Origin of the sequence: Arthrobacter jinronghuae, assembly GCF_025244825.1 — a bacterium.
In the GTDB taxonomy this organism is placed as follows: domain Bacteria; phylum Actinomycetota; class Actinomycetes; order Actinomycetales; family Micrococcaceae; genus Arthrobacter_B; species Arthrobacter_B jinronghuae.
Window position 1 is genome coordinate 2517951 of record NZ_CP104263.1, and the last position, 56995, is coordinate 2574945.

A 56995-nucleotide genomic window follows, 5' to 3' on the forward strand; every position below is an offset into this window, starting at 1 on the left:
TTGCCGCACCGCCAACGGTTCCACCCTCACCCACTGCCCTGCCCACCCCGCCGGCACCGGTTGAGCCGAGGCCGCCCATCAGCAGCTGAGCCAGAATGTCTGCACGCAGTTGATCCGTGGTCCGGGAATCACCCGCCGCCTGTTCACCGCGGGCCGCAGTGCTGAGCGTCGCGTAGATCTGCTGGGCTTCTGCCGCCTGCAGATAGGCGGAGAGGCAGGACATGCCGTCCTCCTCCCGGTCCAGGGTGACTTTGCGCTGCTCGAAAGCGGTCAGATGCCGTTTGCTGACGGTCTCCGGGAACTTCCTCTCACGGAGCCGCCTGGCTTTGCAGGAGAACTGGGACCGGGTTTGGCCCTCCGCTGCTGCCAGCAGGTCAGCTTCAAACTCAGGCAGTTTCGCCTCTGGCACGTTCTGGCACTGGTCCAGCACCACTTGGGCGTGCTGGTAACTCAGCTGTCCTTCTTCCAAGGCGGTCAGGGTGGCGGTATGGGTGCCGCACAGGTTGAGCGCCTCGCTCATCATCCGCTGAGCGGTGACCTGCGGAATGTTCAAAATGGCTGCACATTCTGACGCCGCCAGGCTGAACGCCATCCCAGGTTCGAGCCGTCCCGAAGCGGCGTGGAAGTCCTCCCTGAAGATCTCTTCCATCCGGTTCACCAGACGTGCCTCCTGCGCCTGCACCCAGGACATCAAATGCGCCATCCGGGACAGGGCATCGCCCACCATCTGCTCGTCGAAGGCTTCAAGGTTCTGCAGCGCCAACGTCCCGGTAAACCCATCCGGGTAGGCCTCAGCAGGACTCCCCTGAGCACCGGCAGTCTCAGCCCCGGAACCCTCCGGGTCGGCTTCGCAATCGGCGGTGGGAGTTCCGGAATCGGCTGGCTCAGCGTCGGATGGATCGGGAAGGCCAGGCCCGGCATCAGGAACGGGATTGTCGGCTGGCCGGGCGTCAGCCTCGGCGTCAGCCTCGGGAGTTGCAGCAGAAGCAGGGGTACCCGAGGCAGCAGCCTCGGCGTCGTTCTCGGGAGTTGCAGCAGAAGCAGGGGTACTCGCGGCAGCAGCCCCGGCAGGGCCGGCAGGCTCGACTGCAAGTTCCGCCCGGTACACCGACACGGTGCAGGGCGGACGCGGCGGTTCGGCACCGCCGGCCTGCCCTTCCGGCTGCTGGTTCTCACCGCTCTGCTCTTCAGTTATCGGTTCTGTATTTCCGAGCTGATCCATACCTCAGGATTTCATCCGGCACTGACATTTCCGGCCCAAAAACAGCCCCCAAACGACGCTCCCGAAGACCAGAAATACCCGTCTTTCGAAGGCCACTACCTACCCGCACAAACAAACCAACACGGCCGGTTTTCACGCGACGCAATTAAAGCCTTCGGGAACGACACCGGAAACGAGTCCGGCGCCCGGCCCATCCGCAGCAGCAGCAGGTTTTCCCCGCCCGGCTGAAACCTGCTAAGCTTCTTGAGTCCCACAGGACCTGCCGGTTTACCGGAGTCCTTGCCCTCGTAGCTCAGGGGATAGAGCGGTTGCCTCCGGAGCAACAGGCCGTAGGTTCGAATCCTATCGAGGGCACATTGAGACATAAGAGAAGAACCCCGCAGCCCCTGGCTGCGGGGTTCTTCTTGTTTTGCGCCTGCGTCTAGTCCCCGGAGGCCCCTGCAGCGCCGGCAGCGCCGGAGGCCACGGGAGCACCGGCCGCCACGGGAGCACCGGCCGCCCCGACAGCACCGGCATCCTCGACGGCGGCACGAACCGCCGGCGGGCAAAGGAAGAACCGCGGCTGGAGCTCCTCCCACCCGGGATGCTTGGTCTTTTTCCCGTACTCCAGGTGCGCCTGGTCCAAGGGGTTGTCGGGAACGAGCCCGGGGCTGTCATTTCCCATCAACTGGAAGTGGTACATCCACCAGGACCCGTCCGCCTCCTGGTTCAGGAACGTGGCCTCCAGCGCCATGAGTTCCCGGCCCAGAGTGGCCAGGCATTCGTCGTAGCGCTCGTGGAGCATTGTCATCCAGTCGTCGAACGAAGACTCGCGGGAATCCAGCAGCCGTGCCCTGCTCAACTCCATCCGCATGCCCTGCGGCACGGACGGCGGCATAGTCCAGCCGGGAAAGTCCCGGGCAGCAGGCTCGAACGGAATGGGCGGGTGCGCGGAAGGAGTCATGCGCCTGACTCTAGGGGGAATCACCGCACGGCACACTTCACGCCCGGGTTGAAGGTGGTGACAGGAGCGCCGGCCGGAATTCTTTCGGCCAAACCCTTGCGCCGGCCTCCCCCTTCGGGGTTATGGTGTTCGCACATACCAACCGGTCGGTTCCTACCGCCGGTCCGCACCACGAGAAATCCGGACACCACCCCGCATGAAGACCCTGAACATCAAAGAAGAGCTCGCACGGACCTCCGTGGAGCTTTTCGCGCGGCACGGCTACGCAAAAACGAGCGTGCAGCAGATCGTCGACGCGGCCGGGGTGACAAAAGGCGCGCTCTATCACTACTTCAATTCCAAAGACGACCTGCTCTTTGACATCTATGACCGCATCCTGACCCTCCAGCGCGAGCACCTGACCGAGATCATCGGACGGGGGCTGCCGGCAGTTGAAACCATGCGCCTGGTCTGTGAAGACGTGATCATGACGTCCATCGACTGGATCCGTGAAGGATCCGTGTTCTTCCGCTCCCAGCACATGCTCAGCGAGGACCGCCAGGAGGAAGTGAAGCGGAGGCGACGCGAATACAACGAGGCGTTCACCGCCCTCTTGGTCCGCGGCCAGTCCGACGGCGTCTTCCGCACCGATATTCCGATTCCGGTGCTGGCTGCCAACTTCTTCTCCGACCCGCACTATCTCTCGTACTGGTACTCCCCCGGCGGGTCCATCAGCCGCGAACAGGCGGCCGCCCAGCTGACCGACCTTTACCTGGCCGGACTGCAGGCAAAGTAACCGACTTACCGCACCACGGCACCTCCTCAATACAGCACCACCGCACCTCCCGCACCACCTTCAAGGCAGCACCATGCAAGGTAAGAGCAGAGACGATGGAGTACTCATGCAGGAGCAACATACCGACCGGTCGGAACCGCCGCGTCTCCGCTTGGACGGCATCACCGTCCGGTTCGGCGGCCTCACGGCGCTGGACTCGGTGTCCCTGGACATCCCCGCAGGCAGGATCGTGGGGGTCATGGGTCCCAACGGAGCAGGAAAGACCACTCTGTTCAACGTCATCTGCGGGGTGTTCCCGCCCACGGAGGGCAGCCTGGAGCTGGATGGACAAGGCTTTACCCCTCGTCCGCACAACCTGACCCGCTCCGGCGTCGCACGCACCCTGCAGGGGCTCGGTCTGTTCCCCGGGCTGACCGCGCTGCAGAATGTCACGGCAGGTCTGGCTGCCGGATCCCGCGGGGGCCTCGACCTCCTGGCCCTGCCCGGCGCCGTCCGCAGGGAAGCCCGGCTCGCAGAGCGGTCGATGCAAGCACTGGAGGCCCTCGGCATCGGCGGGTACGCCGCGTCCCTGTCCGACACCCTTCCCTACGGCATCCGCAAAAAGGTGGCCCTGGCCCGGGCGCTGGTCAGCGAACCGAGGCTGCTGCTGCTGGATGAACCTGCCGGCGGGCTTAGCCACGACGATATTGAGGAACTGGCTTCCATCATCCGCACCGTGCCCGGCGACGGGTGTTCGGTGGTGCTGGTAGAACACCACGTGGACCTGGTCATGGACGTCTGCGACCGCATCGCCGTACTGGACTTCGGCCGCCTGATCGCCGAAGGAACACCGGCCGAAATCGGTGCCGATCCCGCCGTCGCAGATGCCTACCTGGGAGTTGAGGTGGCATGACCGCCGCACTGGTATTGGAAGGCGTCAGTGCGGGTTACGGCGCCGTCCGGGTGCTGCACGGGATCGACCTTTCGGTGGCGGAAGGCTCCATCACCACCGTCGTAGGGGCCAACGGGGCCGGCAAGACCACCCTCCTGCGGACCATCACCGGCCAGCTGCGGCCCTCGGCCGGCAGCATCCGCATCAAAGATGGAAAGGACCTGACCCGGGTACCGGTCGAGGACATGGTGCGCCACGGCGTCGCACTGGTTCCCGAAGGCCGCGGCGTCATCACCGAACTGACGGTGGATGAAAACCTGCGCCTGGGCGGGCTGTGGCGGAAGGACCGTAAGGCAGCGGATGAGGTGCTCACCGGGATGTACGAACTCTTCGAGCCCCTTGCCCGACGCCGGAAGGCTGCCGGACACCAGCTCTCGGGCGGCGAGCGCCAGATGCTTGCGCTGGGGCGGGCCCTGATGGCCGCACCGTCGCTCCTCCTGCTGGACGAGCCGTCCCTGGGACTGGCCCCCAAGGTGACCGCACAGATCCTGGGCATGCTGCGCCGCCTCCGCGACGACACCGGCCTGACCGTACTGCTGATCGAGCAGAACGTCCGGAGTGCACTCGCTGTCGCGGACCACGGGGTAGTGCTCAACCTCGGCCGCATTGTCGCCTCACGGCCGGCGGCCGAGCTGGCCGAAGACACCGACCTCCGCCACACCTACCTGGGGTTCTAATGGACAGATTTCTTTTCCTCACCTTTGACGGCCTCGCCCGCGGCGCGGTCCTCGCTGCCTTCGCGCTCTCCCTGGTGCTGATCTGGCGTGCAGCCCGGATCGTGAACTTTGCGCAGGGCGCGATGGCGGTGGCGGCAACCTACATTGCCTTCACGGTCACCGCCCTCACCGGAAGCTACTGGGCCGGACTCGCCGCTGCCCTCGTAGCGGGTTTCCTCATCGGAGCCCTGGTGGAACGCGGCGTCATGCGCTTCGTGGGCAACAGTTCCGCCCTGAACCCGGTCATTGCCGGGCTGGGCCTGCTGATGCTGATCCAGGCCATTTTGGGCATGGTGTTCGGGAACAGCTACCGGACCATGGTGACGCCGTTCAGCTCAAACCCGGTGGAGATCTTCGGCATTACCGTCTTCTCCTCCTATGACCTCTTCGTCTTTGCCTGCATAGCCCTTTTGGTAGGCGGACTGGTCCTGCTGTTCACCAAGACGCCCCTGGGACTGCGGCTGCGGGCCTCCGCCTTCGCCCCGGACCTGGCCCGGCTCCTCGGCGTGCGGACCTCGCGGATGCTCACCCTGGGCTGGGCCATGTCCTCCGCCCTGGGCGCGCTCGCCGCCCTGTTGGTCATTCCCACCGAGCTGGGACTCAATCCGCATGCCGCGGACACGGTCTTCGTTTATGCGTTCACCGTTGCCGTCATCGGCGGACTGGACTCCCCCGCCGGTGCCGTGCTGGGCGGACTGGCCGTGGGGGTGCTGCTGAGCTGGGTCAGCGGCTACGGGGGCGCCACCCTGGCGCCCATCGCCATCCTGCTCCTGCTGCTGGCCGTACTGCTGGTCCGCCCCGGCGGAATCTTCTCGATGACCAAGGAGCGAACGGTATGAGCGTCACCAAGCGGTATGGCTTTGCCGGGGCCGCAATGGTCCTGCTGATCGGACTGACGTTTGTCATCCCGTCGTTCTCCTCGTACCAGCTCGCCACTGCCTGCGCCTACCTGTGCGGGATCGCCGGGCTCACCCTGCTGACGGGCGCCGGAGGCCAGCTGTCCCTTGGGCAGGCGGCCCTCATGGCTGCCGGAGCCTACAGCTACGCGTTAACCGCCAATACAATGGCCGACGCCGGCACGGAGGGCCCGCTGCTGCTCCTGGTGCCGCTGGCCGCAGCTGTCATCGGTGCAGCCGTCCTCGGCCTGGTGATCGGACTCGCGGCCGGGCGGCTTCACGGCCCCTATCTGGCCGGCTTCACCATGGCGCTGGTGGTGGCCCTTCCCGCGGTCACCAGCACGTTCTCCTCGGTGCTTGGCGGAGACCAGGGGTTGTGGATCACCGTGGAAAAACGCCCGGCCTCGCTGCGCGGCATTGTGTCCAATGAAGCATGGCAGGCGTGGCTCGCCGTCGTCTGCTCCGTCCTGGTCCTGACCCTGCTGGCGAACCTGCTGCACGGACGCTTCGGCCGGCACCTGCGGGCCGTGCGGGACAACCCAGTGGCGGCGGCGCTCGCCGGCATCAACCCGGCCCGCACCAAAGTCACGGCCTTCGTCATCAGCTCCGCCGCGGCAGGGATGGGCGGCGGCCTGCTGGCGTACACCACGCAGAGTGCCGGTCCAGGGGCCTACTCACTGGTGTTCTCCCTCTTCCTGCTTATGGCCGCCGTGGTCGGCGGCATCGGTTCCCTGACCGGAGCAGTCTGGGGCGCCGTGCTCCTGGTTGCCCTGCCGCACCTGATCAGCACGGCCACTTCCCGGCTCGAACTGTCCACGGACCTTGCCCAGCGGCTGGACGGCAACCTTGCGGTTGCCATCTTCGGACTGGTCCTGGTCCTCGTGGTGCTGCTTGCCCCGCAGGGCATCCAGGGCCTGCTGGTCCGGGCCGGCCGCCGGCTGGGTCAGGCCCGTTCCGTTTCCGTTCCGCCGCAGTCCGCAAAATCCGCACCGTCACCAGCATCCAGTACACCCACCCGGTTATCCGCCCGGCATGAGCCCGAGCAGCTACCGGCAACCCCGAAAGGTCAATGATGATCCGTTCCAAGCTCCGACTGGGCACCGCCGTCCTTGCAGCCGCTGCCCTCGGCCTGGCCTCATGCGCTTCACCGGACGAAGGAGGCGAGGCAGCCGCCGAAGATGTTCCCGGAATCACCGACACCACCGTCACCGTCGGTACCCACCAGCCGCTCACCGGACCGGCAGCGGCCGGCTACTCCACGATTTCACCGGCCACGAAGGCATACTTCGATTACGTCAACGACAACGGCGGAGTCAACGGCCGCACCATTGAGTACATCGTGAAGGATGACGGCTACAACCCCGCCAACACCCAGACGGCGGTACGCGAGATGGTGCTCCAGGACGAGGTCTTCGCCCTCGTGGGCGGACTCGGCACGCCGCCGCACAGCGCTGTCCTGGATTTCGTAAACGACAACGAGGTGCCGGATCTCTTCGTGGCTTCCGGCAGCCCCACCTGGAACCAACCCGAGGACTACCCGTATACCTACGGTTTCATGGTGGACTACCCCACCGAGTCACGGATCCTCGCCACCTATGCGCAGGAAGAGTTCCCGGACAAGACCTACTGCTTCTTCGGCCAGGATGATGACTTCGGCGAGGAATTCCAGGCGGGGCTTGAAGCGGTGCTCGGAGAGGACGGCCTGGCCGACACCCAGGTCTACTCAACGGCCAATACCGATGTCGCGGCGCAGATCAGTGCGATGAAGGAAGCCGGCTGCGAAGTTAACTTCCTGGCAACCATCAACGGCTTCAGTGCCCAGGCAGTGGGGACGGCGGCGAAACTCGGCTACTTCCCGCAGTGGATGGCTTCCTCGGCCGGCGGGGATTTCAACACCCTGTCCGGCTATCTGGGCGAGAACACGAACAAGCTGCTGCAGGGCTTCGTCAGCGCCAACTACCTCCCGGGCTATTCGGACACCGAGGACGAGTGGACGGCAAAATTCTCCGAAATCAACGAGGAGTACAACGCCGGGGCTCCGTTTGACGGCAACACCATTTTCGGAATGTCCATCGGCTACCTCTTCGTTGAGGCGCTCAAGGAAGCCGGGGAGAACCCGACCCGGGAATCCCTGCTCGAAGCACTCGAATCCGGCAACGTCACCGGCAACGGCCACGCACCGCTGGGCTTCGGCGAAGACAGCCACCAGGGGTACACCGGAGCAATGCTGACCCGGGTGGACAACGGCGTGCAGTCCTACTTCGGGACCCCGTTCGTGGTAACAGGTGACGAGGTGGAGGAATACACCGAAGAACGGCCTGCCATGCCGGCAGACGGCCTGCCCGAGTAGGGCCGCGCCGGCCGGGTAGGGGCCGCGCCGGCCGGCACGCAACCAGCCCAATCAACACGAGGGCCCGTCCAACCGGACGGGCCCTCGTCTCTGTTGCAGTGCCGCAGGCTAGCTAGCCCAGCACGTAAAGCGAAATCGACTCCGCGACGCAGGCAGGTTTGTCCACGCCCTCTATCTCGATGCTGACCAGGAGTTTGACCCGCACGCCCTGCGCCACGGTCTCTACCGAGGCGATCTCCGACCGGGCACGGACACGGCTGCCCACCGGCACCGGATGCGGGAAACGCACCCGGTCCAGGCCGTAGTTCACGCCCATCACCATGCCGTCCACGCGGAACCGGCCGGAGGCGAGCGCCGGCAGCAGGGCCAGGCTCAGATAGCCGTGCGCAATGGTGCCGCCGAAGGGCCCCTCGGCAGCCCGTTCGGGATCCACATGGATCCACTGGTGGTCATCAGTGGCCTTGGCGAACAGGTTCACCCGCTCCTGGTCAATGAGGACCCACTCGCTGGTCTCCTGGCGCCCGACTGCTTCCCCGAGTTCCTGCACGGAACCGAAATGGGCCATCGCTAGGCCTTCGGTCCGCCGGCGACGTAGAGCACCTGTCCGGAAACGAACGAGGCCTCCTCGCGGGCAAAGAAGGACGCCGCCGCAGCTATGTCCGCCGGGGTCCCGGCCCGCCCCACGGGGATTTCCTTCGCCGCATGCGCCACGAAGTCTTCGAACGGCACTCCCACGCGTTCCGCCGTCGCCCGTGTCATGTCCGTCTGGATGAAGCCGGGGGCAATCGCATTGACTGTGACGTTGTAGCGGCCCAGTTCGATGGCCAGTGTCTTGGTGAAGCCCTGGATGCCTGCCTTGGCCGCGGCGTAATTCGCCTGGCCGCGGTTGCCGAGGGCGGAGGTGCTCGAGAGGTTGATGATGCGCCCCCATTTCTGCTGCACCTGATGCGCCTGCACCGCCCGGCTCATGAGGAACGCTCCGCGCAGGTGCACTCCCATCACGGCGTCCCAGTCCGTGTCCGTCATCTTGAACAGCAGGTTGTCCCGGAGGATGCCGGCGTTGTTGACCAGGATGGTGGGCGCCCCCAGCTCCCCGGCGATGCGGCCCACCGCCTGCTCGACGGCGGCGGCATCGGCGACGTCGGCGCCTACACCCACGGCCTTGCCGCCGGAGTTGTTGATGGCCTCCACGGTGGCGGCCGTGTCCTCCTCCCGCAGATCAAGGACGGCAACGCGGTGTCCGTCCGCTGCGAGCCGCATCGCGACCGCGGCGCCGATCCCGCGTCCTGCTCCGGTGACGACGGCGGTGCGCTGGTCCAAGGGTGCTGGTGCCTCTGTCATGTCTCTCCTGCCGGTGGCGGCAGCCCACTCGGTGTGTGCTGCGTCTCTTTTGCCGAGGGTACCGACCGGACGGTACGGGCGCAACGGCAGGGCAGCACGCCCGCGGGCTCAGCGCGGCTGCCGTGCGGCCACACCGCGGAAGGTCCGGCGGTAGGCGGCAGGGCTGGCTCCTACATCCCGATGGAAGTGGTGACGCAGCAGTTCAGGCTGGCCGAATCCGGAGGCCCGAGCCACCTCATCAATGCTGAGATCCGTATCCTCCAGCAGTTCCTGCGCGTAAAGCACCCGCTGTGCGTTGATCCAAGCGGCCGGAGTTGTCCCGGTTTCGGCCCGGAAACGGCGTGCGAAGGTCCGCGGCGACATGGCGGCCCGGGACGCCAGGTCCTTCACGCTGTGCTCCTGCGCGAGGTGTTCCCCGATCCATTCCAGTACCGGCTCAAGGGTTTCGCATGAACCGTCAGGGACCGCACGGTCAATGTACTGCGCCTGTCCCCCGTCCCGGTGGGGAGGCACCACCATGTCGCGGGCGATGGCAGCGGCGATCTTCGCCCCGCATTCAATCCGGACCAGATGCAGCGCCGCATCAATGCCGGCAGCGGTGCCGGCGCTGGTGATGATGTTCCCGTCCCGGACGTACAGCACATCCGCATCCACCTGGACGGCCGGGTAGCGGGCAGCCATCTCCGCCGAGTACATCCAATGCGTGGTGGCCCGGCGTCCGTCCAGCAACCCGGCTTCGGCGAGGCGGAAGGCGCCCGTACAGATGCTCATCACCCAGGCACCGCGCTGATGGGCGCGGCGCAGCACGTCCAGGACCCGGGGATCGGTTTCCGCCGCGTTGTCCCCCGCAGGAGCCATCACCACGAGGTCCGCATCCTCCGCTGCCTTAAGCCCGGAGTCCACCGTGATGCTGAACCCGGCCTTAGTGGACACCAGGCCCGGTTCCGGAGTGCACAGCCGGAAATCGAACGCGGGGACTCCACCGCCCCGCTGCGAACGGTCAATGCCGAACACCTCGACCATGACGCCGAACTCGAACGGCGCGACACCGTCCAGCACTATTACCGCTACGGATCGAAGCATGCCGTAAGTGTGCTCCTCCAGTGGCAGGATTTCTACGGTAATGGGCATTCCTGCCACTTATTCTCCGGCAGGACCAGCGCCAGCATGGAGTCATGGTTATTGTGCTCTTAATCCTCGCCGCCGCTATTGCGTTGGCACTCGTCCTCCGCGCCACCGTCCGTGCATTGTCCAATGACGGTTACGGCCACCTCCCCAGCGTCCCGTCCCACCGGTCCTGGGACGGCACCGTGTACTGACCCGGCTACTCCCCCGCCTGCGGGTGATACGGGCAGATTTTCCAATCAGGACAGCTTTCGACCGCATTGACGCGTAGTTTTGATTCCATGTTGGAGACTTCCGCACGGCTCCTGCAGCTGCTTTCGCTGCTGCAGCTGCGGCGCGAGTGGACCGGGGCAGCGCTCGCGGAACGGTTGTCCATCACCGAACGCACGGTGCGCCGGGACATCGGCAAGCTGCGCACGCTCGGCTATCCCATCTCGGCGTCCCCGGGCATTGCCGGCGGCTACCAGCTCGGTGCCGGAGCGCAGCTTCCGCCGCTGCTGCTCGACGACGACGAGGCCCTCGCCGTCGCACTCGGACTTGCCGCGGTGGCCACGGGACCCGTGACCGGAATCGGGGAAGCCTCGGTCCGGGCGCTGGCGAAGCTCGAACAGGTCCTGCCCGGGCGGCTCCGCCCCAAGTTCTCGGCCCTGCGCCAGTCCGTCTCCACGCTGGCCGGGCCGCAGGGCGGCGTCGACCCGGAGATCCTCACCGCCTTTTCCGCCGGCATCACCGAGCACCGGGTCCTGAGTTTCCGTTACACCGCAGCCGACGGCGGTTCCGGCCGCCGGATCGTGGAACCCTACCGGCTGGTCGGCACCGGCAGGCGCTGGTACGCCGTCGCCTGGGACCTGGACCGCTCTGACTGGCGGACCTTCCGGGTGGACCGCTGCACCAGCACCCCCGCCCCGCGCGAGCGGTTCACGCCCCGGCCCCTGCCGGCCCGGGACCTCGCCGCCTACGTCCAGGAATCGATTACCCGCAACCCCTACCGCTACTCGGTGGTGGTGCGGCTGGCCGCTCCGCTGGCGGCGGTCGCCGAACGGGTGCCGCCGGATGTGGCCAGCCTCGAAGCGGACGGCCCCGGGCACACCATTGTGCGCGGCGGCTGGGATTCCCTGGACCTCCCCCTGATCAACCTGACCGCCTGGGGCGTGCCCTTCGAGATCCTCGACCCGCCGGAGATGCGGGAGCGGGCCCGCCGCGCCGTCTCCCTGCTGCAGCGCGCCGTCGAAATCCCGCCCACGGCGGAATCCGGAAAGACCGTCCGGCCAAGCCACTAGACTGGTGGCAATCATGGCACTGACAATTTCCTATCCCGAACAGCTGCCCGTTTCCGAGCGCCGCGAAGACATCATGGCAGCGATTGCCGCCAACCAGGTCACCGTCATCGCGGGCGAAACCGGGTCCGGAAAAACCACGCAGATTCCGAAGATGTGCCTGGAACTGGGCCTGGCCGAGAACGGCCTGATCGGGCACACCCAGCCCCGGCGGCTTGCCGCGCGCACCGTCGCCGAGCGGATCGCCTCCGAGCTCGACGTCGAGCTCGGCGAGGAGGTGGGCTTCCAGGTCCGCTTCACCGGTGAGACCGGCCGGAAAACCAAGGTCAAGCTGATGACCGACGGCATCCTGCTGGCCGAAATCCGGCATGATCCGAAGCTGAAGAAGTACAGCACCATCATCATCGATGAGGCCCACGAACGCAGCCTGAATATCGACTTCATCCTCGGGTACCTGCGCCGGCTGCTGCCCCAGCGCCCGGACCTGAAGGTCATCATTACCTCGGCCACCATCGATCCGCAGCGGTTCGCCGAGCATTTCGCGCTCAACGGCACCCCGGCGCCCATCATCGAGGTGTCCGGCCGGACCTTCCCGGTGGAGATCCGCTACCGCCCGCTGAACCAGCCGGCGGACGGTGGCAGCGATGAAGACGGCATGGACGACGAGCTGGAAGAAGACCGGGACCCGGTGGACGCCGTCTGTGACGCCGTCGACGAGCTCTCCCGCGAGGCGCCCGGCGACGTCCTGGTGTTCTTCTCGGGCGAGCGGGAAATCCGTGATGCCGCAGAGGCCCTGCGTTCCTCCGTTTCGCGCAATCCCCGGCTGGCCAATACCGAGATCCTGCCGCTCTTCGCGCGGCTTTCCCTGGCCGAGCAGCACAAGGTCTTTTCCCCGGGCCGGAACCGCCGGATTGTCCTGGCCACCAACGTTGCCGAGACCTCCCTGACGGTCCCCGGCATCAAATACGTCATCGACACCGGCACGGCCCGCATCTCGCGCTATTCCCACCGCACCAAGGTCCAACGGCTTCCGATCGAGCGGATCTCCCAGGCCTCGGCCAACCAGAGGTCAGGCCGCTGCGGACGCGTTTCCGACGGCATCGCCATCCGACTGTATTCGCAGGAGGACTTCGAGTCCCGGCCCGAATTCACGGATCCCGAAATCCTGCGCACCAACCTCGCCGCCGTGATCCTGCAGATGGCGGCCATGGGCGTGGCCAAGGGGCCCAAGGACGTTGCCGATTTCCCGTTCGTCCAGCCGCCGGATTCCAAGGCAATCAACGACGGCGCCGTGCTGCTGCGCGAACTCGGGGCATTGCACCCCCAGGGCGGAATCACCGAGGTAGGCCGCAAGCTGTCGCAGCTTCCGGTGGATCCCCGGCTGGGCCGGATGATCGTTGAAGCCGGCAACCGCGGCTGCACCAAGGAAGTCATGGTGCTCACTGCCGCCCTGACCATTCAGGATCCGCGCGAGCGTCCCTCCAAGGATGATCCCGCCCGGGCACAGAAGGCCGCCGAAACGCACAAGCGGTTCGTGGACGAGAACTCGGACTTCACCGGCTTCCTGAACCTGTGGCGCTATGTGGAGGAAAAGCAGAAGGAGCTCTCCTCCTCGGCCTTCCGCCGACTGTGCAAGAACGAGTTCCTGAACTTCCTGCGCATCCGTGAATGGCAGGACCTGTTTGCCCAGCTGCGCCAGCTGGCCAAGCCGCTGGGAATCACGCTCGCCCCGGAGCCGGTGGACCCGGTCGGCAAGTACCGGGAGATCCACATGTCCCTGCTGGCCGGCCTGCTCAGCCACATCGGCCTCTACGACCAGCGCAAGCGCGAATACGCCGGTGCACGCGGTACCCGGTTCGCGGTGTTCCCGGGCTCTGCGTTGTTCAAGAAGTCCCCGGACTGGGTGATGGCCGCCGAACTCGTGGAAACCTCGCGCCTGTGGGCGCGGGTGGCAGCGAAGTTCGATCCGCTGTGGGCCGAGGAAGTGGCCCCTCACCTGGTCAAGCGCAGCTACAGCGAACCGCACTGGTCCAAGAGCCGCGGAGCCGTGATGGCTTACGAGAAGGTCACCCTCTACGGCGTACCCGTGGTTCCGCAGCGCAGCATCAACTACGGCCGCATCGACCCGGTGCTCTCCCGCGAGATGTTCATCCGCCACGCCCTGGTCGAAGGCGACTGGCGTACGCACCACAAGTTCTTCCACCGCAACCAGGCACTGCTGGCCGAGGTGGAGGAGCTGGAGAACCGGGTCCGGCGCCGCGGGCTGCGCGTGGATGACGAAACCCTCTTCGAGTTCTACGACGAGCGGGTGGGCGCCGACGTCGTGTCCGAGCGGCACTTCGACAAGTGGTGGAAGCACGCCCGGCACGAAAACCCGTCCCTGCTGGACTTCGACCCGGACGCCCTGCGCACGGACGATGCCGAGGGACTCGACGAGAACGACTTCCCGAAGTCCTTCTTCTACGGCTCCTTCGAGCTCCCGCTCACCTACGAATTCACCCCCGGTGTGCCCTCCGCCAACGACGGTGTCACCGTGGAGGTGCCGGTCCTGTTCCTGAACCAGCTCACCCCCGGACCGTTCACCTGGCAGATCCCGGGCCTGCGCGCCGAGCTTATTACGGCCCTGATCAAGTCCCTGCCCAAGGCGGTGCGGAAGAATTTCGTCCCGGCGCCCGACGTCGCCCGCTCGGCTGCCGCTGCGCTGGCTGCGGATTTCGACCCGGCGTCGGACGAGCTGGAACCGTCCCTGGAACTGGTGCTTCGCCGGTTGAAGGGATCCATCATTCCTCCGGGTTCCTGGAACTGGGATGCCGTGCCGGGCCACCTGCGGATGACGTTCACCGTGGTGGATTCCGCCGGCCGGGTGCTGGACGAGGGCAAGGACCTGGCGGCACTGCAGGAGTCCCTGGCCCCGGCCACGCGCCGCGCCATTGCGGAATCCCTCGGCGCCACGCCGTCCACCGTGCAACCGCGCGGCCCCAAGGGCCCCAACGGCAAGGGCAAGGCCGGCACCGGAAACGGCTCGAACAACGGCTCAGCCACCGGTTCCTCCGTGGCAGAGCAGACCGGCCTGACCGAGTGGAGCATCGGCACCTTGGAGAAGCAGGTCCAGCGGCTCGTGGCCGGCCACACCGTGACCGGCTACCCGGCGCTGGTGGACGAAGGCAGCACCGCCGGCGTGCGGATCTTCCAGAGCGCCGGCGAGCAGCAGGCCGCCATGCGCGCCGGCGTCATCCGGCTGCTGGTGCTGCGCGTGCCCAGCCCGGCCAAGTACGTGCTGGAGCACCTGAGCAACACCGAAAAGCTGACCTTCAGCCAGAATCCGCACGGGAGTGTGGCCGCGCTGATCGAGGACTGCACCCTGGCCGCGGTGGACAAGCTCACGCCGGAGAAGCTTCCGTGGACGCGGGCCGAGTTCGACGCACTGTATGAAACGGTGCGGGCCGAACTGATCGATACCGTCTTCACCGTCACGGCGATCGTGGAGAAGATCCTGGCCAGCACCCGGCGGATCACCAAGGCGCTCAAGGGCACCACTTCACTGGCCTTGATCAGTGCCCTGAATGACATCAGGGCGCAGCTGGATGCCCTGGTGTACCCCGGTTTCGTGGCCCGCACCGGATATGCGCAGCTGATGCACCTGCCCCGCTACCTGGCCGGCATTGAACGGCGGCTGGAGAAGCTTCCGGGCAACGTGCAGCGGGACGGCCTCTCCATGGCCGTGGTCCACCGCCTCGAGGACGAGTACGACGACGCCGTGGCGGCACTCGCGCCGGGCCGCGGCACTCCCCCGGAACTCGCGGAGGTCCGCTGGCTGATCGAGGAGCTGCGGATCAGCTTCTTCGCGCAGGAACTGGGAACGGCCCGGACCGTTTCGGAGAAACGGATCCGGACCGCCCTGAATTCGGCGCTGGCTCCGGCCTAGGCCGGGCTTGGAGCCCGGCGCCGGGCCGGAGGCCTAGGCTTCGGGGACGAACTCCCCATGCCCGGCGTCCCGCAGGCCCTGGCGCAGCTTCTCCGCGTTGGCCGCCATCCGCTCGGGGTCCGGGTTGGACTCGGCCCGGCTGAAGTCGAAGTCCTGCATCGAGTCGGCAGGCCAGACGTGCAGGTGAAGGTGGTCCACCTCGAAGCCGGCAATGGTCAGGCCTGCCCGCTCGGAACCGAAAACGGCGACCTGTGCCTGGCCGACGGTCTGCGCCACGGTGATGAGCTTCTGCATCAGCTCCGCCGGTGCGTCCGTCCACTTGTTGATCTCCTCGCGCGGCACCACCAGGGTGTGGCCGTCGCTGAGCGGACCAATGCTCAGGAACGCGACGACGTCGTCGTCCTTCCAGACGAAATGTCCGGGAATCTCGCCGTTGATGATCCGGGTAAAGAGTGTAGGCATGGGTGCTCCTTCAGGTTGTTCCTTGGGCGCGGCGGAGGGCAGGGGTGCCCGCAGCGGCGGAGGAACGGGTCGGCCGGTAAACATGCTTCGACGCTACCCCTTTTCCGGCGGGTTTTCGGGCCGGCCCGGATCGGCGCCGACGGCAGCCGGCGTACCGGGCGTGTTGGACCACTGCGACCAGGAGCCCGGGTAGAGCGCCGCAGTGATGCCGGCCAGCGCCAGTGCGGCGACCTCATGGGAGGCGAAGATACCCGAACCGCAGTACGCGGCAACGGGCCGGTCCGGCCGCACGCCGAGGGCCTCGAAGGCGCGGCCCAGTTCTTCAGGTGCCCGGAAGCTGCCGTCCGGGGTGAGGTTGTCCGTGGAGGGCCGGTTGACTGCTCCCGGGATATGTCCGGCCCGGGGATCCACCGGTTCGGACTCTCCGCGGTAGCGCTCCGGTGCACGGGCGTCGATGAGTGTTCCGTCGGCTGCCACCCGGGCGGCATCCGCCGTCCCGATCACCGGCATGTGCCCCCAGGACAGGTGCACCGTCCCGGGCTCCGGCTGCACCGGACCGCTTTCCAGCGGCAGTCCTGCCCCGCGCCAGGCCGCGAGGCCGCCGTCGAGCAGGAACACGTCCTCCTCGCCGGCGTGCCGCAGCAGCCACCAGGCGCGGGCGGCGGACGTGCCCGCGGCGTCGTCGTACACCACCACCGTGTCCCCGTCGTTCAGGCCCCAGCGGCGGGCGGCCTCGGTGAAGGCGGCGGGATCCGGCAGCGGATGCCTCCCCTCCCCGGGGACGGCGGGGGCCGAAAGTTCGGTGTCCATATCCACGTACACCGCACCGGGCAGATGTTCGTGCAGGTACTTTTCCCTGCCGTCGGCGGCGCCCAGGACCCAGCGCACATCCAGCAGCACGGGCGGGCGCTCCGCTCCGAGGCGTTCGTGCAGCTGCTGCGGGGAGATCAGGACCTCCATTACAGGTCCACGGTTTCCCCGGCGTCCAGGTGCCGGAACTCGGTGCCGTAAACCTTGCCGAACCGGGTCACGTGCCCCTCGACCATCCCCAGTCCCCGCTCGTTCAGGAGCCCCTCGTGGATGGGGTAGGCCCGCTCCGCACCGGTGGCAATGACGAAGTCGATGACCTCCCCCGCCTTGGACCAGGGTGCATGGACCGGCACCAGCACGGTCCGCGGCCGCAGCCCGTTGGGGACCACGAACGAATCCCCCGGGTGGTAGACCCGGCCCTCCACGAGGTAGCCGATGTTGGCCACCAGGGGAATCAGCGGATGGATCAGGGCGTGCTGGCCGCCGAAGGACTGGATGCCGAAACCCGCAACCGTGAAGCTGGTGTTGGGCTCGACGTCGTGGATGCGGCCGGCCACCTCCGGTCCGGCTTCCTCGCGAAGGAGTGCAGCAAGACCCGCCGGGGCGTGGAGCTCCAGCGACGGCTGCTCCTGCATCGCGGCAAGCACCCGCGGGCGGTCCAGATGGTCTGCGTGCTCGTGGGTCACCAGGATGGCATCGGCATCCTTCAGCGCCGTTTCAACTTCGGAGAAGGTGCCGGGATCCAGCACCAGGACGTGCCCGCCCTGCTCGAAGCGGACACAGGAGTGCGTGAACTTCGTCATTTTCATAGCGCCACCCTACTCCGGGGCCGTCCGGCCGTGCAGGACGGGCGTACCGTGCTGCTGATAATCTTAGGGTTCTATCCATCCCTGCGGCCCCGGCGCCGCCCGCCTGCCGTCCCACCCGCTGGAGGAACATCCGTGTCATCCGAGACATCCCGGACGTCCAAACGCGCACCGGAGCAGCGGGTAACCCGCCAGCGGCTGGCAGTAGGCCGCGCCCTGGACGAACTCAATGACTTCGTCAGCACCCAGGAACTTTTCCGGCTGCTGCGGGAGCGCGGCGAGCGGATCTCCCTGGCTACCGCCTACCGGGTCCTGCAGTCCATGGCGGACGAGAACCTCGTGGACGTGCTGCGGGGCGGCGACGGCGAGGCGCTGTACCGGCGGTGCGCCGTCGAGCACCACCACCATCACCTGGTCTGCCGCGAATGCGGCAAGGCAGTGGAGGTGGAGGCACCCGCGGTGGAGAGCTGGGCTGCGGCCCTGGGCGCCAAGTACGGCTTCACCGAAGTGGCGCACACCGTTGAGGTTTTCGGCCTGTGCCCGGAGTGCAGCGCCCGTAAAGGCTAGGCGGCGGCCGTAGCCGTGTTTGCGCTGAGCTCCCGGCGCCGGTGTCCGCCGCGCATGCGCCGGATAACCCGGCAGACCAGGTAGATCGCGAAGGACACCGTGGTGACGTACGGGCTGATCGGAATCCGGCCGCCCAGCGCCAGCAGGATGCCGCCGACCGAGGAGGCCAGGGCGAAGAGCACGCTCAGGAACACCACCAGCCGCGGCGAGGACGTCACGAGCAGGGCTGCTGCAGCCGGAGTAATCAGCAGGGAAAGCACCAGCAGGGCCCCCACCACCTGGATGGACAGGGCGACGGACAGGCCCAGCAGGAACATAAAAACAATCGACAACGTCCGCACCGGCACGCCGCGGGCCTCTGCGAGGTCCGGGTCCGCACTGGCGAACGTCAGGGGGCGCCAGATGAACAGCAGTGCGGCGACGACGACGGCGGCAACCCCTGCCAGCAGGTTCAGCTGCACGGTATCCACCGCGACGATCTGGCCGGTCAGCAGACCGAACTTGTTGGCTGAGCGGCCTTCATAGAGGCCCAGGAACAGGATGCCCAAACCGAGCCCGAAGGGCATGATGACGCCGATGATCGAGTTCCGGTCGCGGGCCCGCAAGCCCATGACGGCCAGCAGGACGGCCGCCGCCACCGACCCGGCCAGCGAACCGACCACCACGTTCACGCCGATCAGCAGGGCAAAGGACGCCCCGGCAAAGGAGAGCTCGGCAATGCCGTGCACGGCGAAGGCCAGGTCACGCATCAGGACGAAGGTGCCGATCAGCCCGCCGACCAGGCCAAGGATTGCAGCGGCCCAGATGGAATTGCTCACCAGCGGAAGCAGCTCGCCGTAATCGCTGAAATCAAAAACCGCATCGAAGAAACTACGCAGGTCCAAGGTCGCCCTCGCTTTCTCCGTGGTGGTGGGTGGTGGCGTCCGGGATGCCCAGGACCACTATCCGGCCGTGGCTGCGCAGGACTTCGACGCGGCTGCCGTACATTTCCGAGAGCACGTCGCTGCGCAGGACTTCGGCGGGGGTGCCGGTGCGGAACTGTCCGCCGGCCAGGTACAGCACGCGGTCCACGTACTCGATAACGGGATTGATTTCGTGGGTCACGAAGACGACGGCGGCGCCGTCGTCGTGGCAGCGCCGTTCGATCAGGGAGCTGATGGCCTGCTGGTGGTGCAGGTCCAGGGAGAGCAGCGGCTCGTCGCAGAGCAGCAGATCCGGGTTGGTGGCCAGCGCCTGGGCCGCCCGCAGGCGCTGCAGCTCGCCGCCGGAGAGACGCCCCACGGGTTCATCCGCGTAGGACGTTGCCCCCACCTGCTCGAGCAGCCGGTCCACGCGGCGGCGCACCGGCTTTCCGCGCAGCCTCAGGCCCCAGCGGTCGCCGTCGACGCCGAGTCCCACCAGGTCCCGTCCGCGCAGCGGGGTGCCGGGGCTGAAGGATTTCTGCTGCGGGATGTAGCCGATGTCCTTGCTCCCCCGCTGCACGTTGCGGCCGTTGATCGTGACGGTGCCCCCGGTGAGCGGCTGCAGTCCCAGCAGGACCTTCAGGAAACTCGTTTTACCTGATCCGTTGGGGCCGAGGACTGCCAGGAATTCACCGGCATTGATGTCCAGGTCAAGGTTCTTCCACAGGGTACGGTCCCCGTAGGACAGGCCTGCGTCCCGCAGTCGCACCACCGGGGAGGGCTGCCCGGAAGCATTCACTGCAGCACGCTTTCCATGTTGGCTGTGTTATCGGCCATCCACTGCAGGTAGTCCTGGCCCTCGGGAAGGGTTTCGGAGAAGTCCACCACGGGAACATCAGCGTCCACCGCGGCCTGGCGCACCGCTTCCGTCTGGGAGGTGGAGGTCTGCTCGTTGTAGCCCAGGAAGGCAATGGAGCCGCCCGTCACCAGGTCCTGCATTTCCTTCAGTACGTGCGGCGGAACATCCGAGCCTTCCTCGACGGCCTCCGTGAAGTCCGAGGGGGTGGCGTTGTGCAGTCCGGCCGCTTCCACGAGGTAGTCCGGCACCGGTTCGGTCAGGGCGACGTCGCGTCCGCCGGCGGTTTCCCGAAGCGCGGCCAGGGAGGCGTCGATGTCCGCAATGCCGGCATTGAAGTCCGCGGCGTTGCTGCGGAACGTGTCGGCGGCCCCGGCATCCAGCTCGCCGAGGCGTTCCGCGGCGGCGTCGGCAAGCCGGCCCATGGCCTCGGGGCTGTACCAGACGTGTTCGTTGAAGGAGCCGTGGTTATGGCCGTGGTGGTCTTCACCGGCATCGTGGCCCTCTTCATCTTCCGCGGAGTCGGAGTCCTCGAGACCGGAGATCTCGACGGCATTGAGGATGTTCTCTGCGGGGATGCCTTCGTCTGCGGCGAGCTTCTCCAGGAAGGTGTCATAACCGCCGCCGTTGAGCACCACAAGGTCCGCCTTGGAGACCGCGAGCCGGTCCCGCGCTGAGGCCTCGTAGGAGTGCGGGTCCTGGCTGGGCCGGTCAATCAGTGCGGTCACGTCGACGTTGTCGCCGCCGATCCCGGCAAGGATGTTGCCGTAGACATTGGTGGACGCCACCACGCGAACGACGCCGTCGCTGCCGCCGGCTTCACCGCCGTCTCCCCCGTCGGTGCCGCTGCAGCCCGCAAGCGCGAGTGCGGCGGCTGCAAAGACGGTTCCGGCCAGGCGGACGGGAAAGCGGCGCATAAGGTTTGATATCCCTGGGTAGGCGGTTCATGGCGGCGACAATAGGCCCCGGCACCGCCGAAGCTTTTTCAGCATAACCTAAACGCGAATCATTCGCATCTAGGGGTTAGAGGCTTTCTCCGGTCCGGCGGATGCCCTGCGCCTGGGTGGCATCCCTGATCTCACCGACCAGCTGTTCAATGATGTCTTCCAGGAACAATACGCCGCGGGTGGTTCCGTCCGGACCCAGCACGCGGGCCAGGTGGGAGCCGGTCCGCTGCATCACTGCCAGGGCGTCCTCGATTTCGTCATCCAGGCGGAGGTTGGCAAGCGTGCGGACCTTGTTCTCCGTGATCGGCCGTTCATAGGCCTCCAGCGGGATGGACATAACGTCCTTCAGGTGCATGTACCCCGTGAGGTTCCCGGCGTCGTCCACCAGGACGAAACGGGAGAAGCCGGTGCGGCCCACTGCACGCTCGAATTCCGCCGGAGTGGAGTCCGTGCCCAGGCTCACCAGTTCCTCCAGCGGCACCATCACCGTCCCCGCGGTCTGTCCGGAGAACTCGAGGGCACCGGAGATCAGGCCGGAATCGTCGGCCACGGTCCCGTGCTTCGTGGATTCCTCCACGATGGACTGCATCTCCTCCAGTGTGAAGGCCGAGGCGACCTCGTCCTTGGGGGTAATCCCCATGAGGCGCAGTGCGTGGTTGGCCATCCAGTTGAGCGTGCCGATGATCGGGCGGACCAGGCGGGAAATGAAGACCAGCGGCGGCGCGAGCAGCAGCACTGCACGGTCCGCCACGGACACCGAGATGTTCTTCGGAACCATTTCGCCGATGGTTACGTGCAGGAAGGTCACCAGCAGCAACGCCACCAGGAACCCGGCTCCGTCAGCTATTTCGACTGGAAGACCCACGGCCTTCAGCGGCACCGAAAGCAGGTGGTGGATAGCCGGCTCGGCCACTGAGAGGATAAGCAGGGAGCAGACCGTAATACCCAGCTGCGCACACGCGAGCATCAGGGAAACGTGCTCCATGGCCCACAGGGTGGTCTTGGCCCGCTTCGATCCGGCTTCGGCATGGGGCTCGATCTGGCTGCGCCGCGCGGACATCACCGCAAATTCGCTGCCGACGAAAAACGCATTGCCGAGGAGCAGGACAACCAGCCAGAAGATTCCCGCCAGGTCGCCGCTCATCGGATGCCTTCCCTGCGTGCCTGGCGCTCTGTGCTTCGCCCGGCGTTGTCCTCGTCTTGGATGTGTTCGGCCTGGCCGGAACCGGCCCCTTCCTCGGCGGGGATGAAGCTGACGCGGTCAATGCGCCGCCCGTCCATCCGTTCCACCTCGAGCACGCCGCCGGGTACCTCTACGCGGTCCCCTGCCTCGGCAATGCGGCCGAGCTCGGCCATGATGTAGCCGCCCACGGTTTCGTAGCCTGCTTCGTCCGGCATCCGCAGCAGCGGAACCAGGGCGCTGACCTCGTCGGGGCGCATGATGCCCGGGAAGTACCAGGCACCGGACGCGCTTTGCAGCACGCCGGGCTTGGCCTTGTCATGCTCGTCGGAAACTTCGCCGACGATCTCTTCCACCAGGTCCTCCAGGGTGGCGACGCCGGCGGTTCCGCCGTATTCGTCCAGGACGACGGCGAGCTGCAGGTTGGCGTTGCGGAGTTCGGAAAGCAGTGAGTCCAGGTGCACCGTTTCCGGCACCCGGAGGATCTCGCTCATGATCGCGGCCGCCGGCAGGGTGGCCCGCCTGCTGCGCGGCACGGCCACGGCCTTCTTGACGTGGACAACACCGCGGATATCGTCCGGTGAATCGCCGAGGACCGGGAAACGGGAGTAGCCCGTGCGCCGCGCGGCCTCGATGACATCGGCCACGGGCTGCTCGGCATCGATCGTTTCGAGCCGGATGCGCGGAGTCATAACATCGGCAGCGGTTCGTCCGGCGAAGGAGAAAGTCCGGGACAGGAAGTCCGCAGTGCCCTTATCCAGGGTGCCCATCTCCGCGGAGCGCCGCGCCATGGAGGACAGTTCGGACGGCGTCCGCGCTCCACTGACCTCTTCCTTGGCCTCAAGGCCAAAGAGGTGGAGGAACTTGTTGGCGAAACCGTTCAACAGGAGCACCGCAGGTTTGAAGACCACGGTGAAGGCCAGCTGCGGCCGTGCCAGTGCCTTACCGATGCGGAACGGCATGGCGATGGACATGTTCTTGGGGATCAGCTCACCCAGCAGCATGGAAAGGAAGGTTGCCAGGATCATCGCCACGGTCACGGACACCGAGTCCACGGCAACGGGCGGCAGGCCAAGCGATGCCAACGGACCCTCCAGCAGGCGCCCGACGGAGGGTTCCATAACAAACCCCGTCAGCAGGGTGGTCATGGTGATGCCCAGCTGGCAGCTGGACAGCTGGGTGGAGAGGGTGGTCAGGCAGCGCAGCAGCGGTTCAGCTGCTTTGTCGCCCTCGTCCACTGCCCGGCGGACGGCAGGCTGGTCCAGTGCCACAAGGGCGAATTCCACGGCGACGAAGAATCCGGTGCCGAGAATCAGCAGGAGGCCAAAGAGGAGGTAAAGCCACTCCATGTCAGCACTCCCCCGCCGTCGGAACAGACGGCCTTAAGGAAGAGGTGTGAAACGCTGCACGAAAACGTTCAGACGGAGGGTGGTCGGCTGCAGCCGGACTGGAAGGCTCCGATGACGAGGCAGGCGGATGCTGGGCCGTGGGTGTGCGGGCATTGCCGGCTCGTGGCGCACCGACTGCGGAAACCGCGGTCCGTGACGCAGGCCGGCGCCTAGAGAAACTGTCCATAGAAAGCCCAGTTTACAGGTTTGGACCGGGGCCGCCACAGCCGCTTCTTCGGGCCGTTCCGGCCGGCCTGCAGCCACCGGCGCTTCATCAAGTGGTGCGGGATTGGCCACATGTTCGACTATGTCACTAGACTGGCATGAAGTCTCGGTCACTGCGCACCGGGCCGCACCAGTACTTGAGGCGGAAGCGTCAGAACATGGTGCCATCAGGGCAAACGGCAACTCATGGAAGAGGCGTATATCTAGTGCCAGACCAATCCAACCACCGCCTGCCGGAGGAATTCGGCGGCAACGAGTGGCTTGTCGATGAACTCTACGAGCAGTATTTGTCGAACAAGGACTCCGTTGACAAAAAGTGGTGGAGCATCTTCGAATCCTTCAAGGCTGAAGACTCCCAGTCCGGCAACGGCTCCAACGGAAACGCAGGTTCCCCGGACGGTTCCCGGCCCGCCACCCGCCAGCTTCCGGTGGTGAAAGCCGAAACCACGGCACCCAATGCACCGAAGGCATCAGGCGAATCGCCCGCTGCAACGCAGCAGTCGGGTAAGCCGCCGGTAGCCAAGGAACCGGCCAAGGCCGAGCCCGCGGCGAAGAGCGAGCCGAAGGCTGAGACCAAGGCTGCGCCGATTCCTGCGCAGCTGCCCAAGACCCAGCCCAGCGATGCCGCTGCCGAAGAGGACAAGGTCACCGTGCTGCGCGGTCCGGCCAAGGCGATTGCCACCAACATGGACCTCAGCCTGAGCGTCCCGACGGCAACCACCGTGCGCGCCATTCCGGCCAAGCTGCTGATTGACAATCGGATTGTCATCAACAGCCACCTGGAACGTGCACGCGGCGGAAAGATTTCCTTCACCCACCTGCTGGGTTACGCCATCATCCGTGCTGCTGCCCAGTTCCCCTCCATGAACGTGTTCTACGACGAGGTGGACGGCAAGCCCGTTGCCGTCCAGCCCGCACACGTTAACTTCGGCCTGGCCATCGACATGCCCAAGCCGGACGGAACCCGTCTGCTGGTGGTGCCGAACATCAAGAAGGCCGAAACACTGAACTTCTCGGAGTTCTGGCACGCCTACGAAGACCTGGTCAAGCGTGCCCGCAGCGGCAAGCTCGGCGCCGATGACTACCGCGGCACCACCATCTCCCTGACCAACCCGGGCGGCATCGGCACCGTGCATTCGGTGCCCCGCCTCTCCAAGGGCCAGGCCGCCATCATTGGTGCCGGTGCCCTTGAGTACCCGGCCGAGTTCCAGGGTGCCAACGAGAAGATCCTGGCCCGCAACGCGATCAGCAAGATCATCACCCTGACCTCCACCTATGACCACCGTGTCATCCAGGGTGCCGGCAGCGGCGAGTTCCTGCGCATCATCCACCAGTTGCTGCTGGGTGAGCAGAACTTCTACGACGAGATCTTCGAATCCCTGCGGATCCCGTACGAGCCCGTCCGTTGGAGCCCGGATATCCAGGTCAACCCGGACGAGCAGATCAACAAGGTTGCCCGCATCCAGCAGCTGATCCACGCCTACCGGGTCCGCGGCCATCTGATGGCGGACACGAACCCGCTGGAGTACGTACAGCGCCGGCATGCCGACCTGGACATCCTGAACCACGGCCTGACGCTGTGGGACCTGGACCGGGAGTGGCCCACGGGCGGCTTCGGCGGCAAGCCGATGCTGAAGCTCCGCAAGATCCTCGGTGTGCTCCGGGACGCTTACTGCCGCACTGCCGGGATCGAATACATGCACATCCAGGATCCCGAGGAGCGCCTCTGGTTCCAGGACCGCCTGGAAACCAAGTACACGAAGCCCACCCGCGAAGAGCAGCTGCGAATCCTCAGCAAGCTCAACGCTGCCGAGGCTTTCGAGACGTTCCTCCAGACGAAGTTCGTTGGACAGAAGCGCTTCTCCCTTGAGGGCGGCGAATCCCTGATTCCGCTGCTGGATGCCGTGATTTCCGGTGCCGCCGACGACGGCCTCGAGGAAGTCGGCATCGGCATGGCCCACCGCGGCCGCCTCAACGTCCTGACGAACATCGCGGGCAAGACCTACGCACAGGTCTTCCGCGAATTCGAAGGCACCCAGGACCCCCGCAGCGTGCAGGGCTCCGGCGACGTGAAGTACCACCTCGGCACCGAGGGAACCTTCACATCGGACAACGGGAAGCAGACCAAGGTCTACCTTGCAGCCAACCCGTCCCACCTCGAAGCCGGAGATTCCGTACTGGAGGGCATTGTCCGCGCCAAGCAGGACCGGCTGGACAAGGGCGACGAGTTCCCCGTGCTGCCGATCCTCGTGCACGGCGACGCCGCCTTCGCAGGCCAGGGCGTGGTGGCGGAAACGCTCAACCTCTCCCAGCTGCGCGGCTACCGCACCGGCGGCACCATCCACGTGGTGGTCAACAACCAGGTGGGCTTCACGACGTCGCCCACGTCCTCGCGTTCCTCGGTCTACTCCACAGATGTCGCGAAGATGGTCCAGGCACCGATCTTCCATGTCAACGGCGATGATCCCGAAGCAGTTGTACGGGTTGGCCAGCTCGCCTACGAGTACCGTCAGCGCTTCCACAAGGATGTCGTCATCGACATGGTCTGCTACCGCCGCCGCGGCCACAACGAAGGCGATGACCCTTCGATGACCCAGCCGATGATGTACAGCCTGATCGAGGCCAAGCGCTCCGTGCGCAAGCTGTACACCGAGTCCCTGATCGGACGAGGGGACATCAGCCAGGACGAGGCCGAGCAGGCCCTGCGCGACTACCAGGGCCGTCTCGAGCGCGTCTTCGCGGAGACGCATGCCGCCCAGACCTCGCCCATCCCGGTGATCACCAAGGATTCCGAAGCGGTTTCCGATCTGGAACGTCCTGCCGCCCAGCAGGAAGGCACCACGATCATCAAGCCGGCAAGCACTGCGGTCTCCGCAGAGGTCCTGGCGCACATCGGCAAGGCCCACGTGGCCGTACCCGAGGGCTTCACTGTCCATCCGAAGCTGAAGTCCCTGCTGGAAAAGCGCGACCAGATGTCCCGTGAGGGCAACATCGACTGGGGCTTTGCCGAAATCGCAGCCTTCGGTTCGCTGCTGATGGAAGGCGTCCCCGTACGCCTCGCCGGGCAGGACTCCCGCCGCGGAACCTTCACGCAGCGCCACGCCGTCTTCCACGACCGCGCCACCGGCGAAGAGTGGGTGCCGCTGGCTGAGCTGGACCCGAACCAGGCCAAGCTGTGGATCTACGACTCCCTGCTCTCCGAATTCGCCGCCATGGGATTCGAATACGGCTATTCGGTGGAGCGCCCTGATGCCCTTGTGCTCTGGGAAGCCCAGTTCGGTGACTTCGTCAACGGCGCCCAGACCATCATTGACGAGTTTATTTCTTCGGCCGAGCAGAAGTGGGGCCAGCGGTCCTCGCTGGTGCTGATGCTTCCGCACGGCTACGAGGGACAGGGACCGGACCACTCCTCCGCACGGATCGAGCGTTTCCTGCAGATGTGTGCCGAGGACAACATGATTGTTGCCAACCCGACCACGGGCGCCTCGCACTTCCACCTGCTGCGCCGGCAGGCATACAGCCGTCCGCGGAAGCCGCTTGTGGTCTTCACCCCCAAGCAGCTGCTGCGCCTGAAGGCGGCCGCAACGTCGGTGGAGGAGTTCACGCACGGCGAGTTCCAGCCGGTTATCGGCGAGCATGCCGAACTGGATGCGAACGCCGTCGACCGCGTACTGCTGGTGTCCGGCCGCCTGTACTACGACCTGCTGGCAAACCGCCAGAAGACCGGCGACGACAAGACGGCAATCGTCCGCGTTGAGCAGCTCTACCCGCTCCCCGTCGACGAGATCCGGGCCGCTGTGGGCAAGTACCCCAACGCGGACATCGTGTGGGCGCAGGACGAGCCGGCGAACCAGGGTCCGTGGCCCTTCATCGGCCTCAACCTGCCCCAGCACCTGGATAGCCGCCTGCGCCTGGTCTCACGCCCGGCGTCGGCCTCCACCGCTACCGGCTCTGCCAAGCGCCACGCAGTGGAGCAGGACATTCTTGTGAAGAAGGCCTTCGAACGTCAGTAGGCTAGGTTTGGGGTGGGGCGCTTCGGCGTCCCACCCTGTTTTTTTGATTCGAGAAGGTGACTAGTGGAACAACGCAGAATTCGGCTTGCTGCTGTAGGTGATGAGCTGCTGGCCGGACACGGGGATCCGCGCGCACTCGGCTGGCTGGGACGTGTCCTGGCCCGAACATCGCCCGAGAACGTCAACCTCCAGGCATACAGCCTGGCTGCACCCAACGAGGGCACCGAGGCGCTGGCCAACAGATGGCTCGCGGAAGCCGGGAGACGATTCGAAGACGGGTGCGAAAACCGCCTCGTGATCGGCTTGTCTGACCGGGACCTGGACCTTCAGCTGACGACGGCGCGAAGCCGCCTGAACCTGGCGAACATCCTCGACGGCGCCGCACAGATGAGCATCAAAGTCTTCGTGGTGGGCCCTCCCCCGGGCCTGGACCCGGAACGGAACCGGAAGCTCGCGGATCTCTCCGCGGCGTTCGGCGACGTGACCACGCGGCGGAAGCACGTGTACGTAGACACCCTCAACCCGCTGCTGAACCACGAGCAGTGGCGTACGGACCTTGCCGCCAACGGCGGAACGCCGGGCCAGGCAGGCTACGGCCTTATGGCGTGGCTGGTGCTTCACCGAGGCTGGTACCAGTGGCTCGACCTGCCCGACATGAACTGAAACCTCCGTCATAAACGGACGTCAAAAAAACCCTCCCGGCAACAGCCGGGAGGGTTTTTGCGTATTCCGGCGCGGTTTCGAGTACAAAAACCCCCGTGTCCGGGCATAACGATCGGTTAACAACATGTAACTTGTCTCACAGTGGAAACAATATGTGGTTAGTGTTGCTCCACATGCGGCGGTCATCACGGCCGCTTTGGGGGGCCATCATTGGTGGTTCCTGACTCCTCATCACCAGTTAGGACTACTTATGCGTACTAAGCGCACGGCAGCTCTTGCCGCACTCTCCGTGGGGGCCCTGTTCCTGGGCGCCTGCGGCTCCGCCGGGGGCGGAACCGAAAGCGAAGGCGGCTCGGAGGAAACAGCCGAGAACATCGCCTCCACCATCAATATCGCCATCAGCCAGGCGCCCGACGCCTACAACTCGAGCACCGCCAACACCAACAGCACGTACAACAGCTACGTCGACAACCTGGTGCACAGCAACTTTGTCGAGTACAGCCCTGACGGCGTCATCCACGATGAAGAGTTCGGCACCTTCGAAAAGACCAGCGACGATCCGCTGACGGTGCACTACAAGATCAATGAGGACGCCAAGTGGTCCGACGGCACCCCCATCGACTTCGATGACGTGCTGCTGAACTGGGCTGCCTTCTCCGGACAGGTCGGTCCCGCCGAGGGCGAGAACATCTTCCAGCCGTCCTCCACCAACGGTTTCTCGCAGACCAAGATGATCGAGGGCGAGGCCGGCGACAAAGAGTTCGACATGGTCTTCGAGACCCCGTACGCGGACTGGGAAGCGCTGATGATCGGCCCCATCATGCCCGCTCATGTCGCGGCGGAAAAGGGCAACCTCTCCCCCGACAACGACGGTGAAGAACTGATCAAGGCCATCCAGGACAAGGACGTCGCGGCGCTGACCCCGCTGGCGGATTTCTGGAACACCGGGTGGAACTACGAAGCCGATCTCACCACGCTTCCGGACGCCGAAATGATCCCGTCCTCCGGCCCGTACATGCTGGACAACGCCACCGACGGCACCCTGACCCTCAAGCGCAACGAGAACTACTGGGGCGAAGAGCGCAAGGGCAAGACCGAAACCATCGTCTTCAAGACCATCGCAGACACCGAAGCAGTCCAGGCCCTGGAGAACGGCGAGGTCGATATCATCGAACCCTCCGGCCCCACGGTTGACACGAAGACCGCCATCGAGAACATCGGCGAGACCGTCGAGATGCTCACCGGTCCCGAGCTGACCTTCAGCCACATCGACCTGGACCAGTCGGAAAACGGCGTATTCAAGGACCTGGCCGTACGCCAGGCATTCGCCAAGTGCGTACCGCGCGAGGACATTGTCGAGAAGTTCGCCAAGCCCATCGACGAGAACGCCACGGTGGACAACCTGCGCGAATACCAGCCCGGCCAGGAGGACTACGAAGAGGTCCTCGAAGGCGCACCGTCCGCCAGCGATTACGACGAAGTGGACATCGAGGGCGCCAAGAAGCTGCTCGCCGATGCCGGTAAGACCGAACCCGTATCGGTCCGCCTGATGTTCTCCTCCACGAGCCAGCTGCGCGCCGACATCGTCACCCTGATCAAGACGTCCTGCGACCAGGCCGGCTTCGACATTGTTCCCACCCCGGACCCCAAGTGGAGCGCCAAGCTCGCTGAGCCCGGAGCCTGGGACGCCATCCTGTTCGCCTGGGCCGGATCCGGTCTGGCCGCCAGCGCACAGTCGATCTACGTCTCCGACGGCGAGCAGAACTACGGCAAGTTCACCAACACCGAACTCGACAAGCTCTGGGACCAGATCGCCAGCTCCACTGACGAAGAAGAGGTCAAGGAACTGAAGACCAAGGCAGAGGAAATCCTCGCCGCCGAGGTCTACAACGTGGTCCTGTACGCCAACTCCGGTGTGGTTGCACACTCCTCCAAGCTGGAGAACGTGGAACTGAACCCGAGCCAGAACGGCATCACCTGGAATGCCTACAAGTGGACAAAGCAGGTCTAGCAGCACCACGCTAGCCGCAGCCTAAGCGGGGATGGGCAGACGCAAAGTCTGCCCATCCCCCTGCTTATGTCCGCGGCGTTCTTTAGTCCCACCCCAAGGAGCCCCACGGTGTTCTACTTCATTCTCAAAAGAGCGGTCAGTTCGTTCTTTATCCTCCTGGCCGCCACGGCACTGATGTTTGTCCTGGCCGTCAACTCCGGCGATCCCCTCCATGACCTCGCCGAGCTGCGCAACGATGACCGGGAATCCCGCATAGCCGCCCGCACCGAAGCCATGCACCTGGATCAGCCGATCCACATCCGCTATCTGCTCTGGCTGCAGGAAATCGGCCGCTGCATCATCCCCGGCGGCGCACAGTGCACGCTGGGCCTGGACCGCGTGGGCAACCCCGTCATCGAGCAGCTGCAATCCGCGGCCGGTTCAACCTTCCGCCTGGTGGTCGTAGCAACGGTGCTCGCGATCATCCTGGGCGTGCTCATCGGTGTTGTGACCGCCCTGCGGCAGTACAGCGTGTTCGACTACTCGATCACGTTCGTTGCCTTCCTCCTGTTCTCCATGCCGCTCTTCTGGCTTTCCACGCTCCTCAAGCAGTACCTCGCCATCGGCCTCAACACCTGGCTGGGGAATCCAACCATGTCCTACCTGGGCATAGTGCTGCTGGGATTGGTGGCCGGGTTGATCTGGATGGTAGTCATCGGCGGCGACCGCCGACGCCGGATCCAGGTCTTCGCGGTGGCAGCCGTGGCAACGTCGGTGACCATGCTCGCGCTGCTGATGTCCGGTTGGTTCAAGACGCCGGGCTTCGGTCCCGTCGGCATCCTGGTGAGCGCCTTCGCCATCGCCCTCGGAACCACTGCCCTGTTCGCCGGGTTCCGGCGCCGGCGGATTGTCAACGCAGCCCTTGCTACGGCCGCAGCCGGTTTTGTCGGCTATCTGGCCACGATGGGCATCATGAAAGACCCCGACTGGCTGACCATTGCCGGCCTGGCACTGGTAACGCTCGCCGTCTCGGCTGCCATCGGGCACTTCGTGGGCGGACCGTACGCCAAGCAGACCCGGCAGCTGACCGCCGTCGTCGGCCTGCTGATCGGTTCCGTCGTGTTCCTGGATTCGCTGCTGCACGCCTACCCGTCGCTCTCCCGCAAGACCGGCGGCCGGCCCATTCCCACCACCGGTTCCTCCACGCCCAACCTCGAGGGAACCTTCTGGGAAGTGAATCTCGATTACGCGCTGTACCTGGTACTGCCGACCATCGCGATCATGCTGATTTCGTTTGCCATGTACACCCGCTACACCCGGGCCAGCCAGCTGGACGTGATGACCCAGGACTACATCCGCACTGCACGCGCCAAGGGGCTCAGCGAACGGACAGTCGTGGTCAAGCACGCCTTCCGCAACGCAATGATCCCGATCACCACCCTGATGGCCTTCGACTTCGCCGGTGTGCTCGGCGGCGCCGTGGTCACGGAAGCGGTGTTCGGCTGGAACGGCATGGGCAAGATGTTCACCGACGGACTCTCCAATGTGGACCCCAATGTCATCATGGCGTTCTTCCTCGTCACGGGCGTGGCCGCGGTGGCCTTCAACATGCTGGCTGACATCGCGTACGCGTTCCTCGATCCGCGCATCAGCCTGAACTGATTGGTAGACCAATGACTGATAACAAAATTTCCGCGGACGGGCCAAAGGAAAGCAGCCCGGAGCTGACGGCCATGACGCTGGAAAGCCAGCGCACCGTCACGGCGGACTCCCCCGCAACCAGGGGCATCGTGGCTGAACCAAAAATCACGGAAGCCAAGAGCCAGTCCAAGCTGGTGCGCGAACGCTTCTTCCGGCACAAGGGCGCCATTGGCGGAATGATCGGCCTGCTCTTCATCGTGCTGCTGGCATTCTCGTCGATCGGCTTCAGCGTCGGCCCGCTGCACATCCCGGGCTGGTGGCAGCACACCTTCTACGAGGTGCAGGAAACCGCCGACGGTGGAAAGCCGACCCTGTCCTGGACCGGACTGGGCGACCATCCGTTCGGCCAGGACGCCCTGGGCCGGGACTACTTCGCAATGACCATGCGCGGGGCGCAGATCTCCCTGATCATTGCCTTCATCGTCGGCATTGTCGGCACCGTCATCGGAACCGTCGTCGGTGCCCTGGCCGGATATTACCGCGGCCGGGTCGAAGCCGTCCTGATGCGCTTCACCGATGTCATCATCACCATCCCCCTGCTGGTGGTCGCAGCCGTGCTGGCCACGATCGTCGCAGACTTCGGAATCGTGGTCTTCGCGGCCTTCCTGGGCATGCTTACCTGGACCAACCTCGCCCGGATTGTCCGCGGCGAGTTCCTTTCCCTCCGGGAAAAGGAGTTCGTGGAGGCGGCGAAGTCCGTGGGCGCCAGCTCGTCGCGGATCATCTTCAAACACATCCTGCCCAACACCGTGGGCGTCATCATCGTCTCGGCCACGCTGGCCATCTCCGGCGCCATCCTGCTGGAAACCGCGCTCGGCTTCCTGAACCTGGGCGTGCAGGAGCCGGACACCTCGCTGGGCAAGCTGATCAATGAAAACCGGTCGGCCATGACCGTGCGCCCCTGGGTCTTCCTCTGGCCCGGCGTGTTTATCGTGGCCATTGCCCTCACCGTCAACTTCATCGGCGACGGGCTCCGGGATGCGTTTGATCCCCGACAGACAAGGAACAAGCAATGACCTCCACACCGGTATACAGCGACACCCCGGCAACGGGAACCGGCTCCCCCATCCTTGAGGTCACCGGACTCGGCGTCGATTTCAACGTCGACAACGAATGGGTCATGGCCGCCGAAGACGTGAACTACAAGGTTTACCCCGGGGAGATCCTGGCAATCGTCGGCGAGTCCGGTTCCGGCAAGAGCATGTCCTCCATGGCGCTGCTCGGCCTGCTGCCCGGCAACGGGCGGTCCACCGGCAGCGCCAAGCTGCACGGCAAGGAACTCATCGGCGCCCCGCAGTCCGCGCTGCGGAAGATCCGCGGCAATGACATTGCCATGATCTTCCAGGAACCCATGACGGCCCTCAACCCTGTCCTCACGGTGGGTGAACAGGTGAAGGAGATCATCGAACAGCATTCCGACGCCTCCCCTGCCGATGCCAAGGCACGCGCCATCGAGCTGCTGCGCATGGTGGAGATTCCGGATCCGGAAACCCGCTACGACAACTATCCGCACCAGTTCTCCGGCGGGCAGCGTCAGCGCGCCATGATTGCCATTGCCATTGCCAATGACCCGATCCTGCTGATCGCCGATGAACCCACGACCGCCCTGGACGTCACGGTTCAGGCGGAAGTACTGGAACTTCTGCGCAAGCTCAACAAGCGCCTGAACAGCGCCATCCTGCTCATCACCCATGACATGGGCGTAGTGGCCGACCTTGCGGACAACGTGGTGGTAATGCAGAACGGGCGGATCGTGGAAGCCTCCGCCGTGGTGGATCTCTTCGCTGCACCGCAGCAGGACTACACCAAGGCCCTGCTCGACGCCGTGCCGCACCTCGGTTCCAAGGTGGGCGGTGTGCTGGCAGCAGTCGAGGTGGAGGATGACGGTTCCCTGCAGATCACCGATGCACCCCGGGCTGTTATGAAGGCCTCCGAGGAAGTGGCCGAACCGACGTCGTCGCAGACGCCCGCCTTGCAGCTGGAGAATGTGGCCATCGAGTATCCGGGACGGTTCCGTACCGCGGCCTTCCGTGCGGTATCCGATGTTTCCTTCACGATCATGCCCGGCGAAGTCATGGGTCTGGTGGGCGAATCCGGTTCGGGGAAGTCCACCATCGGACGCGCCGTCACCGGCCTGCTGCCGGTGGCCGAGGGAAGTGTGCGGATCAACGGAACAGACATCGCCGGGCTGTCACCGAAAAAGATGCGGCCCCTGCGGCGGAAGTTCGCCATCGTCTTCCAGGACCCGGCGGCATCGCTGAATCCGCGGATGTCCATCGGTGAGAGCATCGGCGAGCCGCTGTTCCTGCACGAGAAGCTGTCCAAGGCCGAGCTGGATAAGCGGGTGGAGAACCTGCTCGATGACGTCCAGCTGCCCAAGAGCTTCCGCAACCGGTATCCGCACGAACTCTCCGGCGGCCAGCGCCAGCGTGTGGGCATTGCCCGGGCGCTCTCGCTGCGGCCGTCCCTGCTCGTGGCGGACGAGCCGACGTCGGCGCTGGATGTGTCAGTGCAGGCACGGGTGCTGGCGCTGCTGCAGGACCTGCAGAAGGAGTACGGCTTTGCCTGCCTGTTCGTCAGCCACGACCTGGCGGTGGTCGAGATCCTGGCCAGCCATATCGCCGTGCTGAACAAGGGCAGGATGGTGGAGCAGGGTTCCACCGAACAGGTCCTGAAGTATCCGCAGGATCCGTACACGCGGCGCCTGCTGGCAGCGGCACCGGTGCCTGACCCGGCCGAGCAGGCCTACCGCCGCGAGCAGCGCTATGCGCTCCTCGCGGCCGGCAGCGAGGAATAGGTAAACACAGCAGAACGAAACCGCGGCGGCGGCGTCAGTGGCGGAAGACCAGCTTCCCCACGGCGCCGCCGTCGTCGTTGCCAGGGAGCAGCCGGCCCGGCGGTACGCGCCCCGGCCGTATGGAATTTAGTTGGAAGTCCGACTATGTTGGGGTGGGAAGACAGTGTTGCGGCTCACACCCGGCCAGGATGCAGCTTCGAAATTCCACGGTGCAAAGGAGCATTCCATGATGGTTCGCGAGCTATCGCATTACGTTGACGGACAGCATGTTGGAGGCACCTCCGGGCGCTTCAGCGATGTCTACGATCCCTGCACGGGCGAGGTCTCCGCCAGGGTGCCCCTGGCCAGCACCGAGGAAGTCCGCAACGTTGTTTCCAACGCGGAGAAGGGCCAGCTGGAATGGGCAGCCATGAACCCGCAGCGGCGCGGCCGGATCCTGCTTCGGTTCGTCGATCTGGTGAACCGGAACATGAATGAACTGGCCACCCTGTTGTCCTCGGAACACGGCAAGACCCTCCTCGACGCGAAGGGCGACATCCAGCGGGGCATCGAGGTGGTGGAATTCGCCGCCGGCGCCCCGCATCTGCTCAAGGGCGAGTTCTCCGACAACACAGGGGCCGGCGTCGACGTCCATTCGATGCGCCAGCCGCTCGGCGTCGTAGCCGGAATCACGCCGTTCAACTTTCCGGCCATGATTCCGCTGTGGAAGTCCGGTCCGGCACTTGCTGCAGGCAATTCCTTCATCCTCAAGCCCTCCGAGCGGGACCCTTCCGTTCCCCTGCGCCTCGCCGAGCTCTTTACGGAGGCAGGCCTTCCGGCCGGTGTCTTCAACGTCGTCAACGGCGACAAGGAAGCGGTCGATGCGTTGCTGGAGGATCCGCGGGTGCAGGCCATCGGCTTTGTCGGCTCCACGCCGATTGCGCAGTACATCTATGCCACTGCCGCTGCACACGGAAAGCGCGCCCAGTGTTTCGGCGGCGCGAAAAACCACATGGTGATCATGCCGGACGCCGATCTGGACATGGCAGCCGATGCCCTGATCGGTGCCGGCTTCGGCTCCGCCGGTGAACGCTGCATGGCGATCTCCGTGGCCGTACCTGTCGGCAAGGACACCGGCGACGCGCTCGTGGCGAAACTCGAGGAGCGGATCGCCGCACTCAAGGTCGGGCACAGCCTCGCCGAGGATTCGGATTTCGGCCCGGTGGTCGCGGCTTCCGCGAAGGAACGGATCGAGGGCTACATCCAGGCCGGCGTGGATGAGGGGGCAACCCTGCTGGCCGACGGGCGCGGCCTCGCGGTAGAGGGCTACGAGGGTGGCTTCTGGGTGGGGCCCACTCTCTTCGACAACGTCACCAAGGATATGACGATTTACAAGGAAGAGATTTTCGGGCCCGTGCTCAGCGTGCTGCGTGCAGAGGACTACGACGAAGCCCTGCGCCTGTGCAGCGAGCACGAGTTCGGCAACGGAGTGGCGATCTTCACCCGGGACGGTGACTCCGCCCGTGATTTCGCGAGCCGGGTCCAGGTCGGCATGGTGGGCATCAACGTCCCCATCCCGGTCCCTATCGCCTACTACACCTTCGGCGGCTGGAAGGCTTCCGGGTTCGGCGACCTCAACCAACACGGTGCGGATGCCTTCCGCTTCTATACCAAGACCAAGACGGTCACCACGCGCTGGCCGTCGGGAATCCGCACCGGCGCCAGCTTCGTTATGCCGGAAGGCAGCTGATGGCAGCCATGGGCTCCGGGAAGCCTGATACGGACGAGGTGCTGTTCGAATGCCGCGGCCGGCTGGGCGTCATAACGCTCAACCGCCCTCGGGCCGTCAATGCGCTTACGGCCGGCATGGCATCGGCCATGCTGGAGCAGCTCAGGCTCTGGGCCGGCGACGACACCGTGGAGGCTGTGCTGGTACGCGGCTCCGGCGAACGGGGATTGTGTGCGGGCGGCGACATCGTGGCCATCTACCGCGACATGCTCGACGGCGGCAACGCCACAGCCGCCTTCTGGGCGGAGGAATACACGCTCAACTCGCTTATTTCGAACTACCCCAAGCCGTACGTGGCCTTTATGGACGGTCTGGTGCTCGGCGGCGGAGTGGGAATCTCCGCCCACGGCTCCGTCCGGATCGTCACCGAGCGGACCCGGCTGGGCATGCCGGAAACCACCATCGGCTTCGTGCCCGACGTCGGCGGAACCCTGCTGCTCTCCCGCGCACCCGGGGAGGCCGGCACCCATGCAGCCCTCACCGGCGCCCACCTGAACGCCGCCGATGCGGTGTTCCTGGGGTTCGCGGACTCCTTCGTTCCGTCGGCAAAGCTTGCGGACCTCGCCAAGGCGCTTGAAAGCGAACCGGTGGACTCCGCCGTCGCACGCTTTGCAGAGGAGGCCCCGCCGTCCGGACTCGCAGGGCAGGCATGGATAGACGCGTGCTACGCCGGGACCGACGCCGAGGAAATCGTGCGCCGGCTGCGGGCTTTCGATGGGCAGGCCCAGGAGGAAGCAGCCAAGGCTGCCGAGGCAATAGCGGCCAAGTCCCCCACCGCGGTGAAAGTGACGCTGGAATCGCTGCGCCGGGTGAAGGGGCTGAGCCTGGAGAAAGCCCTGGAGCAGGAGTACCGGGTGGGCCTGCGGTTCGTCGCCGGACCCGATTTCCGGGAGGGCATCCGTGCCCAGGTGGTGGATAAGGACTTTGCCCCGGACTGGCAGCCCGCCACGCTGGCAGAGGTCAGCGACGAGGACGTCGAATCCTATTTCGCTCCGCTGGGGAACCGTGAACTGATACTTTCCAAGGAGCACAACAATGTCTGAACCATTCCCTTCAGAGCTGAGCCGTGGGGAGCAGGCCGCTCCGGTTGCCTTCCTCGGACTGGGCCACATGGGCGGCCCGATGGCCGTGAATCTCGTGAACGCCGGCTACGCCGTCACCGGCTTCGACGTAATGCCCGCCGCTCTTGAAACTGCTGAGGCAAACGGCATCGCCACAGCCGCCAGTGCCGCCGCTGCGGTGTCCGGCGCCGGTGTAGTGCTCACCATGCTGCCCAGCGGCAAACATCTGCTGGACGCCTATCGGGGCACCGGAGACCAGCCGGGGCTGCTCGCCGCTGCCGCACCCAACACCCTGTTCCTGGATTGCTCCACCATCAACGTGGAGGAGGCCCGGGAGGCAGCAGAACTCGCGGTTGCGGCCGGCCACCGGGCCGTAGACGCGCCGGTCTCCGGCGGCGTCGTAGGCGCCGAGGCAGGCACTTTGACCTTCATGGTGGGAGCGTTGCCGGAAGATTTCAAAGCAGTCAGCCCGATGCTCGAGGTGATGGGCCGGCGCGTAGTGCACTGCGGAGAGCACGGTGCAGGCCAGGCCGCCAAGATCTGCAACAACATGATCCTCGGAATCTCGATGATCGCGGTCAGCGAAGCCTTTGTCCTGGGCGAAAAGCTGGGCCTGACCCACCAGGCCCTTTTCGATGTTGCTTCGGCGGCCTCCGGCCAGTGCTGGGCGCTGACCACAAACTGCCCCGTGCCGGGCCCGGTGCCCACCAGCCCCGCCAACCGCGACTATCAGCCCGGGTTCGCGGGAGCCCTGATGGCCAAGGACCTGAAGCTGGCCCTCAACGCCCTCGAAAGCACGGGGGTCGCCGCGCAGTTAGGACCGCTCGCTTCGGCAATCTACGATGACTTTGCCGCGGAAGGCGGCGCGGGCCGGGATTTCTCCGGCATCATCACCGATATCCGGGATAAGTCAGCGCGCTAGGTTTTGCGCACCGGACAATCCCGAACACTTGAAACAGCACCTGAGGGGCCAGACATGACGGAGCAGTACACGAACATTCTCGTAGAGCAGCGCGGCCGGGTGGGGCTCGTGACGCTCAACCGGCCCGAGGCGCTGAACGCGCTGAACAAGACCACCATGGACGAACTCGTGCGCGCCGTGTCCGCAATGGACGCCGATCCCGCGATCGGAGCTGTTGTGCTGACCGGATCCGGCAAGGCCTTCGCCGCCGGGGCGGACATCAAGGAAATGCAGTCCAAGGGCTACATGGACATGTACGCCGCGGACTGGTTCCGCGGCTGGGAAGATTTGACCCGCCTGCGTATCCCGGTGATAGCTGCAGTGTCCGGCTTCGCCCTGGGCGGCGGCTGCGAGCTCGCGATGATGTGCGACTTCATCATTGCCGGCGACAATGCCAAATTCGGCCAGCCGGAAATCAATCTCGGAGTGCTCCCCGGCATGGGCGGCTCCCAGCGGCTCACCCGCGCCGTGGGGAAGTCCAAAGCGATGGACATGATCCTGACCGGGCGCTTCATGGGTGCCGAGGAAGCCGAACGCGCCGGCCTCGTTTCGCGCGTGGTCCCGGCCGCGGACGTGGTCGAGGAGGCCATGGAGGCCGCCGCGGTCATCGCCTCCAAATCCAAACCGGTGGCGATGGTTGCCAAGGAAGCCGTCAACGCAGCGTTTGAGACGGGCCTGGCCCAGGGAGTCCTCTTCGAACGGCGCGTCTTCCACTCGCTGTTTGCCACCGAGGACCAGAAGGAAGGCATGGCGGCCTTCGTCGAGAAGCGCAAGCCGGACTTCACCCACCGCTGAGGCGGTGCGTCCGGCCGCGCCGTTCAGTCGCTGAAGTCTCAGTCGCTGAAGTCGCCGGCGTTCCTGCGGAAGCTGCCGAGGATCCGGATCAGCTGGTCCACATCCTGCTCTTCGAATCCGGATTGCGCGAATACCCCCGAGTTCAGGGCCTGGGTTGCCTCCTTGGCCAGCGTCCGCCCTTGGGGAGTGAGCTCAATCAAGGTGGTGCGCCCGTCTGTGGGATGCGGTGAGCGGATCACCAGTTCCGCGTCCTGCAGACGGTCGACGGCGTTCGTCACCGAGGTGGGGTGCACCTGGAGAAGCGCGCTGGCCTTGTTCATAGGCAGCGCCCCGCTGCGGGCAAAACTCAGGAGGGCGAGGAGTTCGTAGCGGGCAAACGTCAGCCCGAACGGCTTCAAAACCGCCTCAATCCGGGCCAGCAGGATCTGTTGGGTCCGCATGATGGCTGTGATGGCAGCCATGGGTGCGGCGACGTCGGACCAGCCGTGCCGTTCCCAGTTTCCTCTGGCGTCCGCAATGGGATCACGCGGCAGCGGCATTGCCACGGCACCTCCGGCTTCCCGTTCTGGATTTCATAGGCCCCAGCCTAGCTTTTCAGTGCCGGAAAGTCGGTTCCGGTGGCTTGCGGGCCCGCCGCCGTTATCCCGGTTCCGGAACCCCGGCCGACGACCGGCACAATGGTGATCTCCGTCACTCTGCAATATACTAGGACGTCCAAGGGTTAGGAAGAGCCGGACCATCCATGCCGGATCGCTACGAAGGGATGCTCGCCCGTGCAGCCACAAAGCCGTGCCACCGGACAGAACCTCACAGAGACGGACGACGCCTTCGTCCCGCCTTTCCCGGACGTTGACCTCATGTACATCGTTGACCTGCTTCCTCCGGAGGAACAGTCCCGCTACCGGGAGGTCCGCAGCTTCCTCCAGTCCCGGATCCGGGCGGCTTCGATCGACTACTGGAACAGGGAGGAATTCCCCTTCGAACTGGTCGGGGAGCTGGGCAAGTACGGCCTCGGCGGTCTGCAGACAGACGGAAGCTCCAAGCTGTTCAAGGGACTTATGTACACGGAGGTGGCGCGCGCCGATGTGTCCCTCTCCGCACTGGTGGGGATCCACAACGAGCTGATCGTCGGCATGGTGGACCAGCTCGGCTCCGAGGAGCAGAAGGCACGCTGGCTGCCGGGCCTCACCGCCCTCACGCAGATCGGTGCCTTTGCCCTGACCGAACCTGACCACGGATCGGACATAGCCGGCGGGCTGTCCACTACGGCGCGCCGCGACGGGGACGAGTGGGTGATCAACGGCGCCAAGCGCTGGATCGGGGCCGGCACCATCGCCGACTTTGCCCTGGTCTGGGCGAGGGACGTCGCCGACCAGCAGATAAAGTGTTTCCTCGTCGAAACGGACCGCCCCGGCTACATGGCCGCAAAGATCGCAAACAAGATCGGGCTTCGGATCATGCAGAACGCGGATATCGCGCTCGACGACGTCCGCATCCCGGCAGCCAACCTCCTGCCGGGTGCCACCGACTTTTCCAAAGCCAACGAGCTGCTGCGCGATTCGCGTGCCTGGGTGGGCTGGCAGGCCGCCGGCATACAGCTGGCCGCGTTCGACGTCGCACGTTCCTACGCCTTGAACCGGAAGCAGTTCGGCAAGGAGCTCGCCCGGTTCCAGCTGATCCAGCAGCAGCTGGCCGAAATCCTGGGCAACGCCTCCGTCTCGCTCGCACTGATGGCACAGCTTGCCGGGATCCAGCAGGACGGCAAGCTCGAAATGGTCCAGGCGGCGATGGCCAAGTCCACCACCACCCGGCTGGCCCGGGCATCGGTGGCCATGGGGCGGTCCCTGCTGGGCGGTAACGGCATCAGCACGGACTATGAGATGGGCAAGCTCTTCGGAGATGCCGAAATCCTCTACACCTACGAGGGCAGCTACGAGATCAATTCACTGATCGTCGCGCGGGCAGTGACCGGGAAGTCGGCATTCGTCTAGGCAGCCGGGCACGCGTTAGGCGTGCGCATGAGGCATGTGGGACACTGGAGGGCAGAACTTTTCGAATCAAAGGAGGCAGCTATGAGCAAGCGTGCACGCAAGCGTCGTGACCGTAAGCGCGGCGGCGCTAACCACGGTAAGCGTCCCAACACCTAAGCAAAGCTTTGGTAGCCGCGTGGCCGGACGGCCAGGCAAAAAGAACCCCCGGAACCTTTTGGTACCGGGGGTTCTTTGTGTCTGCGACGGTGCGCTACGGAATCAGTGGTCCGCAGTCTGGATCTGGCTGATGCGGGTGAGGATGCTGGCCTTCAGCGTCTCGGGCGCTGCCTCTGTGCAGGACCGCTTCACCACCGAACGGATGACGCACTCAAGGTCATGTTCCTGGGCGCATTCGGGACATCCGTCGAGGTGTTCCTTGATTTCCACAAGGTCCTCGTGGGACAGGGCGCCGTCCAGGTATTCGTACAGCCGTTCAATACGGGCGTCGTCGCAATCGCCCAGGCTCTGGCAATCGCTCATAGCTCATTCCCCTGTTTCTTGGTTGATGCGCCGGCGGCTTCGGCTGCGGGCACTTTGCCCTTGATACCGCGCTCGTGTGCATACTCCGCCAGGAGCTCGCGGAGCATCTTGCGTCCACGGTGCAGCCGGGACATCACGGTGCCGATCGGCGTATTCATGATTTCTGAAATTTCCTTGTACGCGAAGCCCTCCACATCGGAGAAGTACACGGCAAGCCGGAACTCCTCCGGGATGGACTGCAGGGCATCCTTGACATCGGAATCCGGCAGGTGGTCCAAAGCAACCGCTTCAGCGGACCGGAGCCCGGTTGAGCTGTGTTCGGCTGCACGGGCCAGCTGCCAGTCCTCAACGCCGTCGGAGTTGGCCTGCAGGGGTTCCCGCTGCCGCTTCCGATAGAGGTTGATGTACGTGTTGGTCAGGATGCGGTACAGCCAGGCCTTGAGGTTGGTCCCCGGCCGGTACTGGTGGAAAGCGGAGAAAGCCTTGGTGTAGGCCTCCTGAACGAGGTCCTCCGCGTCCGAGGGATTGCGAGCCATGCGCATGGCCGCTGAATAGAGCTGGTCCACATACTGCATGGCGTCCTGCTCAAAACGAAGCTTGCGTGCCTCGTCCGATTCGGTGGCAACGTCGAGTTCGAAGTTTTCCACGTGGGGGCTGCCTTCCGGCGCATCAGTTCTCATCACCTCCCAGTCTACGGTGCGGGCGGAAACCCGTACGCGTAGCTTCGGCCCGCGGGTAGTCCGCGCTGTGGTCAGCGTGGCGGCTGGCACGATGCTTTCTCCTGACTGTCGGCAAAGCACATCCTGATACTCGTGCCAACGACGACGCCGGGCCCGCTATTCCCGCACCCTTCCCGGCGGACGGCGGGAAGGGTGCGATGAGGGACCGCGGGACGAAACGTGTGCCGCAGGCCGCAAAATGCCAGACTAAGGTGGAAGCAGCACCAAATGTTGTTTTTTTCGCGTAAGTGATGGATTTCCCAGGAGGCACTATGTCGATAGTCCGTTTGATTGCACGTCCTTTGCTCGCAACCGGCTTCGTGGCCGTAGGCGTGGAGCGCCTTCGCAACGCTGACCAGACCGCCGAACAGCTCACCCCCACGCTGAAGATGATCGGCAGCACCGTTCCTGCCGCCGCAGCATTCACGTCCAACCCGGCGCTCGTAGCCAAGGTTGTCGGCTACACGCAGGTTGGCGCTGCCTCGATGCTCGGCACGGGCAAGTTTGCCCGTCTGGCGTCCCTCCTGCTCGCCGGAACGGCCGCGCTGAACTCCGTGGTGGAATACCGCAACGCCGAGGCTTCCACCGCGGCCGAGCGCAAGGAACGCCGCAACCAGCTGCTCAAGAACCTCTCCCTGATCGGCGGCGTCCTGCTCGCTGCCGTCGACACCAACGGCCGTCCGGGACTTGCCTGGCGCGCCGGGCACCTTGCCTCCGGCACGAGCCGCAAGACCCGCGCCGTCTCCAAGTCGGTTTCGAAGAGCACGCGCAAGCAGCTCAAGGCAGTGTCCAACGCCGCTTCGGACATCGTCGGTTCCTAGCAGCAATGAGTGCTCCGAATGCCGGGGTGCCGGCTACCTGGCCGGCACCCTTCGTCACTTCGCCCGTAGACGCAACAGTCGCGGTACCGGGTTCGAAGTCGCTGACCAACCGATACCTGGTCCTCGCCGCCCTTGCAGACGGCAGGTCCCGGCTGCGGGCACCCCTGCATTCGCGGGATTCGGAGCTTATGGTCTCCGCCCTGCGCTCCCTCGGAGCAACAATCACGGAAATCCCCGGCGACGGCCCCTTCGGACCGGACCTGCTGATAGATCCGGTCCCGGCAGCCGCCCGCGGGACCCGGCAGATTGACTGCGGCCTGGCCGGGACGGTCATGCGCTTTGTCCCGCCGCTGGCAGGACTCGTCCCCGGGACCACGGGATTCGACGGCGACCCGCATGCCCGCAGCCGGCCCATGTCCGCCATCATTGACGCCCTGCGCTCCCTCGGGGTGCAGGTGGACGACGACGGCGCCGGCTCCCTGCCCTTCAGCGTCACCGGCTCCGGGCGCATCGCCGGCGGCCGCCTGGAGATCGACGCCGCCGCCTCCTCACAGTTTGTTTCGGCCCTGCTGCTGGCAGCACCACGTTTCGACAAGGGCCTGCACCTTGTCCACCGCGGCAGCACGCTGCCGAGCCCGGAGCACATTGCCATGACGGTCTCCGTCCTGCGCGGCGTCGGAGTGGACGTTGATGATTCCGTTCCCAGGGAATGGCGGGTGGCACCCGGCCCCATTGCCGCCTTCGACACCGTGATTGAACCGGACCTGTCCAATGCCGGCCCCTTCCTCGCCGCGGCGCTGGTGGCCGGCGGGACCGTACGCGTGGCCGGCTGGCCCGCCTCGACCACCCAGGTGGGCGATAAGTGGCGGAGCATCCTCCCGGCCCTGGGCGCGTCCGTGGACCTGGCCGGCGGCACCCTCACCGTCACCGGCACCGGCCGCATCCGCGGCGCCGATCTGGCAGACACCAGCGAGCTGGCCCCCACGGTGGCCGCTCTCTGTGCCCTCGGAAGTTCGCCGTCCCGCCTTACCGGGATAGCGCACCTCCGCGGCCACGAGACGGACCGGCTGGCCGCCCTCGTCGCTGAGATTAACCGGCTCGGCGGCGACGCGGAAGAAACCACAGACGGTTTGATCATCCGGCCGGCGACGCTGCACGGAGGCACCTGGGAAACCTACGCCGACCACCGGATGGCCACCGCCGGCGCCCTGATCGGCCTGGCCGTGCCCGGCGTCGTCGTGCGCGACATCTCCACAACAGCCAAGACGCTGCCGCAGTTCCCCGAACTCTGGCAGCAGCTCACCCGATCGGCGGAAGCATGACACGCAGTACCAGCGGCTGGGACGAGTCCGATGTCCGCGTCCGGCCCAATAAAAAAGGCTCGCGGCCCCGTACCAAGGACCGCCCCGCCCACGACGACGCCGTCATCGGGCGGATCATCACCGTGGACCGCGGCCGGTACACCGCCGTGGTGGATGAAGACACCGCCAACGAGCGCACCGTCATTGCCGCCCGTGCCAGGGAGCTGAGGCGCACCCCTGTAGTGGCCGGGGACCTGGTGGCGCTGGTCGGCGACGTAAGCGGCGCCCCGGACACCCTGGCCCGGCTGGTCCGTGTCGAAGAACGCCGAACCCTGCTGCGGCGCAGCGCCGACGACACGGACCCGGTGGAACGCGTGGTGGTGGCCAACGCCGACCAGCTGGTGATTGTGGTGGCTGCCGCCAACCCCGAGCCCCGCACCGGCTTCATCGACCGTGCCCTCGTTGCCGCGTACGACGCCGGGATCTCCCCCGTCCTGTGCATCACCAAGGCGGACATCAAGGACCCGGCCGATCTGCTGGCCAATTACGAACACCTCGACATGGACGTCATCATCAGCCGCACCGCGGCAGCTGACGCCTCGGGCATCGATGCCCGCTCCGACGACGGCCTTTCCGCGCGCCTTCAGGGCACCGCCGTCGAGGCCCTCCACGAGGTGCTGAAGAACAACGTCAGCGTCCTGGTGGGACCCTCCGGCGTCGGCAAATCCACCCTGGTCAATGCCCTGACGGGTTCGGCCCGGGCCACCGGCGGAGTGAACGCCGTCACCGGGCGCGGCAGGCATACGTCCTCCTCCGCCCTGGCCCTGCGGCTGAGCGATTCCCCCGCCGGAAGCTGGATCATCGACACCCCGGGCATCCGATCCTTCGGCCTGGCCCATGTGGACCCGGACCGGATCCTGCAGGCCTTCCCCGACCTTGAGCCCGGCACCGCCGACTGTGAGCGCGGCTGCCGGCACGATTCGCTCGCCGTCGGCTGCGGGCTGGACCCGTGGGTGGAAGGCGGCCATGCCGGGCCCGCAGGCCCCGCGCGCCTGGCGTCGCTGCGGCGGTTGCTGGGCACCGGAACCCGCACGGAGAATAAGTCCTCCGCGAAGGAGCTCGGCGAGCAATAGCCCTCCTTGGCGCCGGGTTCGGCGTCGCGGAGATTTGCCAGGACACCGCCCGCTAACGGGCCTAATGCGGGGCTGTGCCCGCCGAATAAGGATAAGTTGAAGAGTATGCCCTTCGTTCAGAACTACAACGATGACCTGCGCTTGGCCCATGTGATGGCTGATTCCGTGGATGACCAGACCATGTCGCGCTTCCGGGCCCTGGACTTGAAGATCGAGACCAAGCCGGACTTCACACCTGTCACCGACGCCGACAAAGCCGCCGAAGATGCCATCCGGGGACAGCTCTCCCGCGCCCGGCCCCGCGATGCGGTACTGGGCGAGGAATTCGGTTCCAGCGGCTCCGGCCCGCGGCGGTGGATCATCGACCCGATCGACGGCACCAAGAACTTCATCCGCGGCGTCCCCGTGTGGGCCACCCTGATTGCCCTGGTGGACGACGGCGTTCCCGTGGTCGGCCTCGTCAGCGCGCCTGCGCTGGGCAAGCGCTGGTGGGCCGCCACCGGCACGGGGGCCTACATGGGCCGGTCCCTGGCTGCGGCCACCCGCCTGCACGTCTCCAACGTTTCCCGGCTGTCCGACGCCTCGCTGTCCTACTCCAGCCTCGGCGGCTGGAAGGACCGCGGCAACCTCGAAGAGTTCCTGGACCTGACCGAGTCCGTTTGGCGTACCCGCGCCTACGGCGATTTCTGGTCCTACTGCATGGTGGCCGAGGGTGCCGTGGACATTGCCTGCGAACCCGAACTGAACCTTTATGACATGGCGGCCCTCGTTCCGATCGTGACCGAGGCCGGCGGCCGCTTTTCCTCGCTGGACGGCGAAGACGGCCCCTTCGGCGGAAACGCGCTGGCGACCAACGGGACGCTGCACAGCGAAGTGCTGCAGCGCCTGAATCCCGATCTGGACGACCTCCTGTAACTGTGGGCACCTCCGGACCACGGCTCGAGGCACTGCGCCGCCGGCAGCTGGCGGACAGCTACCAGGCCGGCGGCGAACACTACGACCGCATCCGCCCCGGCTACCCCGCCGAGGCCGTGCACTGGCTCTTCGCCCGGCCCGGCCTCCCCGGTGTTCCCGCAGTCCGGGACGTGGCCGACGTCGGCGCCGGCACCGGAAAGTACACCCGGGAACTGCACGCAGCCGGGCTGAATGTCTGCGCCGTCGACCCGTCCCGCGACATGCTCGACCAGCTTTCCCGGCTGCTGCCTGACGTTCCGGTGCGGGTCGGCACTGCGGAGCAGACGGGCCTGCCCGCCTCCTCGCTGGACGCCGTGACAGTGGCCCAGGCCTGGCACTGGTGCGATCCTGCCGCAGCGAGCCGGGAGTTCGCCCGCATCCTGCGGCCGCACGGGATCCTTGGCCTGGTCTGGAACCAGCTCGACGTAAGCGTCCCGTGGGTCCACCGCTACTCGCGCATCATCCACGCCGGAGATGTCCTGCGGCCGGGCTTCCGGCCTGAGCTGGGGCCGGAGTTCGCGCTGGAAGAGTCCTCCACCGTCGCCTGGACGCAGCCGATGACCCCGGAAGACCTGTTTGAACTGGCCCGGTCGCGGGCGTTCTACCTGTCGGCCGGCACCGCCGCGCGGGAGAAACTGCACTCAAATCTGTCCTGGTACCTCTACGAACACCTCGGACACGCGCCGGGGGACATCCTGGAGCTTCCATACCTGACGTTGACGTGGCGGGCAGTCCGGGCGGCATGATGCTTCCTTGACCCTGGTGCGCCGCCTCCCCCGCCTACCTACAATTGTCCAAGTCCGGCATGGTTGGTGCTTAGGGAGAAATGCGTATGGTCTTTACCTTCGGCATCGAAGAAGAGTTCCTCCTCTTGGATGCCTCCACCGGGTTCCCCACCGGAGCGCAGGAACTGACACGCGCCCTGATCCCCCCCGGGCAGGGCGCCTTCACCAGTTCCGCCGAGCTGCTGGATGCACAGGTGGAGAGCTCCACCCGGGTCTGCACCACCCGGGAGGAGGCACTGGACGCCCTATTGGGGTTCCGCTCCCGGCTTGCCGAGGCGGCAGCGTCAGTGGGCGTACGGGTTGCCGCCACCGGAGCGGCGCCCCGGATCGCGGAGGGTCCGCCGGTGCTCAATTCCTCGGACCGGTACCGGCGGATGGGGCTCCTGACCGGAGCCGTTGCACACGAACAATATGTCAACGGCACCCACATCCACGTGGGCATCCCCTCCCGCGACACAGGGGTACGCGTGTTGAACGGGATCCGGCCCTGGCTCGCGCTGCTCGGTGCCGTTGCCGCGAATTCCCCTTATTGGCGGGGACAGGACAGCAGCTTCGCCAGCTGGCGCATGGTCCATTACCGGCGCTGGTCCGTGCAGGGCTGCCCTCCGGTCTTCGCCGATGCGCAGGACTACGCCCGAAGGCTGGAAAGCCTGCTCGCCACCGACGTGGTGCTCGACGCCGGCCACGTGGGCTGGGCGGCACGGCTCTCCGAGAGCTTTCCCACGGTGGAGGTTCGAATTGCGGACGCCCAGCTCCAGGCCCGGGACTCCCTGCTGCTGGCAACCCTGGTGCGGGCCCTGGTCAGCACGCTGGCATCCGCCGTCCCCGCGCTTCCGGCAGCCGTCCCCGATCCGGAACTGCTCGACGTCGGCCTCTGGCAGGCTGCGCGCTTCGGCATGAACGGGAACCTGGTTTCCCATCCGGGCGGCAGCGTGCCCGCGGCAGATCATCTCACTGCCCTGCTGGAGTTTGTTGCACCCGCGCTGGAGGAAGCCGGAGACCGGGAATACGCGGCTGCCGGCGTCGCCCGGGTCCTTGCCGGCGGTACCGGCGCGGAACGGCAGCGCACGGCCTTCCGGTCCGGCGGTTACGCAGAACTCACGGACCTGTACACCCGCAGCCTCAGCGCCGAATAGCCGGGGCTTAGCCCCCTGCATAGGTGGAGATGTCCAGGATCCGGGCCTCCCAAGGGCGCAAGAGGTGACGGTCGCCGGCGTCGGGGTAGTTGCCCAGGACGAGGCTTCCGGCCTCCAGGTCGGACGGCACCCCCAGCTCAGCGCCGGACACGTTGCCCAGGACCAGCAGCGCCTGGTCCCCGAGGGTGCGCTTATAGGCAAACAGTGTTGGATGCCCCGGGTCCAGCAGGTGGAAATCCCCGAGCGATACCAGGTCCGATTCGTGCCGGAGCCGAACCAGCTCGCGGTAGTAGCCGAAAACGGACTGCTCCGCGGCCCGGTCCGTCTCCACATTGACGGCGGGGTAGTTCGCAGCCACCGGAATCCACGGTTCCACCTCGGAAAAACCGGCATGCTCACCGGCTGTCCACTGCATAGGCGTGCGTGCGTTATCCCTGCTCATCCGGCGCAGCCCTTCCAGGACCCGTTCCCTGTCCATCCCCTGTTCGAGCGCCTCCGCAAAGTAGTTCAGTGATTCCACGTCCCGGTATTGGTCTATCGAGGTGAAACCGGCGTTCGTCATGCCGATCTCCTCGCCCTGGTAGATGTAGGGGGTCCCCCGCTGCAGGTGCAGCAGGGTGGCCCACAGGGTGGCCGATTCGTACCGGTACTGCTGGTCATCACCGAAGCGGGACACGACGCGCGGCTGGTCATGGTTGTTCAGGTACAGGCTGTTCCAGCCCTTTTCGGCGAGTCCGCGCTGCCAGCGGTTCCAGCTCGTTTTCAGGTCCGGCAGGGACAGCGGCCGGTGATCGAATTTGCCGGCGCCCTGGTCGAGGCTGACGTGTTCGAACTGGAACACCATGTCCAGTTCCCGCCGCTGCGCATCGGTGAACAGCAGCGCCTGTTCGACCGTGGCTCCGGGGGTCTCCCCCACCGTCAGGTACTGGCCGCTGCGCCCGCCGAAGACCTCCCGGTGCATTTCCTGCAGGAATTCATGGATCCGCGGCCCCGAGACGAAGTACGGCGATCCGTCACCCCAGATCCCTGACGAGTCCACCACTCCGTCCGGCAATGCGGGGTCCTTCGAAATGAAGTTGATGACGTCCATCCGGAACCCGTCCACGCCGCGGTCCAGCCACCAGTTCATCATCGCGTAAACCTTCGCCCGCACCCGCGGGTTCTCCCAGTTCAGGTCCGGCTGCTGCGGGGTGAACAGGTGCAGGTAGTACTGGCTGGTAAGCGGTTCGAAGGTCCATGCCGAGCCGCCGAAAAAGGAGCGCCAGTTGTTGGGCTCGGCGCCGGGTTCCCCGGGTTCGAAACCCGGGCGGGCGTCCCGCCACCAGTAGCGGTCCCGCTTCGGTGACGTCCTGGAGGACCTGGAGGACTGGAATCCCGGGTATTCGTTGGAGGTGTGGTTGACCACAAGGTCCATGATCAGGCGGATGCCGCGTTCATGCAGGCCCTGAAGCAGGAGGTCGAACTGTTCCTCCGTGCCGAACATTTCATCGATCCGGCGGTAATCACTGATGTCATAGCCGTTATCGAACTGGGGCGACTGCTGGATCGGCGACAACCACACCACGTCCACGCCCAGCTCGGCCAGATGGTCCAGGTGCTCGATGATGCCGCCGATATCGCCGACCCCGTCACCGGTCGAGTCGGCAAAGCTGCGGGGATAGATCTGGTAGACGACAGCGTTCGTCCACCAGGCGGGATCATTGGGAGGCGCCATGGACACCCGTCCTTTCACCGTGTCCTGTGCATAATACGTCCGAGCCGTCAGCCCGCACAGGGCTGCCGGGAGTTACGGTGCAGGCTCTGCCCGGGACGGCAGTTTTCCTTGTACGCGTCCAAGCGCGGCACTAGCGTTGGCGCTGCCGACAGGTTCCGTGTACGGACTTGTCCTGAACTCTAACGTTTGGAGTAACTGCCATGGCAACACTGACCGTTTGGAAATTCTCGGATGCGGACGCTGCGGAACGCGCCACGCAAACCCTCGCCAGCCTCCAGTCCCAGGGCCTCATCACCGTCCAGGACGAAGCGATCGTTACCTGGCCTGAAGGGCGCAAGAAGCCCAAGACCATTCAGGAACACAACATGGTTGGGGCCGGTGCCCTGGGCGGCGGCTTCTGGGGGCTTCTGTTTGGGCTCATTTTCTTTGTCCCGCTCATCGGCGCTGCGGTGGGCGCCGCCATCGGCGCGATGTCGGGTTCCATGGTGGACGTCGGAATCAACGACGATTTCATTGCGCAGGTGCGCCAGGAGGTCACCCCGGGCTCCTCGGCGTTGTTCGTCCTGTCCTCCAATGCGGTCGAGGACCGGGTAGCCGAGGCGTTCAAAGACTATTCGGGGGCGAAGCTGATCTACACGAACCTCTCGAAGGACGAGGAAGCCAACCTGCGGGAAGCCTTCTTTGAGTCCACACCCGCCTAAGGCTATTTACCCTGCACGACGGCGGGGCGGCGGCCAGGCGGCCGCCGCCCCGCGGTGCATGCGCCGATGCTTCAACGCGTATCGTTTAACTGATGACTACTCGACGCCAGGCCGCCCAGATCCTTGATATTCCGCTTGAAATGGCCATCCGCCACGGTATTCCCGCGCACATGGATGACGCCGAGCTTGCACGGATGCAGGCTGACCCTCCCGGATGGCTGATCCAGTCCAGGGCCAACCGGACCGGAAAGCGGCCGGTATGGGTGCAGTTGACCTGCACCGTCTGCGGATACACGGAAGCTGCCCGCCCCAAGAAGTGGTGGCCGGAGTTCACGTTCATAGCGTGCGAAGACCACCGGGTTCGGGAGCTCCCCGAGCTGCCAGCCGGAGCAGTCCGCACTGAGTACCCGGGAGTGGGCTCCCGCTTCATCGGGGTTGTGGACGCCCCGGCCGAGCCTGCCGGCTAGGCGCCTAGCGCGCTGCGGTCAGCCCGGTGCGGGCCATAGCATCGGTGTAGGCAGCGCGCATATCGTCCAGCGCCTCCTGCTGACGTTCCGCGGTGGCGCCGAAGGAACGCCCGGAAAGCGAGCGTGCCTTGTAGACCTTGATGCTGCGGCGGTAGATCATCCGGTTCTCGGTCTTGAGGAACAGCGCGGCGAGGCGCTGGGCCTCGGTGCCGTGGGCCACGATGACGGAGGCGCGGGGCACCAGGGCAAGGAAGCGCAGCAGCGGCCGCAGCCCTTCCTGGACCTGTTCCTTGCTCAGCTTGCCGTTGGGTTCGCCCGGCACATGCCAGGGGTAGGCGTTCCACGGCATAACGAACTCCGGCCGCAGTCCGGCCTGCCAGTGAACGCCCAGCAGCCGTGCCACCGCCTCATTGTCACCGGCCGTGATGAATCCCGACTCATGCGCAGTGCCTATGTTGGAGAACAGGCTGACGATCCGGCATTCCCCGATATCGTGCATGGGATCGATGTAGGGCACCTGGCTTCCCGGTTTCATTTCAGCCAGGGAGTCGCAAAGCTGGTTCACCTCAGCGACATTGGGCTCATAGCGTCGGTTCCAAAGGTCGTCATGCTGGGATTCGAGTGCCGGGCTTTGCATAAAGTGGTGCGTCTCCTACAAGGTCTTCCGACCGGTTATATCGCCCGCTCCGGGTCCTGCCGGCGCGGGTACTGCCTATGACAAAGTTTACCAATGCACCTTGCCCCGCCGGACGGGAAGAGGCCCCGCAACCGCGTAAACCGCGCGGGTGTGAGAAACAACTCTCCGGCGTGCGTCCTGGGTTAAACCAGCAAAGCGGGGAACGCACCAGGGCGCTCCCCGCTTTGGGTGGAGATTTCTCAGTGGAGATGGGGGGAATCGAACCCCCGTCCGATGTCGCTTTGTCAGGGCTTCTCCGGGCGCAGTCTGCAGCGGATTTTCTCGGTCCCAGCCATCACGCAGACAAGTGGCTGATCCGGACCCAGCCGTCTAAAAGTCCCGAACACCCCAACGGCGAAGGTGTTCAGCAGTGGCCCTCTAAATGACGCCAGGCACCGGGGCGAGAGCGTCCCCGGGCTGACGGACTATGCCTTACTGCTTAGGCAGCAAGAGCGAAGTCAGTGCGCTTTGATTCGGCACTTATTGGTTTACAGAGATCGTTTACGAGATAACCCTGTATCCTCGGCCCGCTTCCCCTGTCTCAACAAAACATCGTCGAAACCGGTCATCCCCTTATTGAGTTACCAATCCGACCGAAGCCGGAACATTCATTGTACCGCAGGTTTTCAGGAACGGCTTAGAACCGGATGCCGAAGACCACTACGGGGGAACCCCAGACCGTCAGGAGGATCCACGAGACGAGCACGAAGAGGACCGAGAGGATGCTCAGCGCGGTCATGCCCGGTGCCTTGCTCCGGAAGGCCCAGGCAAACAACGCGATGTTCGCCAGGACCAGCACCGGAGCGAGCCATACCAGCACCTGTGCAAGGTAGAGGTAGTACGCCGCAAAGAACGGAACCACTACCAGAATGACTACCGGCAGCACCGCCAGGACAATCAGCAGGTCGACAGCTGTAACGATCCATGTCCAGACCGGCTTGCGGGCGGCGGCTTCCTCATCCGCGTCTGCCTGCGGTTCCCAGAACGTTCCGCTCATGCGCCGCGGTTCTTGTCGCGCATCGCGCGGAGTGCTTCACGGTTGTCCTGCTTCTCGCGCAGGGTTTGGCGCTTGTCGTACTCCCGCTTACCGCGGGCGACGGCGATCTCCACCTTGGCCCGTCCGTCCAGGAAGTACAGCTGCAGCGGCACGATGGTAAAACCCGATTCACTGGTCTTGCGCATAATCTTTTCCAGCTGCTCGCGGTGCAGGAGCAGCTTGCGCCGGCGCCGCGCGGAGTGGTTGGTCCAGCTGCCGTTGAGGTACTCCGGAATATAGGCGGCTTCGAGCCAGAGCTCGTTGTTGTAGAACGTGGCAAACCCGTCCACCAATGAGGCCCTGCCCTCACGCAGCGACTTCACCTCGGTCCCCATCAAAACCATGCCGGCCTCGTAGGTGTCGAGGATTTCGTAATCGTGCCGGGCCTTGCGATTGGTGGCCACTACCTTACGGCCACTTTCCTTAGGCACGGGGCAACTCCTTAGTAGGTTTTAGCGAAAGCTCCATTGTAGGCCTAGAGCAGGCCCATCGGGTCCACGAGATTGCCGTTCAGCACGGTCTCGAAGTGCAGGTGGCACCCCTGCGAGTTTCCGGTGTTCCCCACGTATCCGATCAGCTGGCCCTGCTCCACCCACTGATTGACGGACACCGTGAAGCCGCTGAGGTGGTAGTAGTTGGTGGCCAAGGCGTTGCCCTTCACCACACCGTGATTGAGGACAATCCGGTTGCCTGTCCCGATCATTTCGCCCTGGCCTTGGTCGGCCCGCCAGACATGGCCGGCGGCCGGAGCATAGACCGGGGTTCCGCAGTTCGCGGCAAAATCGATGCCTGAGTGCAGGTAACCGCCGTTGCCGAAGAAATCAATTGTCCCCTCCGGGGTGCCGCGCCAGCCAAAGCCGGACGAAACCGGAGAACCGATTACCGGATGGCGGAGCCCAAAGGAGGACGGGCTTCCCGGCTGCGGCACGGTCTGGGCCGGCGGGGCGGGGCGGTTGTTCCGGGCTGCTTCTTCGGCCGCTGCGCGGTTGGCTTCGTCAATGCGGGCCTGTTCGCGTTTCCGGTGTTCCTCGAGCTGGATCCGCTGCTTCTCCGCGATGTCCGCGGTTACCTGGGCGCTTTCCTTTTCCAGGCTGGCCATCTGGGACTGGAGCTTGGGTTTCTGCGCCTCAAGTTCCTGGTTCATTGCCGTGGTCTGGGCAACCAGGTCGTCCACCTTCTGCTTTTCCGCGGCTGCCGCGTCACGCGCCGACTGCTCGGCCTTGAGCGCTTCTTCCGCCTGGGCCTTGAGCTTGCTGATCTCTTCGGCCACGGCTGACAGCCTGGCCTCGGAGTTCACGTTGTTGGCGTTCTGCTGGGACAGCTTTTCCACTGCGGCGTTCTGGCCCTTGAGCGCCTGTTCCGCCATGCCGAGCGAATCGGTGAGGCTGTCCGCACCCTTGGCGCCGAACATCAGTGAGAGCGTGGAGGGAACACCGCCGTTTTTGTAGGCCTGGGACGCAATCTGTCCGATGGCCTTTTCGGTGGCCGCAATGTCCTCACGGTCCTTCTCGATCTGCGCCGTGATGGTTTCGTGGGTGTTCTGGGCGAGGGCAACGCGTTCGTTCAGGGCGCTCACCTTGCCGGCGGCGCTGTCGACGCGTCCCTCGGCATCCGCGAGCTGCTGCTGCGCGGCGGGGAGCTGGCCCTTGTAGATATTGAGCTTGGCCACCGTCTCGGCAATATCTTCGCCGAGGTACTCATAGTCCTGCTGGACTTTCTGCTTTTCGGCTTCGATGGCGGCCTTGCGGTCCTCGAGGTCGTCTGCATTTGCCGCACTGCTGAAGGCAACGGAGAGCGTCAGCGTCAGGAAGGCGACAACCGCCGCCAGGGCCCGTGACGCGGGCGCACGTCCGATCCGTTTAGGCACAGCATTATCCATTAGCGAGACTCTCCATGATCTTCCACATTCCATTCCCAGTGCTCATGACTCTAGACCTTCAGGTACCGGCGGAGTGTCAACAGCGAGGATACTCCCGCCAACAGCGCCCCGAGAACAAGTAGGACAGGTGTCAGGTACAGGACCTGTTCCGAGGAAATAAAGGCCGTGGTTGGGTACTGCCGGGCAAGGTTTCCGATGAAGAAGTGCGCGGTGGCCAAGAGTGCCGCTGAAGCCAGAACCGCGCCGATGACGGCGGCGATCACGCCTTCCAGCACGAACGGCAGCTGGATGACGGCCTTGGATGCGCCGACCAGGCGCATGATGCCCGTCTCCCGTCGTCGGCTGAACGCCGAAAGCCGGATGGTGGTGGCAATCAGCAGGATGGCGCAGACCAGCATGACGCCGGCAATGGCCAGTGCGGCAACCGACGCAAGGTTCAGGTACGTAAACATCTTTTCGAACAGTTCACGCTGGTCACTGACCGACTCGACTCCCGGCTTGGAAGAGAACGCCTCGTTGATGACCTCGTACTTTTCCGGATCCACCAGGCTCACGCGGAAGGACTCGGGCAGCATCTCGGCGGTGATGCTGTCCACGATCGGCGAGTTGGCGAACTGCTCGCGGAAGTGCGTCAGCGCGGTCTCCTGGTCTTCATACTCGACCGTCTCCACGTAGCGGTCCGACTGCAGGTCCGCCTCGATGGCCTCCCGCTGTTCGTCGGTGACGGCGCCGGAGGCACAGGATGCGGACGTGTCATTCTCGGTGCACAGGTAGACGGCAACCTGGACGCGGTCGTACCAGTAGCCCTTCATCTGGCCGATCTGCAGCTGCAGCAGCCCTGCCGCCCCCACAAACGTCAGCGACACGAAGGTCACGAGGACTACGGAGACAACCATGGACAGGTTCCGGCGCAGACCTGAACCGATCTCGCCCAGGACAAATGCGAGCCTCATTCAGCCACCCCGCTCCCGCTGCGGCCCGGCACATCCGGCACGGCTGATCCGCCGTCCGGTTCCCGTGCCGCTTCGGGTTCGCCCAGGTAGATGCCCTCATGCTCGTCGCGGATGATCTTGCCGTTGCGCAGTTCCACCACGCGCTTGCGCATCGCGTTGACGATGTCGTCGTCGTGCGTAGCCATCACCACCGTGGTGCCGTTCTGGTTCACCCGGTCCAACACCTTCATAATGCCCAGCGACGTGGTGGGGTCCAGGTTTCCGGTGGGTTCGTCGGCGAGCAAAATGCCCGGCTTGTTGACGATGGCCCTCGCGATAGCGACGCGCTGCTGCTCGCCGCCTGAGAGTTCGTGGGGCATGCGGTTGTCCTTGCCCTCCAGCCCTACGGTCTTGAGGACTTCGGGCACCGAGTCACGGATAACGGCACGGCTGCGGCCGATCACCTGCATGGCAAAGGCAACGTTCGCAAAGACCGTCTTGTTGGGCAGCAGGCGGAAATCCTGGAAGACCACGCCTATCCCCCGGCGCAGCCGGGGCACCCGCCAGCTCGGGATCTTTGCCACGTTGGCGCCGGCCACGTAGACCGTGCCCTTGGTGGCGTGCTCCTCTTTCATGATCAGCCGGATAAACGTCGATTTGCCGGAGCCGGAAGCGCCCACGAGGAACACGAACTCGCCGCGGTCCACGTCGAGGCTGACCGAGTTGAGCGCAGGCCGGGAGTTCCGGTCATACAGCTTGGTGACATTGTCGAAAGTGATCATCGCTACTTAGTGCCCATGAAGCGGCCGGAGACACGGGCCTTGGTTCGGGGTATGGG

General features: G+C 65.4%; 53 protein-coding genes, 1 tRNA gene and 1 other RNA gene (1 of these 55 running past the window's edge). 31 read left to right on the plus strand and 24 right to left on the minus strand.

Translation table 11 applies throughout. The features are described 5' to 3' along the window. Positions 1-1222: the 5' portion of an HNH endonuclease gene (locus N2K98_RS11810; protein WP_255865196.1), read on the minus strand. Its footprint begins 647 nt before the window's first position; 1222 of the gene's 1869 nt are visible here — the first part of the coding sequence; it begins with the start codon at positions 1220-1222; its stop codon lies beyond the left edge, outside the window. 281 nt (positions 1223-1503) lie between these two features. Here N2K98_RS11810 and N2K98_RS11815 point away from each other — a divergent pair. Next, a tRNA-Arg gene (locus N2K98_RS11815) sits at positions 1504-1576 on the plus strand. Positions 1577-1643: 67 nt separating this feature from the next. Here N2K98_RS11815 and N2K98_RS11820 read toward each other — a convergent pair. Further along, positions 1644-2165 (minus strand): DUF6176 family protein, encoded by a 522-nt coding sequence (locus N2K98_RS11820; protein ID WP_255865195.1) that lies wholly within the window; start codon positions 2163-2165, stop codon positions 1644-1646. Positions 2166-2361: 196 nt separating this feature from the next. Here N2K98_RS11820 and N2K98_RS11825 point away from each other — a divergent pair, with 196 nt between their 5' ends. From N2K98_RS11825 to N2K98_RS11850, 6 genes are all read left to right on the plus strand, one after another. Then, positions 2362-2940, plus strand: coding sequence for a TetR/AcrR family transcriptional regulator (locus N2K98_RS11825; RefSeq protein WP_227918289.1), 579 nt, complete (start codon positions 2362-2364; stop codon positions 2938-2940). A gap of 106 nt (positions 2941-3046) precedes the next feature. Then, entirely contained in the window at positions 3047-3832 is a 786-nt protein-coding gene (locus tag N2K98_RS11830; RefSeq protein ID WP_255865194.1) for an ABC transporter ATP-binding protein, read from the plus strand. After that, on the plus strand, positions 3829-4548 hold the full coding sequence (locus tag N2K98_RS11835; RefSeq protein ID WP_255797254.1) for an ABC transporter ATP-binding protein: 720 nt from the start codon (positions 3829-3831) through the stop codon (positions 4546-4548). Before N2K98_RS11830 ends, N2K98_RS11835 begins: the two co-directional genes overlap by 4 nt. Further along, on the plus strand, positions 4548-5426 hold the full coding sequence (locus N2K98_RS11840) for a branched-chain amino acid ABC transporter permease (RefSeq protein WP_229949550.1): 879 nt from the start codon (positions 4548-4550) through the stop codon (positions 5424-5426). Before N2K98_RS11835 ends, N2K98_RS11840 begins: the two co-directional genes overlap by 1 nt. Then, positions 5423-6556 carry a branched-chain amino acid ABC transporter permease gene (locus N2K98_RS11845; protein ID WP_255865193.1) on the plus strand — a complete coding sequence of 378 codons (1134 nt, stop codon included), beginning with the start codon at positions 5423-5425 and terminating at the stop codon, positions 6554-6556. Before N2K98_RS11840 ends, N2K98_RS11845 begins: the two co-directional genes overlap by 4 nt. Further along, complete coding sequence (locus N2K98_RS11850; RefSeq protein WP_255865192.1) at positions 6553-7833, plus strand: ABC transporter substrate-binding protein; 1281 nt, start codon at positions 6553-6555, stop codon at positions 7831-7833. Before N2K98_RS11845 ends, N2K98_RS11850 begins: the two co-directional genes overlap by 4 nt. A 112-nt stretch (positions 7834-7945) precedes the next feature. On the opposite strand, the gene N2K98_RS11855 is transcribed toward N2K98_RS11850, so the two are convergent. The 3 genes from N2K98_RS11855 to N2K98_RS11865 all read right to left on the minus strand — a co-directional run bounded on the left by N2K98_RS11855 (position 7946) and on the right by N2K98_RS11865 (position 10257). Next, the gene (locus N2K98_RS11855) at positions 7946-8398 is read right to left on the minus strand and encodes a MaoC family dehydratase (protein WP_255865191.1); all 453 of its coding nucleotides are present in this window, start codon (positions 8396-8398) and stop codon (positions 7946-7948) included. Positions 8399-8400: 2 nt separating this feature from the next. Beyond that, positions 8401-9174: a 3-oxoacyl-ACP reductase FabG gene (gene fabG, locus N2K98_RS11860; protein ID WP_255865190.1), complete on the minus strand. Its 774-nt coding sequence runs from the start codon at positions 9172-9174 to the stop codon at positions 8401-8403. 108 nt (positions 9175-9282) lie between these two features. Beyond that, positions 9283-10257, minus strand: a complete 975-nt coding sequence (locus N2K98_RS11865; RefSeq protein ID WP_255865256.1) for a GlxA family transcriptional regulator — start codon at positions 10255-10257, stop codon at positions 9283-9285. Positions 10258-10349: 92 nt separating this feature from the next. Between N2K98_RS11865 and N2K98_RS11870 the strand changes: the two genes are divergently transcribed. From N2K98_RS11870 to hrpA, 3 genes are all read left to right on the plus strand, one after another. After that, positions 10350-10493, plus strand: a complete 144-nt coding sequence (locus tag N2K98_RS11870) for a hypothetical protein (protein WP_255865189.1) — start codon at positions 10350-10352, stop codon at positions 10491-10493. An 87-nt stretch (positions 10494-10580) separates the two neighbouring features. Continuing rightward, positions 10581-11579 (plus strand): helix-turn-helix transcriptional regulator, encoded by a 999-nt coding sequence (locus N2K98_RS11875; RefSeq protein ID WP_255865188.1) that lies wholly within the window; start codon positions 10581-10583, stop codon positions 11577-11579. 13 nt (positions 11580-11592) lie between these two features. After that, positions 11593-15501, plus strand: a complete 3909-nt coding sequence (gene hrpA, locus N2K98_RS11880) for an ATP-dependent RNA helicase HrpA (RefSeq protein WP_255865187.1) — start codon at positions 11593-11595, stop codon at positions 15499-15501. Positions 15502-15534: 33 nt separating this feature from the next. On the opposite strand, the gene N2K98_RS11885 is transcribed toward hrpA, so the two are convergent. From N2K98_RS11885 to N2K98_RS11895, 3 genes are all read right to left on the minus strand, one after another. Beyond that, positions 15535-15963, minus strand: coding sequence for an HIT family protein (locus N2K98_RS11885; protein ID WP_255797245.1), 429 nt, complete (start codon positions 15961-15963; stop codon positions 15535-15537). Between the two features lie 93 nt (positions 15964-16056). Continuing rightward, positions 16057-16923, minus strand: coding sequence for a sulfurtransferase (locus N2K98_RS11890; RefSeq protein WP_255865186.1), 867 nt, complete (start codon positions 16921-16923; stop codon positions 16057-16059). After that, complete coding sequence (locus tag N2K98_RS11895; RefSeq protein WP_255865185.1) at positions 16923-17582, minus strand: MBL fold metallo-hydrolase; 660 nt, start codon at positions 17580-17582, stop codon at positions 16923-16925. Before N2K98_RS11895 ends, N2K98_RS11890 begins: the two co-directional genes overlap by 1 nt. A 132-nt stretch (positions 17583-17714) precedes the next feature. On the opposite strand from N2K98_RS11895, the gene N2K98_RS11900 reads away from it, so the two are divergent. Continuing rightward, positions 17715-18146 carry a Fur family transcriptional regulator gene (locus N2K98_RS11900; protein ID WP_255865184.1) on the plus strand — a complete coding sequence of 144 codons (432 nt, stop codon included), beginning with the start codon at positions 17715-17717 and terminating at the stop codon, positions 18144-18146. Here the strand turns inward: N2K98_RS11900 and N2K98_RS11905 are convergent. The 5 genes from N2K98_RS11905 to N2K98_RS11925 all read right to left on the minus strand — a co-directional run bounded on the left by N2K98_RS11905 (position 18143) and on the right by N2K98_RS11925 (position 23380). Next, on the minus strand, positions 18143-19030 hold the full coding sequence (locus tag N2K98_RS11905) for a metal ABC transporter permease (protein ID WP_255797241.1): 888 nt from the start codon (positions 19028-19030) through the stop codon (positions 18143-18145). The genes N2K98_RS11900 and N2K98_RS11905 overlap by 4 nt on opposite strands. After that, entirely contained in the window at positions 19017-19817 is an 801-nt protein-coding gene (locus N2K98_RS11910; protein WP_229949956.1) for a metal ABC transporter ATP-binding protein, read from the minus strand. The genes N2K98_RS11905 and N2K98_RS11910 overlap by 14 nt, the downstream gene beginning before the upstream one ends. Positions 19818-19843: 26 nt before the next feature. After that, a complete protein-coding gene (locus N2K98_RS11915) occupies positions 19844-20821 on the minus strand; it encodes a metal ABC transporter solute-binding protein, Zn/Mn family (RefSeq protein WP_255865183.1) in 978 nt (325 codons plus the stop codon). Between the two features lie 106 nt (positions 20822-20927). After that, entirely contained in the window at positions 20928-21995 is a 1068-nt protein-coding gene (locus tag N2K98_RS11920) for a hemolysin family protein (protein ID WP_255797239.1), read from the minus strand. Next, entirely contained in the window at positions 21992-23380 is a 1389-nt protein-coding gene (locus N2K98_RS11925; RefSeq protein ID WP_255865182.1) for a hemolysin family protein, read from the minus strand. Before N2K98_RS11925 ends, N2K98_RS11920 begins: the two co-directional genes overlap by 4 nt. Before the next feature lie 470 nt (positions 23381-23850). Here N2K98_RS11925 and N2K98_RS11930 point away from each other — a divergent pair, with 470 nt between their 5' ends. The 10 genes from N2K98_RS11930 (at position 23851) to N2K98_RS11975 (ending at position 39393) form a co-directional block, all read left to right on the plus strand. Then, entirely contained in the window at positions 23851-27657 is a 3807-nt protein-coding gene (locus N2K98_RS11930) for a multifunctional oxoglutarate decarboxylase/oxoglutarate dehydrogenase thiamine pyrophosphate-binding subunit/dihydrolipoyllysine-residue succinyltransferase subunit (protein ID WP_255865181.1), read from the plus strand. A 63-nt stretch (positions 27658-27720) separates the two neighbouring features. Continuing rightward, positions 27721-28320 (plus strand): GDSL-type esterase/lipase family protein, encoded by a 600-nt coding sequence (locus N2K98_RS11935; RefSeq protein WP_227918308.1) that lies wholly within the window; start codon positions 27721-27723, stop codon positions 28318-28320. A gap of 250 nt (positions 28321-28570) precedes the next feature. After that, positions 28571-30331 carry an ABC transporter family substrate-binding protein gene (locus tag N2K98_RS11940; RefSeq protein WP_255865180.1) on the plus strand — a complete coding sequence of 587 codons (1761 nt, stop codon included), beginning with the start codon at positions 28571-28573 and terminating at the stop codon, positions 30329-30331. A 108-nt stretch (positions 30332-30439) separates the two neighbouring features. Beyond that, complete coding sequence (locus N2K98_RS11945; RefSeq protein WP_255865179.1) at positions 30440-31972, plus strand: ABC transporter permease; 1533 nt, start codon at positions 30440-30442, stop codon at positions 31970-31972. Between the two features lie 11 nt (positions 31973-31983). Beyond that, entirely contained in the window at positions 31984-33027 is a 1044-nt protein-coding gene (locus tag N2K98_RS11950; protein ID WP_255865178.1) for an ABC transporter permease, read from the plus strand. Next, the gene (locus tag N2K98_RS11955) at positions 33024-34808 is read left to right on the plus strand and encodes an ABC transporter ATP-binding protein (protein ID WP_255865177.1); all 1785 of its coding nucleotides are present in this window, start codon (positions 33024-33026) and stop codon (positions 34806-34808) included. Before N2K98_RS11950 ends, N2K98_RS11955 begins: the two co-directional genes overlap by 4 nt. Positions 34809-35037: 229 nt before the next feature. After that, on the plus strand, positions 35038-36537 hold the full coding sequence (locus N2K98_RS11960; RefSeq protein WP_255865255.1) for a CoA-acylating methylmalonate-semialdehyde dehydrogenase: 1500 nt from the start codon (positions 35038-35040) through the stop codon (positions 36535-36537). Next, entirely contained in the window at positions 36537-37619 is a 1083-nt protein-coding gene (locus N2K98_RS11965; RefSeq protein ID WP_255865175.1) for an enoyl-CoA hydratase/isomerase family protein, read from the plus strand. Before N2K98_RS11960 ends, N2K98_RS11965 begins: the two co-directional genes overlap by 1 nt. Beyond that, entirely contained in the window at positions 37612-38559 is a 948-nt protein-coding gene (gene mmsB, locus N2K98_RS11970; protein ID WP_255865174.1) for a 3-hydroxyisobutyrate dehydrogenase, read from the plus strand. The genes N2K98_RS11965 and mmsB overlap by 8 nt, the downstream gene beginning before the upstream one ends. A gap of 54 nt (positions 38560-38613) precedes the next feature. Next, positions 38614-39393 carry an enoyl-CoA hydratase gene (locus N2K98_RS11975; protein ID WP_255865173.1) on the plus strand — a complete coding sequence of 260 codons (780 nt, stop codon included), beginning with the start codon at positions 38614-38616 and terminating at the stop codon, positions 39391-39393. 38 nt (positions 39394-39431) lie between these two features. On the opposite strand, the gene N2K98_RS11980 is transcribed toward N2K98_RS11975, so the two are convergent. After that, positions 39432-39938, minus strand: a complete 507-nt coding sequence (locus N2K98_RS11980; RefSeq protein ID WP_255797229.1) for a MarR family winged helix-turn-helix transcriptional regulator — start codon at positions 39936-39938, stop codon at positions 39432-39434. A gap of 312 nt (positions 39939-40250) precedes the next feature. On the opposite strand from N2K98_RS11980, the gene N2K98_RS11985 reads away from it, so the two are divergent. Together N2K98_RS11985 and N2K98_RS17285 are read left to right on the plus strand one after the other, a co-directional pair. Further along, entirely contained in the window at positions 40251-41384 is a 1134-nt protein-coding gene (locus N2K98_RS11985) for an acyl-CoA dehydrogenase family protein (RefSeq protein WP_255865254.1), read from the plus strand. Between the two features lie 81 nt (positions 41385-41465). Continuing rightward, on the plus strand, positions 41466-41540 hold the full coding sequence (locus N2K98_RS17285) for a 50S ribosomal protein bL37 (protein WP_369299106.1): 75 nt from the start codon (positions 41466-41468) through the stop codon (positions 41538-41540). A gap of 102 nt (positions 41541-41642) precedes the next feature. Here the strand turns inward: N2K98_RS17285 and rsrA are convergent, their stop codons facing one another. Next, the gene (gene rsrA / locus N2K98_RS11990; protein WP_227918317.1) at positions 41643-41903 is read right to left on the minus strand and encodes a mycothiol system anti-sigma-R factor; all 261 of its coding nucleotides are present in this window, start codon (positions 41901-41903) and stop codon (positions 41643-41645) included. After that, positions 41900-42583, minus strand: a complete 684-nt coding sequence (locus tag N2K98_RS11995) for a sigma-70 family RNA polymerase sigma factor (protein WP_227918318.1) — start codon at positions 42581-42583, stop codon at positions 41900-41902. The genes rsrA and N2K98_RS11995 overlap by 4 nt, the downstream gene beginning before the upstream one ends. 311 nt (positions 42584-42894) lie before the next feature. Here N2K98_RS11995 and N2K98_RS12000 point away from each other — a divergent pair, with 311 nt between their 5' ends. The 6 genes from N2K98_RS12000 (at position 42895) to N2K98_RS12025 (ending at position 48752) form a co-directional block, all read left to right on the plus strand. After that, positions 42895-43443: a DoxX family protein gene (locus tag N2K98_RS12000; protein ID WP_255797227.1), complete on the plus strand. Its 549-nt coding sequence runs from the start codon at positions 42895-42897 to the stop codon at positions 43441-43443. Between the two features lie 5 nt (positions 43444-43448). Beyond that, positions 43449-44765 (plus strand): 3-phosphoshikimate 1-carboxyvinyltransferase, encoded by a 1317-nt coding sequence (aroA, locus tag N2K98_RS12005; protein ID WP_255865172.1) that lies wholly within the window; start codon positions 43449-43451, stop codon positions 44763-44765. Further along, positions 44762-45877, plus strand: a complete 1116-nt coding sequence (rsgA, locus tag N2K98_RS12010) for a ribosome small subunit-dependent GTPase A (RefSeq protein WP_229949599.1) — start codon at positions 44762-44764, stop codon at positions 45875-45877. Before aroA ends, rsgA begins: the two co-directional genes overlap by 4 nt. Positions 45878-45982: 105 nt before the next feature. Beyond that, complete coding sequence (gene hisN, locus N2K98_RS12015) at positions 45983-46792, plus strand: histidinol-phosphatase (protein WP_229949601.1); 810 nt, start codon at positions 45983-45985, stop codon at positions 46790-46792. A gap of 2 nt (positions 46793-46794) precedes the next feature. Then, complete coding sequence (locus tag N2K98_RS12020; protein WP_255865171.1) at positions 46795-47577, plus strand: class I SAM-dependent methyltransferase; 783 nt, start codon at positions 46795-46797, stop codon at positions 47575-47577. 80 nt (positions 47578-47657) lie between these two features. Continuing rightward, positions 47658-48752: a carboxylate-amine ligase gene (locus N2K98_RS12025; protein ID WP_255865170.1), complete on the plus strand. Its 1095-nt coding sequence runs from the start codon at positions 47658-47660 to the stop codon at positions 48750-48752. A 7-nt stretch (positions 48753-48759) separates the two neighbouring features. Here N2K98_RS12025 and N2K98_RS12030 read toward each other — a convergent pair whose 3' ends face one another. After that, the gene (locus tag N2K98_RS12030) at positions 48760-50466 is read right to left on the minus strand and encodes a glycoside hydrolase family 13 protein (protein WP_255865169.1); all 1707 of its coding nucleotides are present in this window, start codon (positions 50464-50466) and stop codon (positions 48760-48762) included. Between the two features lie 200 nt (positions 50467-50666). Here N2K98_RS12030 and N2K98_RS12035 point away from each other — a divergent pair, with 200 nt between their 5' ends. Then, positions 50667-51167: a DUF1269 domain-containing protein gene (locus N2K98_RS12035; protein ID WP_255797222.1), complete on the plus strand. Its 501-nt coding sequence runs from the start codon at positions 50667-50669 to the stop codon at positions 51165-51167. A 92-nt stretch (positions 51168-51259) separates the two neighbouring features. Further along, positions 51260-51634 carry a hypothetical protein gene (locus N2K98_RS12040; protein ID WP_255797210.1) on the plus strand — a complete coding sequence of 125 codons (375 nt, stop codon included), beginning with the start codon at positions 51260-51262 and terminating at the stop codon, positions 51632-51634. Between the two features lie 4 nt (positions 51635-51638). Here N2K98_RS12040 and N2K98_RS12045 read toward each other — a convergent pair whose 3' ends face one another. From N2K98_RS12045 to ftsE, 7 genes are all read right to left on the minus strand, one after another. Continuing rightward, complete coding sequence (locus N2K98_RS12045) at positions 51639-52271, minus strand: uracil-DNA glycosylase family protein (RefSeq protein WP_227918328.1); 633 nt, start codon at positions 52269-52271, stop codon at positions 51639-51641. Positions 52272-52511: 240 nt separating this feature from the next. After that, positions 52512-52883: a transfer-messenger RNA gene (gene ssrA / locus N2K98_RS12050) on the minus strand. 64 nt (positions 52884-52947) lie between these two features. Next, positions 52948-53307, minus strand: coding sequence for a hypothetical protein (locus N2K98_RS12055; protein ID WP_255865158.1), 360 nt, complete (start codon positions 53305-53307; stop codon positions 52948-52950). Then, positions 53304-53777: an SsrA-binding protein SmpB gene (smpB, locus tag N2K98_RS12060; protein ID WP_229949615.1), complete on the minus strand. Its 474-nt coding sequence runs from the start codon at positions 53775-53777 to the stop codon at positions 53304-53306. Before smpB ends, N2K98_RS12055 begins: the two co-directional genes overlap by 4 nt. A gap of 44 nt (positions 53778-53821) precedes the next feature. Further along, positions 53822-55225, minus strand: coding sequence for a M23 family metallopeptidase (locus tag N2K98_RS12065; protein WP_260553702.1), 1404 nt, complete (start codon positions 55223-55225; stop codon positions 53822-53824). A gap of 50 nt (positions 55226-55275) precedes the next feature. Continuing rightward, a complete protein-coding gene (ftsX, locus tag N2K98_RS12070) occupies positions 55276-56178 on the minus strand; it encodes a permease-like cell division protein FtsX (protein WP_255797207.1) in 903 nt (300 codons plus the stop codon). Continuing rightward, positions 56175-56939 carry a cell division ATP-binding protein FtsE gene (ftsE, locus tag N2K98_RS12075; protein ID WP_255797206.1) on the minus strand — a complete coding sequence of 255 codons (765 nt, stop codon included), beginning with the start codon at positions 56937-56939 and terminating at the stop codon, positions 56175-56177. Before ftsE ends, ftsX begins: the two co-directional genes overlap by 4 nt. Positions 56940-56995 lie beyond the last annotated feature (56 nt).

Coding starts and splice junctions, on each gene's coding strand:
- N2K98_RS11975 (WP_255865173.1), top strand. CDS start 38,614: ATGACGGAGCAGTACACGAACATTCTCGTAGAGCAGCGCGGCCGGGTG.
- mmsB (WP_255865174.1), top strand. CDS start 37,612: ATGTCTGAACCATTCCCTTCAGAGCTGAGCCGTGGGGAGCAGGCCGCT.
- N2K98_RS11950 (WP_255865178.1), top strand. CDS start 31,984: ATGACTGATAACAAAATTTCCGCGGACGGGCCAAAGGAAAGCAGCCCG.
- N2K98_RS12040 (WP_255797210.1), top strand. CDS start 51,260: ATGACTACTCGACGCCAGGCCGCCCAGATCCTTGATATTCCGCTTGAA.
- N2K98_RS11875 (WP_255865188.1), top strand. CDS start 10,581: ATGTTGGAGACTTCCGCACGGCTCCTGCAGCTGCTTTCGCTGCTGCAG.
- N2K98_RS11955 (WP_255865177.1), top strand. CDS start 33,024: ATGACCTCCACACCGGTATACAGCGACACCCCGGCAACGGGAACCGGC.
- N2K98_RS11835 (WP_255797254.1), top strand. CDS start 3,829: ATGACCGCCGCACTGGTATTGGAAGGCGTCAGTGCGGGTTACGGCGCC.
- N2K98_RS11830 (WP_255865194.1), top strand. CDS start 3,047: ATGCAGGAGCAACATACCGACCGGTCGGAACCGCCGCGTCTCCGCTTG.
- N2K98_RS12035 (WP_255797222.1), top strand. CDS start 50,667: ATGGCAACACTGACCGTTTGGAAATTCTCGGATGCGGACGCTGCGGAA.
- N2K98_RS12065 (WP_260553702.1), bottom strand. CDS start 55,225: ATGGATAATGCTGTGCCTAAACGGATCGGACGTGCGCCCGCGTCACGG.
- N2K98_RS12045 (WP_227918328.1), bottom strand. CDS start 52,271: ATGCAAAGCCCGGCACTCGAATCCCAGCATGACGACCTTTGGAACCGA.
- N2K98_RS11845 (WP_255865193.1), top strand. CDS start 5,423: ATGAGCGTCACCAAGCGGTATGGCTTTGCCGGGGCCGCAATGGTCCTG.
- N2K98_RS11855 (WP_255865191.1), bottom strand. CDS start 8,398: ATGGCCCATTTCGGTTCCGTGCAGGAACTCGGGGAAGCAGTCGGGCGC.
- hrpA (WP_255865187.1), top strand. CDS start 11,593: ATGGCACTGACAATTTCCTATCCCGAACAGCTGCCCGTTTCCGAGCGC.
- N2K98_RS11850 (WP_255865192.1), top strand. CDS start 6,553: ATGATGATCCGTTCCAAGCTCCGACTGGGCACCGCCGTCCTTGCAGCC.
- N2K98_RS11890 (WP_255865186.1), bottom strand. CDS start 16,923: ATGGAGGTCCTGATCTCCCCGCAGCAGCTGCACGAACGCCTCGGAGCG.
- N2K98_RS11995 (WP_227918318.1), bottom strand. CDS start 42,583: ATGAGAACTGATGCGCCGGAAGGCAGCCCCCACGTGGAAAACTTCGAA.
- hisN (WP_229949601.1), top strand. CDS start 45,983: ATGCCCTTCGTTCAGAACTACAACGATGACCTGCGCTTGGCCCATGTG.
- N2K98_RS11915 (WP_255865183.1), bottom strand. CDS start 20,821: ATGCGCCGCTTTCCCGTCCGCCTGGCCGGAACCGTCTTTGCAGCCGCC.
- N2K98_RS11940 (WP_255865180.1), top strand. CDS start 28,571: ATGCGTACTAAGCGCACGGCAGCTCTTGCCGCACTCTCCGTGGGGGCC.
- ftsX (WP_255797207.1), bottom strand. CDS start 56,178: ATGAGGCTCGCATTTGTCCTGGGCGAGATCGGTTCAGGTCTGCGCCGG.
- N2K98_RS11920 (WP_255797239.1), bottom strand. CDS start 21,995: ATGAGCGGCGACCTGGCGGGAATCTTCTGGCTGGTTGTCCTGCTCCTC.
- N2K98_RS11960 (WP_255865255.1), top strand. CDS start 35,038: ATGGTTCGCGAGCTATCGCATTACGTTGACGGACAGCATGTTGGAGGC.
- N2K98_RS12025 (WP_255865170.1), top strand. CDS start 47,658: ATGCGTATGGTCTTTACCTTCGGCATCGAAGAAGAGTTCCTCCTCTTG.
- N2K98_RS11985 (WP_255865254.1), top strand. CDS start 40,251: ATGTACATCGTTGACCTGCTTCCTCCGGAGGAACAGTCCCGCTACCGG.
- N2K98_RS11870 (WP_255865189.1), top strand. CDS start 10,350: ATGGTTATTGTGCTCTTAATCCTCGCCGCCGCTATTGCGTTGGCACTC.
- N2K98_RS11965 (WP_255865175.1), top strand. CDS start 36,537: ATGGCAGCCATGGGCTCCGGGAAGCCTGATACGGACGAGGTGCTGTTC.
- N2K98_RS11865 (WP_255865256.1), bottom strand. CDS start 10,257: ATGCTTCGATCCGTAGCGGTAATAGTGCTGGACGGTGTCGCGCCGTTC.
- ftsE (WP_255797206.1), bottom strand. CDS start 56,939: ATGATCACTTTCGACAATGTCACCAAGCTGTATGACCGGAACTCCCGG.
- N2K98_RS11820 (WP_255865195.1), bottom strand. CDS start 2,165: ATGACTCCTTCCGCGCACCCGCCCATTCCGTTCGAGCCTGCTGCCCGG.
- fabG (WP_255865190.1), bottom strand. CDS start 9,174: ATGACAGAGGCACCAGCACCCTTGGACCAGCGCACCGCCGTCGTCACC.
- rsgA (WP_229949599.1), top strand. CDS start 44,762: ATGACACGCAGTACCAGCGGCTGGGACGAGTCCGATGTCCGCGTCCGG.
- N2K98_RS12000 (WP_255797227.1), top strand. CDS start 42,895: ATGTCGATAGTCCGTTTGATTGCACGTCCTTTGCTCGCAACCGGCTTC.
- N2K98_RS11885 (WP_255797245.1), bottom strand. CDS start 15,963: ATGCCTACACTCTTTACCCGGATCATCAACGGCGAGATTCCCGGACAT.
- aroA (WP_255865172.1), top strand. CDS start 43,449: ATGAGTGCTCCGAATGCCGGGGTGCCGGCTACCTGGCCGGCACCCTTC.
- N2K98_RS11840 (WP_229949550.1), top strand. CDS start 4,548: ATGGACAGATTTCTTTTCCTCACCTTTGACGGCCTCGCCCGCGGCGCG.
- N2K98_RS12030 (WP_255865169.1), bottom strand. CDS start 50,466: ATGGCGCCTCCCAATGATCCCGCCTGGTGGACGAACGCTGTCGTCTAC.
- rsrA (WP_227918317.1), bottom strand. CDS start 41,903: ATGAGCGATTGCCAGAGCCTGGGCGATTGCGACGACGCCCGTATTGAA.
- N2K98_RS11925 (WP_255865182.1), bottom strand. CDS start 23,380: ATGGAGTGGCTTTACCTCCTCTTTGGCCTCCTGCTGATTCTCGGCACC.
- N2K98_RS11895 (WP_255865185.1), bottom strand. CDS start 17,582: ATGAAAATGACGAAGTTCACGCACTCCTGTGTCCGCTTCGAGCAGGGC.
- N2K98_RS12055 (WP_255865158.1), bottom strand. CDS start 53,307: ATGAGCGGAACGTTCTGGGAACCGCAGGCAGACGCGGATGAGGAAGCC.
- N2K98_RS11825 (WP_227918289.1), top strand. CDS start 2,362: ATGAAGACCCTGAACATCAAAGAAGAGCTCGCACGGACCTCCGTGGAG.